This window comes from Methylobacterium symbioticum, from assembly GCF_902141845.1.
In the GTDB taxonomy this organism is placed as follows: Bacteria; Pseudomonadota; Alphaproteobacteria; order Rhizobiales; family Beijerinckiaceae; genus Methylobacterium; species Methylobacterium symbioticum.
This window is the reverse complement of sequence record NZ_CABFPH010000023.1, coordinates 1-55,312: the sequence shown is the minus strand read 5'-3', so window position 1 is coordinate 55,312 and position 55,312 is coordinate 1. Positions and strand designations below refer to the sequence as shown.

The window sequence follows — 55,312 nt, the reverse complement described above, 5'->3', positions numbered from 1 at the left end:
AAGGCCTCGCTGTTCGCAGGGCCGGCCGTCCCGGTCACCGTCCGGTTCTCGGACGCGACCGGATTGCCGCTCATCCAGGACGGCTCGGCCAAGGCCAACCCGCACGGCATGGCGCTGAAGTTCAAGCTGGCCGACGGCAGCGAGATGGATGTCGTCGTCAACGCGCTGAAATACTTCCCCGTCGCCACCGGCGAGGAGTTCCGCGACCTGCTCAAGGCGGTCTCCGAGAGCGGGCCCGATGCGGCCAAGCCCACGCCGGTGGAGAAGTTCCTGGCCGCCCATCCGGCCGCCGGGACGGCGGGGGCGACGGCCAAGACGCCGTCGAGCCTCGCCCGGCAGGTCTATAACGGCGTGAACGCTTTCGTCCTCGTGGACAAGGACGGCAAGCGTCAGGCCTTCCGCTACCGCTTCGTGCCGGTGGCGGGCGAGGATCTGCTCAGCCCGGACGAGGCGGCCAAGCAGGGTGACAGCTACCTGATGCAGGAGATCGCCACCCGCGTCGGCAAGGAGCCGGTGAGCTTCAAGGTGCTCGCGCAACTCGCCGAGGCCGGCGACGCCACCAACGATGCCACCAAGCCCTGGCCGGATTCGCGCAAGACCGTCGATCTCGGCACGCTGACCCTGACCAAGGCGGTGCCGGACAGCAAGGAGGCCGAGAAGGCGCTCCTGTTCATGCCGAACGCGCTGACCGACGGCATCGAGGTCTCGGACGACCCGCTGATCGACGCCCGCGTCCAGGCCTACGCCGTCTCCTTCAGCCGCCGCCAGCAGTAGGCGGGGCGGACGAGGCGCAGGGCGCGGTCCCCTGGGATGCCGTTCGAATCGGCTCTCGTTCAGTTGTAGATTGACCCAATCGGACGGCCGCGGATCCCCTCTCCCCGCGTGCGGGGAGAGGGCCACGTCTCCCCCTCGTCGGGGAGCGTGGCGAGGCGGTAGCCGGGGGTGAGGGGGCTTGTACGAACGAGCCTCCTCAGGAATCACCCCCTCACCCTCGCTTCCGCTCGTCGCGCCGACGGCAAGGTCGTCGCCACCCTCTCCCCGCGTGCGGGGAGAGGGGATCCGCGGCTGTCGAAGCGAACAGCCGGAGACCGGCTCAGATCTCGATCTCGGTGCCGACCTCGACCACCTGGCGGGTCGGCACGCAGAAGAAGGCGCCGGTGCGCTCGGCATTGCGCTGCATGAAGGCGAACAGCGTCTCGCGCCACGGCATCATGCCGCGCTGATCGCTCTTGGGGATGATGGTCTCGTGCCCGACGAAGACCGTGAGGTCGTCGAGCAGGGGGGCCGGCAGGTGCCGGTGCTCCACGGCGCAGCGCAGGCCCTCGGGAATCGAGGCGTCCTCCATGAAGCCGTAGCGCAGGACCAGCCGGTAGAAGTCCGGCGCGAGCAGGGTGACGCGGGCGCGCTCGCTCTGCGGCACGGTGGGAGTCTCCTCGTAGAGTGCCGTGACGATGAGCACGCGGCGGTGGAGCGCGTGGCTGCGTTCCACGAAGCGGGAGAGATGCAGCGGGATGCCATGGGTCGCCGAGGACAGGAAGGCCCCGGTCCCCGGCAGGCGCACGATCTCCTGATGCTGCAGGTGCGAGAGGAAGACGGGCTCGGGCAGGCGCAGGCCGCTGCGGGCCTGCTCCACGAGGCGGTTGCCCTTGCGCCAGGTCAGCATCATCAGCGCGATGATCGCGGCGAGCAGCAGCGGAAACCAGCCGCCCTCGAACAGCTTCACGCTGTTGGCGCCGAGGAAGACGAGGTCGATGCAGAGGAAGAAGCCGTTCACCGCGATCACGGCGAGGAGGTTGTAGCCCCATTTGTGCGCGATCAGCGCGGCGAGGAGCGTGGTGATCGCCATCAGCAGCGAGACCGCGATGCCGTAGGCGCCCGCCAGCGCATCGGAGGTCTCGAAGAGCAACACCGCGGTGAGCGTCGCCGCGGCCAGGAGCCAGTTCACCGCGGGCACGTAGATCTGGCCACGCTCGTCGCTCGCCGTCTGGACGATGCGCATCGCCGGCAGGAAGCCGAGCTGGATCGCCTGCTGCGTCAGGGAGAACACGCCCGAGATGATCGCCTGCGAGGCGATCACGGTCGCCAGGGTGGCAAGCCCGATCAGCGGATAATGCGCCCAATCGGGTGCAAGCCGGTAGAACGGATTCTCGATGGCGTCGGGCTCGGCGAGCAGCACCGCCCCCTGGCCGAAATAGTTGACGACGAGGGCGGGCAGCACCAGCGCGAACCACGCCACGCGGATCGGCTTGGCGCCGAAATGCCCGAGATCGGCATACATCGCCTCGCCGCCGGTCACGGCGAGGAAGGCCGCTCCGAGCATCGCGAAACTGACGCCCCAGCCGGCATGGACCAGGAAGTCGATCGCCCGGAACGGGTTGGCGGCGGCCAGGATCTCCGGCTTCTGGAGGATGCCGCCGAGACCCATCAGGGTGAGGACGAGGAACCAGACGAGCATCACCGGCCCGAACATCCGCCCGATGAAGGCGACGCCCTTGCTCTGGACCAGGAACAGGGCGACGAGGATGACGATGGTGATCGGCACCACGTAGCGGCCGAGCGCCGGCGCATCCACCTTGAGTCCCTCGATCGCCGAGAGCACGGAGATCGCCGGCGTGATCGCCCCGTCGCCGTAGAGCAGCGCGGCGCCGACGAGGCCGACCACGAGGAGCCAGCCCTGCCAGCTTCCCGGTTTGGCGTGGCGGGCTCCGAGCAGGGCCAGCATCGCCACGATCCCGCCCTCGCCGCGATTGTCGGCGCGCAGGATCAGCACCGCGTATTTCAGCGAGACGATCAGGATCAGCGCCCAGAGGATCAGCGAGACCGCGCCGATCACCGCAGCCGGGTCGGCGCTTTGGGCGCCCTGGCTCGCGGCGCGCACCGCCTCCTTGAAGGCGTAGAGCGGGCTCGTGCCGATGTCGCCGTAGACGATGCCGAGCGCGCCCAGCAGCAGGGTCGGCTTCAGCCGGCCGTGCCCCTCGTGACCGGACTCGCGTCCGGACATTTGGCCGGACTCTCCGTCCGCATGGACCTCGGTCTGGCTCAACGCGGTGCTCCGGGCAAAATCGACCCGATCCGGGTCTGTCGCACCGTATAACGCGAAGCTCGACCTTATGGCCTCACGACCTGTTCAGACGTCGCGCTGTTGTTACGGGACAAGGAGAGCGGCGAGGCTGTCGGGGCAGGGGGCATCGCGACCGATACGGGCGACGGGCGCCGCCACGTGTCTGGCGATGGCCGCGGCCACCACCTCGGGGCTGGTCGGAGCGCCGGGGCTCTCACTCACGACCACCGCCCGCAGGGCGACGCCGTGCAGGCGCAGGGTCTCGCAGGCGGTCAGGGCGTGGCTGATCGCGCCGAGATAGCTGCCGGAGACCAGGATCGCCGGGATCGCCAGCGCCTTCAGCCAGTCGAGGCCGGTCGCCTCGGGCGTGACCGGGCTCATCAGGCCGCCGACCCCCTCGATCAGCAGGGTGCCCTCGGCCGCCGCGATCTCGGCGCGGCACCAGGCGACCAGATCGGCCAGGGCGAGGGCGCGGCCCTCGCGCGCCGCCGCCTGATCCGGCGCGAGCGGGGCGGCGAAGCGCCAGGGCGAGCAGGCCTCGACCGCCTCGGGGCTCGGCGCCAGACCCTGCGCCGCCAGCAGGCGCGCGGTGTCGCTCTCGGCGAAGGCCGGATCGTCGCGGGGCGGGACGCCGCTCGCCAGCGGCTTCAGGGTGCGGACGGCGATCCCGTCCGCGCGCAGCCGCCGCGTCAGGGCGGCCGTGACGTAGGTCTTGCCGATCTCGGTGCCGGCGCCGGCGATGAACAGGGCGGGCATGGTGCCTGTCTGCGTGCCGTGAGGAGACGATCGCGACGCCATCCCTCCCCCGCAGAGGGGGGAGGGCAGATTCGGCCTCAGGCCTGGTAGCTGCCGTGGCAGTGCTTGTACTTCTTGCCCGAGCCGCAGGGGCAGGGCTCGTTGCGGCCGACGCGGCCCCAGGTGGCGGGGTCCGACGGGTCGCGCTCCAGCACGGCGCCGTCGACGGAGAGGCCCTGCGCCGCGAAGCCGAGGGCCGGCCCGGCGCCGCCGTCGCTGCCCGAGCCGCCGCGGTCGAACTCGTTCTCGCCGGTGACGGGATCGAGGTGCTGGGCGAACATCGGCGGCAGGCTCGGGGCCTCGGCGAAGGGCTGGGCGCCGCCCTGCTCCGGCTCCTGGAACACGATCTCGATGCGCGAGAGCTGGCCGGTGACCTGCTCGCGGAGCGCGGCGACGAGGCTGTTGAACAGGTCGAAGGCCTCGGACTTGTACTCGTTGAGCGGGTCGCGCTGGGCGAAGCCGCGCCAGCCGATCACCTGCCGCAGGTGGTCGAGGGTGACGAGGTGCTCGCGCCAGAGATGGTCGAGGGTCTGAAGCAGGACCTGCTTCTCGATATAGGCCATCACCTCGGCGCCGTTCTGCTCGCTGCGGGCCGCGTAGGCCTCGTCGGCGGCCTTGCGCAGGCGCTCGCGCATCTCCTCGTCGGCGATGCCCTCTTCCTTCGCCCAGTCCTCCACCGGCACGTCGAGGTTCAGCACCTCGGCGACGCGCTGGCGCAGGCCCGCCACGTCCCATTGCTCGGCATAGGCGTTCTCGGGGATGTGGAGCGCGACGAGGTCGTCGATGACGCCGTGGCGCATCTCGTCCACGGTCTCGCGCACGCTCTCCTGGCCCATGAAGTCGCGGCGCTGCTCGAAGACGACCTTGCGCTGGTCGTTCATGACGTTGTCGTACTTGAGCACGTTCTTGCGCATGTCGAAGTTGCGCGCCTCGACCTTCTGCTGCGCCTTCTCGATGGCCTTGTTGATCCAGGGATGGATAATGGCCTCGCCCTGCTCGAGGCCGAGCTTCTGCAGCATCCCGTCCATGCGGTCGGAGCCGAAGATCCGCATCAGGTCGTCCTGAAGCGAGAGGTAGAACTTCGAGCGGCCCGGATCGCCCTGGCGGCCGGAGCGGCCGCGGAGCTGGTTGTCGATGCGCCGCGACTCGTGCCGCTCGGTGCCGATGATGTAGAGGCCCCCGGGCAGGTCCTTCTTGCGGCCGGCGGCCGGGTCGGCCGGCTCCCCGGCGGCCAGCACCTTGGCGCGGTTCTCCGCGATCTCCGCCTTGATGGCCTCGATCGCCGCCTCGCGCTCCGGCCCCTCGGGCAGGTGCGCCAGCTCCTTCTCGACGCGCATCTCGACGTTGCCGCCGAGCTTGATGTCGGTGCCGCGGCCGGCCATGTTCGTGGCGATGGTGATCGCGCCCGGCACGCCGGCCTCGGCGACGATATAGGCCTCCTGCTCGTGGAAGCGGGCGTTCAGCACGGCGAAGCGCTTGGTCACCCGGCCCTCGCGGGCGGCGGCGTAGACGTCGGTCAGCGCGTTCGGGTCGGAATAGTCGAGCAGCGTGTAGCCGTGCTTCTTCAGCATCTCGGCGATGTGCTCGGACTTCTCGATCGAGCCGGTGCCGACGAGGATCGGCTGGTGGCGCGCATGCGCCTTGTCGATCTCGGCGATGATGCCCGCGTATTTCTCCTCGACGGTGCGGTAGACCTCGTCGTCCTCGTCGACGCGCTCGACCTCCTTGTTGGTCGGGATGTCGACCACTTCGAGCTTGTAGATCTCGGCGAACTCGTCGGCCTCGGTCGAGGCCGTGCCGGTCATGCCGGCGAGCTTCCTGTAGAGGCGGAAGTAGTTCTGGAAGGTGATCGAGGCGAGCGTCTGGTTCTCGGGCTGGATCGTGACGCGCTCCTTGGCCTCCAGCGCCTGGTGCAGCCCTTCCGAGTAGCGCCGGCCCTGCATCATGCGGCCGGTGAACTCGTCGATGATCACCACCTCGTCGTTGCGGACGATGTAGTCCTTGTCGCGCGTGAACAGGGTGTTGGCCCTGAGCGCCTGGTTGACGTGATGGACGAGCGTGACGTTGTGCGCGTCGTAGAGGTCGCCCTCCTTGAGGATGCCGGCCTCGCGCATGGCCTCCTCGATGAACTCGTTGCCCTCTTCCGTCAGCGAGACGGTGCGCTGCTTCTCGTCGAGGTCGTAATACTCCTTCCGCAGCCGCGGCATCAGCGCGTCGACGGCGACGTAGAGCTCCGAGCGGTCGTCGACCGGGCCCGAGATGATCAGCGGCGTGCGCGCCTCGTCGATCAGGATCGAGTCGACCTCGTCCACGATCGCGAAGTTGTGCCCCCGCTGGGTCAGCTGGGACATCTCGTACTTCATGTTGTCGCGCAGGTAGTCGAACCCGAACTCGTTGTTCGTGCCGTAGGTGATGTCGCAGGCGTAGGAGGCCTTGCGCTGCTCGTCGTCGAGGCCGTGGACGATGGTGCCGACGGTGAGGCCGAGGAAGCGGTAGACCCGGCCCATCCACTCGGCGTCGCGGGAGGCGAGGTAGTCGTTCACCGTGACGACGTGGACGCCCTTGCCCTCGAGCGCGTTGAGATAGACCGGCAGCGTCGCGACCAGGGTCTTGCCCTCGCCGGTCTTCATCTCCGAGATGCCGCCCTCGTGCAGCACCATGCCGCCGATCATCTGCACGTCGAAATGGCGTTGGCCGAGCACGCGCTTGGCCGCCTCGCGCACGGTGGCGAAGGCGGGCACGAGGATGTCGTCGAGGCTCTTGCCGTTGGCGAGCTCCGCCTTCAGCATGCGGGTGCGGTCGCGCAAGGCCTCGTCGGAGAGGGCCTGGATCTCGGGCTCCAGCGCGTTGATCGCGGCGACGCGGGGGCGGTAGCCCTTCACGCGGCGGTCGTTGGACGAGCCGAAAATTTTCTTGGCGAGGCTGCCTAGCATCGTGAACCTGCGGACGCGCGAGCCCGCGGACGGCGTGCCGTCGCGGGCCGGTCATGGCTGAGTTGGCCGGGCTTATAGAGGTAAAGTGCGGGGGGCGCATCTAAAAGAGGGGGCGCCCACAGGGAGCGGCGTTCGACCGCCCCGAAGGCCTGGGGAAACACGCGGGGCGCGGTCCCGAACGGGGCCGGGACCTCCTCACGATCCGGTGTTCTCACGGGGCCCGATCGCGCGGCCGCGCTTGCGTTCGGCTCTCGCGCGATCCACCTGTGTGCCGCCCGCCGCGCTTCGCCCGGCGGCAGCCTATGCCTGGATCCAGGCGCGACGTCCCGAGGAAATCGACGCATGCCGAAGCCGACCCCTCTCTGGCGCGCTAGCGCCGTCGCGATCGCCCTGGCGGTCCCGGGCCTTGCCGCGGCGGAGACCAAGGCGCCCGAGACGCCGGCCGCCGCCGCGCCGGTCGCGCCCGACACGGTGGTGGCCAAGGTGAACGGCCAGCCGATCACCGGCGCCGATATCGCGGTCGCCGCCGACGACCCGGCCCTCTCCCTGCCGGGGGTGGACGAGGCGCAGAAGAAGGGCCTGCTCGTCGACTACATGGTCGACCTCAAGGTCGGCGCCCAGGCGGCGGAGGCCGCCAAGGTCGGCGAGACGCCGGACTTCAAGCGCAAGCTCGCCTATTTCCGCGACAAGCTGCTGCTCGATGAGTACCTGGAGCGCGAGGCCAAGAAGGCGGCGACCCCCGAGGCGGCGAAGGCGGTCTACGACCAGTCCGCCAAGCTGATGAAGCCCGAGGAGGAGGTCCATGCCCGCCACATCCTCGTGGACAACGAGGGTGAAGCGAAGAAGATCGCCGCACGCATCAAGGGCGGCGAGGATTTCGCCAAGGTCGCGGCCGAAACCTCGAAGGATCCGGGCTCCAAGGCCGAAGGCGGCGATCTCGGCTGGTTCACCAAGGAGCGGATGGTCAAGGAATTCGCCGACGCCGCCTTCAAGATGCAGCCGGGCCAGGTCTCGGACCCGATCAAGACCCAGTTCGGCTGGCACGTGATCAAGGTCGAGGAGAAGCGGGTGAAGCCGCTGCCGACTTTTGAGGAGCTGCGCGAGCAGATCGATCAGCACCTGATCCGCAAGGCGCAGCAGGACCTGATCCTGAAGCTGCGCTCCGAGGCCAAGATCGAGCGCACCGATGCGGCGCCGGCGCCCGACGCGCCCGCGGCCGACACCCCGAAGAAGCCCTGAGTCGCGGAGACGGGGCGGCCCGAGGCCGCCCCGATCGCCTGCGATCAGTACGGGTAGCCGCCGTAGCGGTATTCCCGGTGGCGCATGGCCCGGTAGGGCCGGTCGTAGCCATAGCCGAAGCGCTCGTGCTTGCGGCGCCAGCCATGGGCCGGCGCCCAGGGCGGCGGGCCACCATGGTGATAGCCGTGACCGCCGCGCGCCCAGGGCGGATCGGCGAGAGCTGCCGTCGCGGAGCCCAGGATGCCGGTGGCGAGCACCGCGGCCGTGACGGCCACGGAAATCGGCGTGATGCGCATGGATCCCTCCTGCTGTGATCGGTGGTCCGCTTTCGCGTGGCCCAGCAACGGGGAGAGGTCGCGAACCGTTCCAGGAAAATGGACCCGCTTAACCTGCGTGAAATCTAGATGCTGTCTCGGCCAGAGCAGCAAGTTTTCTTGGAACGGTTTTGCAGAGGGTCACGTTTCCGGGCCATTCTTCTTAACGAGGAGATAATCCATGAAGAATCTGACCCTCGCTGTCCTGGCTTCGCTGGCGCTCACGGGAACCGCCCTCGCGGTGGAACAGCGCGGCGCCGCGTCGCATTCGCCCGGCCACGAGATGCAGGACAAGGGCAGCAAGGCAGGAAGCCCCGGCGCCTCCGGCTATGCCCCGGGGCATGAGATGAAGTCGGACACCACCGGCTCGACCAAGGGGTCGACCTCGGGCTCCGGCTCGATGAACACCGATATGAAGAGCGGCACCTCCGGCACTCGCCGCTGAGACCACCCTTTACGAGAGAGGCCCCGTCCCGGTTCAATCGGGGCGGGGCCTCTTCATGTTGGCTCCGCTCAGAGCCTGTTTGAGCCGATCGATCGGGTGTTGATCCGGCCTGTCCGCGCCGCGACCGCACCCGGAGGCCTCGAAGGAGGGCCTCCAGCCGTCTCGCGATCCCTGGAAGCCTCCTTCGAGGGCCGCTCACGCGGTCGCCCAGGATGAGGTGGTTTGATGGGATGAGCAGAATCCCTGCCTGATGATCGGTCGACCCGGCTCGATCAGGCTCTCAGACCCAGCCCTGCAATTCGCGCCGCACCACGTGCTCGATCACCGTCATGCCGAGGTCCGAATCGTTGAGGCAGGGGATGTAGGCGAAGCGCTCGCCGCCATTCTCCTCGAAATAGTGGCGGTTCTCGCCGTCGAGCTCCTCGAGCGTCTCCAGGCAGTCGGCGGTGAAGCCCGGAGCCACGATCGCCATGCGCTTGACGCCGGACCGGGCGAGTTCCTGCACCGTCTCATCGGTATAGGGCTTGAGCCATTCCTCGTTGCCGAACCGGGACTGGAAGGTCACGCGCATGCGCTCCGGTCCATAGCCGAGCGCCTCGCGGATCAGCCGTCCGGTCTTCACGCACTGGCAATGGTAGGGATCGCCCTTGAGCAGGTAGCTCTTCGGGACGCCGTGGAACGAGGTGAGGATCACCTCCGGCTCGAAATCGAGCTTGGCCAGACCCTCGCGGATCGAGCGGGCGATCGCGTCGATATAGACCGGATCGTCGTGGTAGGGCGGCGAGACCCGGACCGTCGGCTGCCAGCGCATCTGCATCAGCGCCTTGAAGGCTTGGTCGCAGGCGGTGGCCGAGGTCGCCGCCGCGTATTGCGGGTAGAGCGGCACCAGCAGGATGCGGTCGCAGCCCTGGTCGAGCAGCGCCTGGATCCGCACCGACACCTCGGGCTTGCCGTAGCGCATCGCCCAGTCGACGACCACCGAATCGCCCATCGCCGCCTGGAGGCGCTCGCACTGGCCGCGGGTGATGGTCTTGAGCGGGCCCTCGTCGAGGGCCTTGTTCCAGACGCTGTCGTAGTCGCGGCCCTTCGGTCCGGGACGCTTGGTCAGGATCACGAGGTTGAGGAGCGGCCACCAGATCAGCCGCGGCACCTCGATGACCCGCCGGTCGGAGAGGAATTCCTTGAGGTAGCGGCGCATCGGCCAGTAGCTCGTGCCCTCCGGCGTGCCGAGATTCATCAGGAGCACGCCGACGCGCCCCCAGCGGACGGCCGGATGGTCGCCGGGGAGGGTGCCGGCCTTCACGGGCGCCTGGGGCTGCAGGCTCTGGCGGGCCGCCAGCGAGGCGGGTTCGACGCGTTCGTTCATCGTGTGGCTTGACTGTCCGTGCGGTGCCGGCGGCCCGGTGCGGGAGCGTGCGACGGCGCCGCGATTGTCTCGGGGATGGGAACTATCTAGAGCACGGGAGCACCTTGCGAAGATCCGCCCGCACAGAGCGCGACATGCCGTCTCCCCGCTACTTCCTCAGGCACTTCATTCCCTTCACGGGCTATCCCTACACGGGCGCGCCCGCGGCCTGCAATCTGTGCGGCTGCGGCGATTCGATCGTGGTGGCGGAGACCGACCGGCGCCTGAAGACCCTGCGCTCGATCGCCTGCACGCAGTGCGGCCTGATCCGCACCGACCCGATGCCGACGCCGGCCGAGCTCGCGGAGTATTACGCCACCGCCTACCGCGCCGACTACCAGCTCGCCTTCGCCGGCGGCCCCCCGCCCCACCACGTCAAGCGCTCGGGGCGCGAGGCCGCCTTCCGCGCCGACCTGCTGGCGCCCAAGCTCGTGCCGGGTGCGACGGTGCTCGATTTCGGCTCGGGCTCCGGCGAGTTCCTGGCCGCGGCGCGGGCGCGCGGCTGCACGGTCGTCGGCGTCGAGCCGGGGCGCGACTACGCCGCCTTCGCCCGCAAGACCTACGGGGTCGAGGTGCTGGACGATGCCGCCGACGACAGCTTCCCGGCCCAGAGCTTCGACGTGATCTCCACCCATCACGTTCTGGAGCACCTGCGAGACCCGGCCGAGGTCGTGGAGCGGCTGGCCCGCTGGCTGAAGCCGGACGGGCGCCTCTACGCGGCCGTGCCGAACATGGCCGCCACCGGCAAGCCGCCGCACGAGCGTTTCCACTTCGCCCATGTCCACGGCTACGTGCGCGAGACCTTCGACCTGCTCGCGCGCCGCGCCGGGCTGGTGCCGGACACCGCCTACTGGCGCGAGGACACGACGGTGGTCTACCGCAAGACCGACGCCCCCCCGGAGCGCCTCGCCCTGCCGGGCCTCGCCGAGCGGCTCGCGCGCGACCTCAAGCCGATGCCGGCCGGTGCCTATCTCGCCTCCGGCGCCTGGATCTGGCCGATGGTCCGGCGCAACGCCAAGGCCGTGCGCGACACCTTCCGCTGAGGGATCGATGTCCGGTCCCAGCCGCCGCCAGACGCTGAGCCTCGGGCTCGGGGCCGGCCTCGCCGCCGGGCTGCCGGCCGCGGAGGCGGCCGACGGGATCGAGGATCGGAAGCCGACCTTCACCCTGGTCCTCGTGAACGACGTCTACCTGATGAGCGAGGTGGACGGGCGCGGCGGCTTCGCGCGGCTCAACGCCGTGGTGAAGGCCGAGCGCGCCCGGGGCGTGCCGGTGCTCTACGCCCATGCCGGCGACACGATCTCGCCCTCGCTGATGTCGGGCTTCGACAAGGGCGCGCACATCATGGCGCTCCTCGCGCTCGCGAGCCCCGACGTGTTCGTGCCGGGCAATCACGAGTTCGATTTCGGGCCGGCCGTGTTCCAGGAGCGCATCCGCGGGGCCGCCTTCCGCACGCTCGCCGCCAATCTGCGGGACGAGGCGGGCCAGGCGTTGCCGGGCGTTGCGGATCGCTTCGTCACCGATCTCGGCGGCATCCGCGTCGGGGTGACGGGGATCGCGCTGGAGAGCACCCCGGAGAAGGCGCAGGCCGGCACGCTCCGGTTCGGGCCGGAAGAGGCGACCCTCGCCGAGCAGGCGCGGCAGCTGCGCGCCGAGGGCGCCGAGATCGTCGTCGCGGTGGTCCACACGGCGCGGCCGACGGATCTCGCGATGCTGGCGGCAGGCCAGGCCGACCTCATCCTGTCCGGGCACGACCACGACCTGTTCCTGCGCTACGACGGCCAGCGGGTGCTCTGCGAATCGAGCGTGGACGCGCATTTCGTGACGGCGATCGACGTGTTCTGCACCATCCGCGAGGAGGACGGGCGGCGGCGGGTGAGCTGGCGCCCGCGCTTCCGCATCCACGACACCCATGACGTGACGCCCGATCCCGAGACGGCCGCGCTCGTCGCCCATTACGAGGCGGAGCTGTCGAACCAGCTCGACGTGCCGGTCGGGCGCACGGCTCTGCCGCTCGACAGCCGCGTGGCGAGCGTGCGGGCGCGGGAGGCGAGCTTCGGCGACCTCGTCGCCGACGCGCTCCGCGCGGCGACCGGTGCCGACATCGCCCTGATGAACGGCGGAGGAATCCGCGGCAACCGGCTCTATCCCGCGGGCACGGAACTGACCCGACGCGACATCCTGCAGGAACTGCCCTTCGGCAACACCACAGTCCTCGTCGCGATCGACGGGGCAGCCCTGCACGCTCTGCTGGAGAACGGGCTCGCCGATTACGGCCGCCCGGCGGGGCGGCTCGTCCAAGTCTCCGGACTCGTGATCCGCCTCGATCCCGAGCGTCCGCAGGGCGCGCGCATCCTGTCGGTCACGGTGGACGGCGCACCGCTCGATCTCGGCCGGATCTACACGGTGGCCGCGAACAACTTTCTCTACGATGGCGGCAACGGTTATGGGGCCCTGCGCAGCGGGCGCACCCTGATCGGGACCACAGACGGCAAGCTCGTGGCGAACGAGGTCATGACCTATATCCGCCGCAACAGCCCGATCAGCATCCGCGAGGGCGAGCGTCTGGTGGTCGTCCGATGAGCGGTCCTGTCGCCGACGCGCTCGCAGCCTTCCGCGCCTCCGGCTCCTCCTGGGCGGATCTGCCCTTCTTCCGGGATGGCAGCGCCGACAGGGTGGCCGCGCGCGTCGATGCGCGCATCGCGGAGGGCGTGCAGGTGCTGCCCGACCCGCGCAACATCTTCCGGGCCCTCGAACTCACGCCGCCTGACGCGGTGAAGGTCGTCATCCTCGGCCAGGATCCCTATCCGACGCCGGGCGACGCAAACGGCCTCGCCTTCTCCTATGTGGGCGCAGGGCGCCTGCCGGCCTCGCTCAAGGTGATCCTCGCCGAGGTCGATCCGCAGAAGCCCAGGACCGGCGACCTGACGCCCTGGGCGCGGCAGGGCGTGCTGCTCCTCAACAGCGCGCTCACCAGCGAAGCGAGAAAATCCGGCGCGCATCTGCGCTACGGCTGGGCCCAACTCACCGACCAGGCCGTGGCCGCGGTCTCGGCGCGGCCCGAGCCCGCAGTGTTCCTGCTCTGGGGGGCGCAGGCGCGGGCGCGCAAGGCCCTGATCGACCCCTCGCACCACGCCGTCATCGAGAGCGGCCATCCCTCGCCGCTGAACCGCGCCCGCGACTTTCCCGGCTCGCAGCCCTTCGCGCGGGCCAATGCCTGGCTCGAACAGCGCGGGCTGCCGCCGATTGATTGGCGCCTCGGCGGCCCCTGACGCCCTATTGCGGCGGCTTCTCGGCCGGAGCGTCGGCGGGCTTGTCCGCCGGCTTCCCGTCGGGCCCGGCGGCCGGCAGCAGCACGTTCTTGGCAATGTTGCCGTCGGGACCGTACTCGCCGGCGACCGCGAGGCAGGCCTGCTCGCGGTTCAGCGCCATCTGGTTCGACATCAGGGCGAACATGGTCTGCACCCGGTTGCCGAAGGGGCCGCGCGGGCTCACGTCCTCGGCGCGGGCATTCTGCTTGGCGAGCAGCGCCTCGAACTGCTCGGTGCCGATGCGATAGCCGCAGACATTCGAAGCGGCGAAGATATAGGCGGCGAATTCGAGAGCCCGGGGCGCGGGGGCATTGCGGATCTGTGCCCCGGCCGGCGCGGCACAGAGCGCGGCGAGGGCGGCGAGGGCGAGGGTCGGGGTACGCATCCTGGGCGGCTTCCTCGAAGGCGCGGATTCTCATGATCCGCTTAGGGCACCGCCGGGATAATGCGTTTCGGCCCGCCCGGCGAGCGGGCAGGGCAGCGCAGGGCCGCGAATCCCGCGGGTGCGCGGGCGCGGCTCCGGGTCTATCACCGGCGGACACGGCCGATGGATGGCTCGGCGGATGGCCGGAAGTGAATCGTGACGACGCAGACCGCAGCCCAGGCCCTGGTGGCGCAGCTTCACGCCAACGGCGTCCGCCACGTCTTCACGGTGCCCGGCGAGAGCTTCCTGCCGGTTCTCGATGCGCTCCACGATTCGGGCATCACCGTCACCACCTGCCGGCACGAGGGCGGCGCGGCGATGATGGCTGAGGCGGTCGGCAAGGTGACCGGCAAGCCGGGCATCTGCATCGTCACCCGCGGCCCCGGCGCCACCAATGCCTCGGCGGGCGTGCATGTGGCGCAGCAGGATTCCTCGCCGATGATCCTGTTCGTCGGGCAGATCGAGCGCGGCCAGCGCGACCGCGAGGCCTTCCAGGAACTCGACTACCGTGCCGCCTTCGGGCCGCAGGCGAAATGGGCGACGGAGATCGAGGATCCGGCCCGCGTGCCGGAATACGTCTCGCGCGCCTTCCACATGGCGACGGCGGGGCGGCCGGGCCCCGTGGTGATGGCCCTGCCGAAGGACGTGCTGAAGGAGCCCTGTCCCGGCCCGCTCGCCAAACCCTGGCAGTCGGTGGAGGCGGCACCTGGGTCCGAGGAGATGGAACGCCTCGCCGGGCTGCTGGCCGGGGCCGAGCGCCCTCTGCTGATCCTCGGCGGCAGCCGCTGGACGGACGCCGCCTGCGCCGACATCCGCACCTTCGCCGACCGGTTCGACCTGCCCGTTGCCACGAGCTTCCGCCGGCTGTCCCTGTTCGACCCGCTCCACCCGGCCTATGCGGGCGATCTCGGGCTCGGGGTGAACCCGCGCCTCGCCCAGCGGGCAGCCCGCGCCGACCTCGTGATCCTGCTCGGCGGACGACTCGGCGAGATCCCGAGCCAGGGCTACACGCTTCTCGACATCCCGAACCCGGCACAGCGGCTGGTGCATATCCATGCCGGTGCGGAGGAGATCGGCCGGGTCTACGTTCCCGACCTCGCGATCAACGCGAGCCCCGTCCGCGCAGCTGCGGCCCTCGCGCGGCTTCCCGCTCCAGACCGCGTCCCGTGGGCCGGGGAAACCCGCGCGGCGCACAGCGACTACCGCGCTTGGAGCGACGCCGCGACGCCGCAGCCCGGACCCGTCAATCTCGGGACCGTGATGCTCCATCTGCGCGAGGCGCTGCCGGAGGATGCGATCCTGTGCAACGGCGCGGGCAACTACGCCGCCTGGATTCATCGGTTCTGCCGCTTCCGACACCTCCACGGCCATGTCGCCCCGACCTCGGGCTCGATGGGCTACGGCCTGCCGGCGGCGGTGGCGATGCAGCGGCTCCATCCGGAGCACGTCGTGGTCTGCGTCGCGGGCGACGGCGACTTCCTGATGACCGGCCAGGAATTCGCGACGGCAGTGCAATACGGCCTGCCCATCATCTGCATCGTCTGCGACAATGGCAGCTACGGCACCATCCGGATGCATCAGGAGCGCGATTTCCCGACCCGTGTCTCGGCGACGGACCTGCGCAATCCTGATTTCGCGGCCTATGCTCGCGCCTTCGGCGGTATCGGCTTCACGGTCGAGCGGGACGCCGACTTTCCCGCGGCCCTGGCCGCGGCCCGATCAGGCAATGCGCCCGCGATCATCCATCTCAAGATCGCCACCGACGCGATCAGCCCAGGGCGGACACTGGAGCAGATCCGCACGGAGGCATTGAAACAGCGGTAATCCGAGGAGAGAAAATTAACCTGCGGGCTGCACGGCAGGAGGAGACAGAGCACGTACTCACGGGCAGGAACGCATGCTGCACAGCGCACCGGACCGCACCGGCCGCCGAAACATCGGCCTCGAGAGCCGACTCGGCCCAGCTCCCGCCCGGTTCGACGCGCGCCCCCACAGCACGCTCACGCATCTCGTGGCCGAGCTCGCCGCGATCAATCCCGATGCGACGGCCCTCGCCAGCCGCGACGAGAGCCTCAGCTTCCTGGAGCTTGCCGCGCGGCAGGCCCGATACGGCCGCTGGGCTCTCGGCGAGGGCTTCGCGGCAGGCGACGGCGCCGCCCTGCTGATGCACGACCGGCCGGACCGGTACGCCCTCTGGCTCGGCCTCGCCCGTGTCGGCATGCGGGTCGCCCTGCTCGATCCCGCACTGCGCGGCGCGCGCCTCGCCCGCTGCCTGACCGTGGCGGAGCCGAAGCTCCTGGTGGTCGATCCTGTTCTGGCGGACGCCCTCGGCGAGGTGCACGCCCAGATGTCCACCCCGATCGCGGTGCGGTGGCAGGGGCCGGGCGCGGATTTCGCCCGCCTCGACCGCGAAGCGGCGGACCTGTCGGACGCTCCCCTCGGCGACGCCGAGGTCACCGGGCCGATGCCGGACGACCCGGCGCTCCTGCTGCTCGGCACGGATGGGACGGGCCGGCCCGTGCGCGTCGGAGCGAGCCACGGACGGCTGATGTCCTGGATGCACGGAGCCGGCGGTTGCCCGCCCGCCTTCCGCGATCTCGTCGCGACGGGGGCAAGCCTCCTGCGCGGCACACCCGCGCGCATCGGCGGGGGTCTCTCCGCGCCGTGTTGAGACTGTGGTAAGCGTGCCAACAAGGGGTGCGTGACAGGGTGCGCGACACCTCGTCAGGGAGCCGCCAGATGTCCGCAGCCGCAGCGCCGACCCAGCTGGATTCCACCTCGGAAACACCGCTGCTGCGCGACGATGCGGACGGGATCGCCACGCTCACCCTGAACCGGCCTGCCGCCCGCAACGCGCTCTCCCTCGGCCTCATGGCCGCTCTGCAGGCGGAACTCGACGCGATCCGGGCGGACCGCAGCGTGCGGGCCGTCATCCTGCGGGGGGCGGGACCAGCCTTCTGTGCCGGCCACGACCTGAAGGAGATGCGCGCGCAGCCCGACCGTGCCTTTGCGGAGGCGGTTTTCCGCGCCTGCTCGGCCTTGATGCTCGCGATCACGCAGATGCCGCAGCCGGTGATCGCCCAGGTCCACGGCATCGCCACCGCGGCGGGCTGCCAGCTCGTCGCCACCTGCGACCTCGCCGTTTGCACGCGAGACGCCCGCTTCGCCACGCCCGGGGTCAATATCGGCCTGTTCTGCTCGACGCCGATGGTGGCCCTCTCGCGCGCCGTGCCGCGCAAGGCGGCCCTGGAGATGCTGCTCCTCGGCGAGCCGATCGACGCCACCGAGGCCGTGCGTATCGGGCTCGTGAACCGCGCGGTGCCCGAATCCGAGCTTGAGGGGACGGTGCGCGGGATGGCGATGCGCATCGCGGCGAAGGCGCCGCGGGTGCTGGCGATCGGCAAAGAGGCCTTCGCCGCTCAGGCGGATCTCGGTCTCGAGGATGCCTATGCCTACGCCGCCGAGGTGATGACACGGAACCTGATGATGGCCGACGCGGCCGAGGGGATCGACGCCTTCCTGCAGAAGCGCGAGCCGCGCTGGGAGGCCTGAGGCCGGGTGCCTCAGGTCCCGAAGCGCCGGGCGAACCAGTCGCGCAGCACGGCCCGCTCGTAGTAGAGGCCGCCGGCAGAGAAACGCGGGTTGGCGGCCTGCATGAAGTTGATGTCGGTGACGGTGTCCTCGCCCTGCGCGACGACTCGGCCCTTGCGGCGCAGACTGTAGGCGAGGCGGATCCGCGGCGGCGTGAAGTCCTGCACCACCCGAACCGATTGAGGCAGCCCCACCCCCGGCCGCTCATACCCGGCGAGGTCGATGTCGAGGACGTTGACCGCGAGGCTGTCGCCCGGCGGCAGGCGGCGGCCGAGGTCTTCGAAGATGCGGGTCATCTCGGAAAGGGTCACCCGGAGGCTCTGGCCGCTGCCGAGCCGGTTCTCCGCGTCCGTGAAGCGCTCGGGGGTGAGGTAACGCACGCTGACGGGCCGCGCGGCGGCGGGCACCCCCGCAACGAGGAGGGCGAGGAGCGCAGCCCCCTGGATCACTGGCGCGACCGGGCGATCACCTCAAGGAGAGCTCGAGCCACCGGCTCGGTCACGTTGCGCCGGTACTTGCGGTGGACGAGCTGCCCGTTGTGGTAGACGTCGTGCTCGACATAGAGGCGCTCGCCGTCCCACCGGACGATGTTGTCGGTCTCCGTCGTCTCCTCGACGCCGAGATCCTGCCGCAGGATCGCGCTCCCGGTATGCGTCAGCATCCCCAAACCCTGGCTTCCGGCCCCTTCGGCCGCGGGCTTCGAGCATAGGCAAGGCGCGCGGCCCACGCCAGCGCCGTGCGGGCCTCGGAATGACCGGACCGGCCTACTGTACGGTGACCTGATCCTTGATCCGCTCGTAGGTGGCACGGCTGAGCACCCGCTTCGAGAGAAGCTGATCGACCGCGGCGTACGGACGGCGCTGGATGATGGCGCGGCCGATATTGCCGCCGCCCCTCAGGCCGTTGAGTTCGGCGACCGTCGCCGTGTTGAGGTCGACGAGGGCGACGGCGCGCGGCCCGGCCTCGTCCTGGGCACGCTCGGCCGGATCCGGCACGGAGGGGTCCGGCGGGGGAGGGGACGGGGGCGGAGCCAGGACCGGAGGAGGCGGCGTCTCGGCGAGTGGCGGCGCCGGCTGTGTCTCCGGGGCTGGCCGCAGCTCGGTGGGCGCCGGAGGCTGCGCCGTCGGGACGGTCCGCACCGGCTCGCGCGTCTGTTCGGGCTTCGGCGCACGCGGGACCGTCTGCCCGGCCGCCTGCGGCGCCGGCTCCCGCGCCGCAGGCGGCCAGAAATACTGTACGAGCCCGGCAAGCAGTCCGGCGGTCACGAGCAGGACCGCCACCCGGGCCATGGCCGAGCCGCTCAGCATCGCATTCCCCGCCACACCACTCCAGAAGTCTCAGGCGGAAGCAACTCCCGGCAGAATTAGGCGATATTCAGGTCGCAAGGCACAAGTCCGACCCGGATCGATTCATTGCGATCGAGGCGGAAACCCCTGGATCGGTCTCCGCGCGCGGCACCGGTGCGGTTCGGCCCCCGCCCGGGGCGGACGCCTGCGAGCGGCCGACATTGCCGCTTCCGTCGCCGCCGCCTATCTGCGGAGCATCGTGATCGAAGGAGTCTCCATGCGGCTGAGTCTCACCCTCGCCCTTCTCGTCGCCGCGGGCGCCGCTCAGGCTGCACCTGGCGGGCCGGCGGGTGAGCCGGCCGCCAAGCCAGGCCCGGGCAAGGCCTCGATCCTGCTCGCCAATCACCGGGCCGTCTACGATCTGTCGCTGGCCTCGAGCAGCGGCACCCGCGCCGTGGACAGCGCGCGCGGCCGAATCGTGATTGATTTCAAGGGTGATGCCTGCCGCGGCTACACCATGCAGACCCGGCAGGTGACGGTTCTCGATTCCGCCGAGACCGGCAGCCGGACCTCCGATCTGCGCAACACCACCTTCGAGGACGGCGACGGGCACGAGTTCCGCTTCAAGACCGCGAGCAGCGTCAACGGCGCCGGCAGCCCGACCGTGGACGGCACTGCCAGCTCCGAATCCGATGCGCTGAAGGTGCGGTTCAAGGAGCCGAAGCGCGACCAGTTCTCGGTCCCCGGAACCGTGCTGTTCCCGAGCCTGCACATGCGGCGCCTGATCGAGGCGGCCCGGGCTGGGGAGACCACGCTCTCGGCCAAGGTGTTCGACGGCTCCGACGACGGGCGCAAGGTCTACGACACCCTGGCTGTGATCGGGCGGCCGGCCACGGGCCCCACCACCGCTTCGGGCACGGACCGCGACAAGCCGCTGCGTGAGGGTGCGCTCGCCTCGGTGCAGCGCTGGCCGGTGACGCTGAGCTATTTCACGGGCGGCAAGGGAGAGAGCACGCCGATCTACACCCTCAGCTTCGACCTCTACGAGAACGGTGTGAGCGGCGGGCTCAAGCTGGATTACGGGGATTTCGCGATCCTCGGCGACCTGACCCGCCTCGACCTCGACAAGGCGGCCGCCACGCCCTGCACGCCCTGACCGGCCAAGCGATCCGGGCGTCAGGGTGCATCGAAATCGGGCGGCGCACGCCGCCGCCAAGCGGCGGCGATCCGCTCCGGCTTGACGCCGATCGCCTCGGCGCAAGCCAGCAAGACCGGCTCGTCCGTCATCACGTGGTCGAGGACGGCGCCGAGCACAGTCGGATCATTCATGCCCGCGCGGAGATCGTCGGGCCCGAGACCGGTGGCGTTCAGGAAGGGCATCAGGCGGTCCGGATCCTGGACCATCCACAGCAGAACGTCGAGGGCCAGAGCGTCCGTCGATTCATCGTCTTGAAGGGGTTTGCGTTTCATCAACATGTAAACCTTATAAAAGGTCTCCGTCGGGGAGAGCCCCCGTTAACGACGAGCGTCGTGCGCACCGGGATATCCGCGTCATGAAGAAAACGGTGCTGATCGTCGAGGACAACGAGCTTAACATGAAGCTCTTCAACGATCTGTTGGAGGCGCAGGGCTACGCTACGTTGAAGACTGCCAAGGGCATCGAGGCGATCGAGCTGGCCCGCGCACATCATCCGGATCTGATCCTGATGGACATCCAGCTGCCCGAAGTTTCGGGGCTGGAGGTGACGAAATGGCTGAAGGAGGACGACGACCTCAAGCACATCCCCGTGATCGCGATCACCGCCTTCGCCATGAAGGGCGATGAGGAGCGGATCCGCGAGGGCGGCTGCGAGGCCTACCTCTCTAAGCCGATCTCTGTTGCGAAGTTTTTAGCAACCGTTCGCACCTATCTTCAGGACAAACCATGATGCCGAGCCCATCGGGCACGCCTCCCACCGGGGAAGGCTCGCGGCGTCGCGCATCCCTGGCGAGGTACGAAGCCTGATGTCGGCCCGCGTCCTGATCGTCGACGACCTTTTCCCGAACGTGAAGCTTCTGGAGACGAAGCTCGCGCTCGAATATTTCGACACCGTCGCGGCCATGAATGGCCCGGATGCGATCGCGATCTGCGAGAAGGGCCTGTGCGACATCGTTCTCCTCGATGTCATGATGCCCGGCATGGACGGGTTCGAGGTCTGCCGCTACCTCAAGAATAATCCGGTCACTGCCCATCTGCCCGTCGTCATGGTGACCGCCCTCGACCAGCCCTCCGACCGGCTGCGCGGCCTCGATGCAGGCGCGGACGACTTCCTGACGAAGCCGGTCGATGACACTGCCCTGTTCTCCCGCGTCCGCAGCCTCGTCCGCCTCAAGGCGCTGACCGACGAGCTACGAAGCCGCGCCCTCGCGTCCCGCGACTACGGGATCGGCGATCCCCTGGCCCTCGCCGCGGCGGAGAACGGCCTCGATGCCAAGGTCCTGCTCATCGAGGACCGCCGCGGCGCCGCCGAGCGCATGGCGACCGCGCTCGGCCAGAACCACACCGTCACCGTTGAGGCCGACCCGCAGCAGGCGATGCTGGTCGCCGCAGAAGGGGGCTTCGACTGCGTCATGGTCAGCCTCGACCTCGAAGGGTTCGACGGCCTGCGCCTGTGCAGCCAGCTCCGCTCCCTCGACCGAACCCGCAACGTGCCGCTGATCATGCTGGCCGAACCGCAGGATCAGGGCCGCATCGTGCGCGGCCTCGATTTCGGCGTGCACGACTACCTGATGCGCCCGGTCGACCGGAACGAGCTCCTCGCCCGCGTGCGCACCCAGATCCGGCGCAAGCGCTTCTCGGACGTTCTGCGCGGCGCCGTCCAGGCTTCCATGCAGCTCGCCGTCACCGACGGCCTCACCGGCCTGCACAACCGGCGCTATCTCGACAATCATCTCGGCACGTTGTTCTGCGACGCCGCCTCGCGCCAGCGCCCGCTCGCCGCGCTGATCCTCGACATCGACCGCTTCAAGACGATCAACGACACCTACGGGCACGAGGCCGGCGACGAGGTGCTGCGCACCTTCGCCGAGCGGATTCGCCTGCACACGCGGACGGTGGACATCGTCGCCCGCTACGGCGGCGAGGAGGTCGTGATCATCCTGCCCGATGCCGGTCTCGTCGAGGCGCAGGCCATCGCCGAGCGCATCCGCGCCCGCGTCGAGGCGACGGCCTTCGACATCCTCCGCGCCTCCCGCAGCGTCCCGGTCACCGTCTCGATCGGCGTGGCGGTGCGGGACGCGGACGACGCCAGCCCTGCCGACATGCTGAAACGGGCCGACCTCGCGCTCTACCGCGCCAAGCATGCCGGTCGGAACCGCGTCGAGGCGCAGGCCGCCTGAGATCGGGACGGCCACCGGGACCGCGTCGCCGCGCGATGCCGGCGTTAATCTTCGCCCACTTCGGGAAGACGGGCCCTAATCGACCGGGGCCTCGGCGGGATCGGCCGGCAGCGTCTCCTCGCGCCTCGGGGCGCTGGTTCGACGCCGGGTGGCGGCACCGCCCGAGCAGCCCTCGCAGATGCTACGGGTGACGCGCCGAACCCGCTCATCCATCTTCCGGTGCAGATCGTCCATCTTGGAATCGCTGGAGACCACGGCGGCACCGGTCTCGGGCTTGGCGAGGGCCGCTCGCCGGCTCCGGATCGAAGTCCCCACCCGGTCGACCGGCTCGGCGGAGGGCCGCGCCTCGAGGGGCTGCGGGGGCGGCTCCGACTGCGCGAAGGCGGGCGCGAGGCCGGCGAGAAGGGCACCGGCGACGGCACCGAGGAGCGTACGCTGGGTCATGACGGCGATCTGTCGCTGCCGATCGCGGCCTGAGCATGGCAGAGGAGCGTCCGGCACCGGCGGCGCGCTGCCCGGTTGACAGCGCCCCACGCATCGCCAACACCTCCCGCCGGTCGAACGGCCCCGTCAACCCGCGGTGGCCGACGGGCCGGGCAGCGCAGCGCATCCTGTCGGGATCGATGCCGATTCGGCATGGACGGCGCGTGATTTCAAGAGCCCGGGGGCGGGGTCCGACTCAGGCCGAGGCGGGCACGGTTCCGGCGAGGACCTGTGTGAACCGATGGCGGTGATGCGCTCCTACCTCGACTTCGAGAAGCCCGTTGCGGAGCTTGAGGCGAAGCTCGAGGAGCTGAAGGCGGTCGGCGCCCGCGACGGCGCGGTCTCCATCACCGAGGAGGTCGGGCGCCTCGAGGCCAAGGCGGCGCAGGCGCTCGCCGAGCTCTATGCCAACCTCACGCCCTGGCAGAAGACCCAGGTCGCCCGCCATCCGCAGCGCCCGCATTTCGTCGATTACTGCGCCGGGCTGATCGAGGAGTTCACGCCTCTCGCCGGCGACCGCAGCTTCGGCGAGGACGAGGCGATCCTCGGCGGCTTCGGCCGATTCCGCGGCCGCCCGGTCTGCGTCATCGGGCAGGAGAAGGGCTCGACCACCGAGACGCGGCTGCGGCACAATTTCGGGATGGCCCGGCCCGAGGGCTATCGCAAGGCGGTGCGCCTGATGGAACTCGCCGACCGCTTCGGCCTGCCGGTGCTGGCTTTCGTGGACACGGCCGGCGCCTTCCCGGGCATCGACGCCGAGGAGCGCGGACAGGCCGAGGCCATTGCCCGCTCGACCGAGGCCTGCCTCGCCCTCGGCGTGCCGAACGTCGCGCTCATCATCGGGGAGGGCGGCTCGGGCGGCGCGATCGCGCTTGCCACCGCCAACCGCGTCCTGATGCTGGAGCATGCGATCTACGGCGTGATCTCACCGGAGGGCGCGGCCTCGATCCTCTGGCGCGACCAGGGCCGCGCGCACGACGCCGCCACCGCCATGAAGATCACCGCCCAGGATCTGCTCCGCCTCGGCGTCATCGACGGGATCGTGCCCGAGGCGACCGGCGGCGCGCATCGGGATCGCGACGGGGCGATCCGCGCGGCGGGCGACGTGCTGGACGAGGCGCTGAGGGCCTTCTCGGGCCTCGGGCCCGACGAACTGCGCGACCAGCGGGCCGCCAAGTTCCTCGATATCGGCCGGAAGCTGTGACCACCGCCGGGGCGGGCGGGATGCTCGCCGCGCTCGGCCGGCAGCTCGGGTTCCGGCGCCGCGACGGTCGCGAGCCCGGGGCCTTCAACCACATCTCCCTCGGCAGCAACTGCCAGATGGCGCATGCGCTGAAGACGCTCGACCTGCGGACATGGTCGGCGCCCTTCGACTGGCTGTTCACCCTTCCCGAGATGGTGTCCGACTGCCTCGCCGACGATTTCGTGGCGCTGACCGACCGGGACCAGCTCGAATCGATCCCCGAGGCCGAGCGGCTCGGCCCCGGCATCACCCGCGGCCGACACCGGCTCTACCGCGCGCGCTATGGCCTCGAATGCCTCTTCAACCACCATGATCCGGCGGTGAGCGACACGGACTATGCCTTTCTCACGGAGGGCGTGCGGCGCCTGCGCCAAGCGCTGTCGACGGAGGGGACCCGGAACCGGCTGTGGCTGATGAGCCACCTGCATATCGTGCCCGCGACCATGGAATCGCTCTGCGACCGGCTCGCCGGCCGGCCGAGCCGCAATCACCTCACCGTGCTGCAACTGCTTCCCGGCAACGGCGCGCTTCGTCTGGTCGAGACCGTGGAGCCGCGGCCCGATCTGCGGCGGCTCACCGTGGAATGCGCCTCCGCACCGGTGGGGCTGCGGCTGGCCGACCCGGCCGAGGATGCGGCGCTGCTCGCGATCATCGCCCACGAGGCAAGCCGCCTGCCCGTCGGCCTCGCCTGACGCATGGCGCGCGAGTGTGACCTGCGCGTCATTGCGGTAACGGACGCTCAAGTTTAACGGGGCTAATGGTTTGGGGAGTGACCGCTCGATGCCGGCCGATGCGCCCGCGAGCGGAGTATCGAGGACGAGGTTCCCCATGGCTGTGCGCCCGCTCGCGGCTGCTGGTCTGATCGCTCTGGCTCTCGGCCTCGGTGCCTGCCAGGACGGGATGCTTGTCGGTGGCGCCTCCACCCGTCACCTGACACCGATTCCCGCGCAGACCCTGTCGCTGATGCAGACGAAGGGGATGAGCCAGGCCGACCCGATCCTGATCCGCGCCTACAAGAAGGAAGCGGAGATGGAGGTCTGGAAGCGCGACGGCTCCGGCCGCTACGCGCTGCTCAAGACCTTCCCGATCTGCCGCTGGTCCGGACAGCTCGGGCCGAAGACGAAGCAGGGCGACCGGCAGGCGCCGGAAGGCTTCTACACGATCACGCCGGGCCAGATGAACCCGAACTCGGCCTATTATCTCTCCTTCGACACCGGCTATCCGAACGCCTTCGACCGCGCCAACGGGCGCACCGGCAGCTACCTGATGGTGCACGGCACCTGCTCGTCGGCCGGCTGCTTTGCCATGACCGATGCCTCGATGGCCGAGATCTACGCCATCGCCCGCGAGGCCTTCTCGGGCGGCCAGCGCGCATTCCAGTTCCAGTCCTATCCGTTCCGGATGACGGCCCAGAACATGGCCAAGTTCCGCAACGATCCGAACGCGCCGTTCTGGCGGAACCTGAAGGAGGGCGCCGACTATTTCGAGGCCCTGCGTCAGGAGCCGAAGGTCGGTCTGTGCGGCACGAAATACGTCTTCGGCGGCGCCGACGCCGCGGCCGGCTCCTGCAACCCGAAAGTCGATCCGCAGGTGGCGGAGAAGCGGGTGCAGGACGACCAGCAGATCGCCGAGCTGGTGGCCAAGGGCACGCCGGCGACGCGGGTGGTCTATCAGGATGGCGGGCAGAACCCGGTCTTCCGGCCCGCCAACATGACGGCCTTCGCGAGCCTCGGCAGCAAGGAGGAGGAGCAGCCCTACAGCGCCAAGGAGTTTGGCCGCTACCATCTCGGTGAGGTCAGCCGGCCCGAGACGCTCGCTGCCGCCCCAGAGGAAATCGTCATCGAGCCCAAGGCCAAGGCGACGATGCTTGCCTCCGGCCCGATTCCGACCAAGGCCGCCGCGGCCGCTCTCGCCCGCAAGGAGAAGCCGGCGCCGGTGATGCTCGCTGCGCAGACGCCGCCGGCCAAGGCTGAGGTCAAGCTGGAAACCGTTCAGGCCGAGCCACTGAAGGCGGCGGAGAAGCCGGCCCGCGTCACCGTGGCGGATGCCGAGGGCGATCTATCCGCCTTCCAGAAGGTGTTCGGCGGCCTTGCGGCCAAGGAACCGCCGGCCCCGGCTCCCGCCACGTTGGCGACCGATGCGGCCACTGTCGAACCTGCCAAGCAGGTCCACGCGGCCCGTGCGCGGATCCAGGCGCACATGGCAAAATCCGTCACAACCAAACCGATCACCGTCACGGGTGCGATCCCCGACGCGAAGAAGCCGGATCACCCCAAACTCGCCGAAGCGCGCAAGTCCGATAAGCCGTCGGAGAAGACCGACCGGAAGCCCTGAGACTCCGGAACCGCGCTCCGACACCAGGGTAACCGGGCCGCTTCACAGAGCGCGAACCACAACTTCTCAGCGCATGGCCCGTGCGCTACACGCTAGCGCTCAGATCGGCGCATTCGGAGCCCAGCGTGATCTCCTTTCTGCGCCGGGCGCTTCGCCCGACCCATTCCACGCAGAATTCCGCCGCGGAGAATGGAACGGGCCCGCTCGACGTGCTCGTGGAGGTGACGCCGCGGACATTCGACCCGGTCCTCTACCGCCTCGCCAATCCGGACATCGCAGAGGCGGGCGCCGACCCGGCCGCACATTTCAAGGCCTTCGGACGCGCGGAGGGGCGCCTGCAGGTGAACCCGGCCCTGCTCGATCCCGCCAGCGCCTATCGGCGGGAGAAGTTTGCCCGATTCGCCGGCCTGCTCGACGACTCCTATCCCTGCACCGCCTTCCCGGCGATGGCCGGCACGGCTCTCACGCTCAAGGACTACCTCGCGGAGAGCGCCAATATCGACTTCGCACCCTTTATCACGGAGATCGAGGCGCATCCCGAGCGCACCTATCTCGATCTGGGCTGCGGCCTGCGACGGCGGGTCTATCGCAATTGCCTCTATCTCGAGGTCTATCCGTCGGCGGCGGCCGATGTGATCGTCGAACCGACCTGCTCATACCCGATCCGCGACGGAGCGTTCGACGGGATCGGCTGCTTCGCGGTCTTGGAGCATACGCGCCAACCCTGGCGCGTCGCGCGGGAGATCCACCGCATGCTCAAGCCCGGCGGCCGAATCTGGATCGACTGGCCGTTCCTGCAGCCGGTGCACGGCTACCCGTCGCATTATTTCAACGCCACCCGCGAGGGGCTGAGCTCGATCTTCGAGGATCTCGGCTTCCGCGTGGAAAGCGCCGAGACCCGACCCGACCAGGGCCCGGAGCAGACCCTCGCCTGGATTCTGCGCGCCCTCGCGGACCGTTTGCCCCTGGCGGAGCGAGCCCGCTTCGAGGCGCTGACCGTCGGCGAGCTTCTGCGCGAACCACCGCAGGGACCGCTCTGGTCGGACCTCGTTGGTGGACTCGACGATTCCACGCGCTCGATGCTCGCCTGCGGCAATTGCCTGATCGCGACGAAGGCGCTCTGACCAAACTGCGGCCGCTCCGATACGGCCGCCGCGCGGTCAGGCCAGCGGCCGGTCGCGGTTCATCAACCACAGCGCGTGGACGGTGCCCGGCAGCCAGCCGATCAGCGTCAGCAGGATGTTGAGCAGGAATTGCAGGCCGAGCCCGGTGGTGAGCAGGACGGCGATCGGCGGCAGGAAGATCGCGAGGAGAATGCGGACGAGGGTGGACACGGAAGCTCCCCGATAGGACGCGCCGACAGGCTTCGGCTGCCCGCGAAAACGAAGCTCTGCCGTTTCCGTTCCCTGGCAGCCGTCGCCGCGCGGCAGGATCGCCCCAGCCACATGGGTCGGCCACATCGCCGCCGCGTTGGAGGCTGAGGAGCGCAGCCCCTGCACCCGCAGATTGTCCCGAGGCCCCCGTGACCGCACCGATCCGGCCGAACCCGCCCCAGGGCGCGAGCTTGCACGCGCCCCCCACCTGGGCCGGTCCCGGCTTCACCGAGTTCGTGGCGATCGTCGCGCTGATGATGGCCGTGACGGCGATCTCGATCGACAACCTGCTGCCGGCCTTCCCGGCGATCCAGGCACGCTTCGCCGTCGCGGACCCGAACCATCTGCAGTTGCTCGTCTACGTCTACATGATCGGCTTCGGCGTGGCGCAGATCGTCTACGGCCCGGTCTCGGACGCGCTCGGGCGCCGGCCCGTGCTGCTCGGAGGCCTCGCGATCTACACGGCGGGCAGCCTGCTCGCGATGGTCGCGCCAAGCTTCGGCTGGCTGCTCGCCGCCCGCATCATTCAGGGCATCGGCGCCGCGAGCGGCCGTGTGCTCTCGACGGCGATCGTGCGCGACCGCTTCGCCGGCCGCGAGATGGCGAGCGTGATGTCGCTCATCATGATGGTGTTCCTGATCGTGCCGATGATCGCGCCTGCCATCGGCGGCGCGATGCTGGCGCTGGGCTCCTGGGTCTACGTCTTCGTCTCGATGCTGGCGCTCGCCGGGATCTGCACGCTGTGGTTCTCACTGCGGATGCCCGAGACGCTGCACCCGGAATATCGCCGCCCGCTCTCCCTCCGGGCGACGGGGCAGGCACTGATGACGACGCTGCGCTGCCGGGTCGCCATCGGCTACGCCACGGCGCTCGGCCTGCTCACCGGCTGCATCATGGGGTATGTCGGCTCGGCCCAGCAGGTCTTCGACACGGGGCTGTACCACCTCGGAAGTCTGTTCCCGCTCGCCTTCGGCGTCGTGGCGGGAGCGATGGGCGCGGCGACCCTCGTCAATGCCCGCATCGTGCGCAAGCTCGGGATGCGCCCGCTCTCCCATGCCGGGCTCGCGGCCTTCCTGTGCGTCGGGCTGGCGCAGGTCGGTCTGAGCCTGAGCTATCACGGCCACCCGCCGCTCGCCCTGTTCCTCGGCGTGCTGGCCCTGAACCAGTTCCTGATCAGCTTCGCCATGCCGAATTTCAACGCGTTGGCGCTGGAGCCGCTCGGGGCGATCGCGGGGACGGCCTCGTCGTTCCTCGGCTTCTACACCACGATGCTCGGCGCGTTCTGCGGCTTCCTGATCGGGCAGGCCTTCGACGGGACGACGCTGCCGATCGGCATCGGCTACGCGAGTCTCGGCGGGCTCGCGCTTCTCGTGGTCGCCTGGACCGAGCGCGGCCGCCTGTTCCGCGGCGGCGTTTCCGGTTGATAGGCACGATCGGACCGATTGCCTTAACCGGCTCTCCACCCTGAGGCGCGAGATTTTCCGGGTTCGTTCTTAAAGCCCCGGAGCCCCCGTGATCACCCGAGCCCAGGATGCTCTCAGCCTCGCCGCGCGCCTGCTGCTCGCGGCGGCCCTGCTGCCCACCGGGATCGCCCGGGCGCTCAACGTCTCGGGCTTTGCCCTGACGCTCGCCGGCGCCGGGATCCCGGCGCCGAACGCAGTCGCCACCGCTATGGTGGTGGTGCAGGTCTTCGGGCCGCTCGCGCTGATCCTCGGCGTGCTGCCGCGCCTGACCGGCCTCGCGCTCGCCGCCTTCGCGGCCGGCATGGCGCTGGTGCTGCATCCGTTCTGGCAATTCACCGGTGCCGCGGCGCAGGCCGAGCGCACGCTGATGCTGGCCGATCTCGGGCTCGCCGGCGGCTTCCTGTTCTACGCGCTCTCGGGGCCCGGCGCCTGGAGCTGGCAGGGCTGGCGTGCCGGCGCGACCGCGCCCGCCAAGAAGGGCGGGGCGGCCAAGAAGGCGGCCAACAGCAACGGGCCGAAGCGGGGCGCGAGGCCCGCTCGCGCGGCAGCCTGAGCTTCTTAGGGGGCCACGGGTTCTTCCGCGGAGCCGGCAACCGTGCCGGCGGACCGGGCGCTAGTTCCGCCCTGGCGCCCCGGCCGGGGCTGCCGCGGCCATGCGCCGGCCCGAGACCTCGGCGCCGGCGTCAGGGCTGAGCCGGCGGAAGGCCAGGACCGAGGTTCCCGAGATCAGGGCCACTGCCAGGAAGGCGATCCCGAAATCCCCCGCCGCGATGGCGGTGCGGCCGTGCCAAGCGGCCGCGCCCTCCAGGGCGAGGGCACCGAGGGTCACCCCGAGGCTGAGCGAGATCTGCTGCGCCACGCTGGCGAGGCTGGTCCCGGCGCTCATCTCGCGCTGCTGGAGATCGGCGTAGGCGATGGCGTTGATACAGGTGAACTGCAGCGAGCGCAGGCAGCCGCCGAGGAAGAGCAGACCGATCATCAGCCAATGCGGCGTCTGCGCGGTGTAGAGGCCGTTCACGGCGAGGAAGGCCGAGGCCGCCACCGCATTCGTCACCATCACCGCGCGAAAGCCGAAGGCACGCAGGATGCGTGGTCCGAGCGTCTTCACGAACATGGCACCCGCTGCCGCGGCGAAGGTGATGAGGCCGGAGCGCAGGGCGTCGAGCCCGAAGCCGATCTGCAGCATCAGCGGCAGCAGGAAGGGGATCGCCCCGGTTCCGATCCGGAACAGCGAGCCCCCGGTGACCGCCGCGCGGAAGGTCGGGTAGCGCATCAGGTCGAGCCGAAGCACCGGATGGGCCGCGTGCCGGGCGTGACGAAGATACAGGAGGAGGAGACCCGCTCCGCCGCCGAGACAGCCCCAGGAGAGCCAGTCCGGCAGGAGATGGCGGCCGAGCGAGGCGAGGCCGAGCATCAGGCCGGCGAGACCGGGCGCGAGAAGCAGGAAGCCGACCAGATCGAGCGGCGGCCGCTCCACCTCCCGCAGGTCCTCGAAATAGAGGGTCGCGAGGACGATCCCGGCCAGCCCGATCGGGATGTTGATGAAGAAGATCCAGCGCCAGTCGAGCCAGGTGGTGATCAGGCCACCCAGCGGCGGTCCGAGGATCGGTCCGATCAGGGCGGGGATGGTCAGATAGGACAGAGCCGCCACGAGATCGGCCTTGGGCACGCTGCGCAGGATCACGAGGCGCCCCACCGGCACCATCATCGCGCCGCCGAGCCCCTGCAGGAAGCGGGCGGCGACGAAGCCCGTGAGCCCGTCCGCAGCGGCACAGGCCAGCGACCCGGCCATGAACACGCCGAGCGCGGCCCGGAACACGGTGCGCGCGCCGAACCGGTCGGCCATCCAGCCGCTGACCGGAATGAAGATCGCGAGGCTGACGAGATAGGCCGTCAGCGCGAGCTTCAGGGCGATGGGATCCTCGCCGAGGCTTGCCGCGATGGTCGGCAGGGCCGTCGCGATCACCGTCGAATCCGTGTTCTCCATGAACAGGGCGGTGGCGACGACGAGGGGAACGATCCGGGTGGGAGGCATCGGCCTCAACAAGCGGTTTGGTGAAGGCCGGGTTGCATCCTCGCCGCGGCTCCGCAAGTCGTGATCGCCCGTGCACGGAAACGCCGGGAATCCGTGGCCGATCGGCCACGGATTGTTTCTGAAAGCGCCTCGCGCGGCCGCCGGCTCTTCCGGCCAAGCTGCCGCCGCCTTAAACTCGGTCGCACGTTCCGCGACTGCCCGCCTCCGCCATGGGTGCCATCATGGGTGCCATGGCGCGCGGGATCCGAGACCGACCTTAAGAAAGTGACCGGATGCCCCCGAGGCCGACGACGCTCCGCTCGCTGCCGCGCCTCGCCGCGGCCAGCGCGCTCCTGCTCACGGTGGCTGCCTGCGGCACCGTTCTCCTGAACGATACCGGTTCGCTCACGCGCTACGACCTGCTGAAGCCGAGTACCGAGTCCTCGACCTCGGCGCGCCTCTACACGGATCAGGACGCGCTCGCGCGCACCCGCACCGTGCGGATCATCCCGACGAGCTTCCCCGCGAACGTGTCGGGCGCAGCCGGCCTCAACGAGGTCGAGCGCCGGCTGGTGGCCAACAATGCCGACCGGGCGCTCTGCTACGAACTGTCCCTGAAATACGACGTGGTCTCGACCCGCGACGCCGACCTGACGGTGCGGGCCCAGGTGACCCGTGTCGAGCCGACGAATCTCGTCGGCGCCGGCTCGACCATCGGCGTGTCCGCGGCCGTCTCCATCGCCTCGCAGGTGGGTGTCGGTGTCGCCGAGGGCATCGGCCGCGTGCCGATCCCGCGGGTGCCGATCGGGCTCGGCAGCCTGACCGTCGAGGCCGAGGCCCTCGACCGGCGGCACCGGCAGCGCGCGGCGATAGTCTGGGGCGGGGCGGCGAACTCCTTCACCAGCCAGCCGCGCTTCTCGCCGGCCAGCGACGCCTATGACCTCGCCGGCGATTTCGGCCAGGATTTCGGCTTCATGCTGGCCACCGGCCAGGACCCGTTCAAGGCACCGCTCACCATCCCGAACTGGAACCGCATCCGGATCACGACGCTCGGCGAGGCGCCTCTCGATCCCGATTGCGAGGCCTTCGGCCGGCCGCCCGGCGTCGACGGCATCATCGCCGACTATATCGGCCTGCCGCCGGAGCTGACCGACAAGGGGCCCGCCGTCCCGGCCCGCTAAGGGCGGCCCACGGGGTCGCGGGCAGCCCGTGAGGGGCTGCCATGCGGCGGGCGCAGGTGGGTCCGGCGCGTTTTCCCCGCACCGCGCGCCCACGTCGCCTTGGCGCGACCGGTTTCCGCGTGATATCGGCCGGTGCCAACCCGTTCACGCCGGAGCCTTTTTGGAAAGGCCCGGAACCCTGCAGGGAAGTTGGCACATGGCCCCCATCAGCGCCGCCTCGATCCTCGAGGGCCTGACCTTCGACGACGTGCTTCTGCGGCCGGCGGCATCGTCGGTGATGCCGACCGAGGTCAATGTCGGCTCCCGCCTCACGCGGTCCATCAAGCTCAACCTGCCGATCCTGTCCTCCGCGATGGACACGGTCACGGAGGCGCGCATGGCGATCGCCATGGCCCAGCTCGGCGGCCTCGGCGTCATCCACCGCAACCTTGAGCCGCCGGAGCAGGCCGAGCAGGTCCGCCTCGTCAAGAAGTACGAGTCGGGCATGGTTCTGAACCCGATCACCATCCACCCGGACGAGAGCCTCGCCGACGCGCTGGAGGTGATGAAGCAGAACCGCATCTCCGGCATCCCGGTGGTGGAGCGCGGCCCCAACGGCTCCCGCGGCAAGCTCGTCGGCATCCTGACCAACCGGGACGTGCGCTTCGCCACCAATGCGAGCCAGCCGGTGGCCGAGCTGATGACCCGCGACCGCCTGATCACCGTGCGCGAGGGCGTCACGCAGGACGAGGCCAAGCGCCTGCTCCACCAGTTCCGGATCGAGAAGCTGCTCGTCGTCGACGACCATTACCGGTGCATCGGCCTGATCACGGTGAAGGATATCGAGAAGCAGGTTGCCTACCCGACCGCGGTGAAGGACGAGCAGGGCCGCCTGCGCGTCGCCGCCGCGACCACCACGGGCGACGGCGGCTTCGAGCGGGCCGAGCGCCTGATCGATGCGGGCTGCGACGTGATCGTGGTCGACACAGCCCACGGCCACTCGATCAAGGTGCTCGACGCGGTGCGGCGGGTGAAGCAGCTCTCGAATGCCGTGCAGGTGGTGGCCGGCAACGTCGCCACCCGCGACGGCGCCCAGGCCCTGATCGATGCCGGCGCGGATGCGATCAAGGTCGGCATCGGCCCGGGCTCGATCTGCACCACCCGCATCGTGGCGGGCGTCGGTGTGCCCCAGCTGACCGCCCTGATGGAGGCCGTCGAGGCCGCCCACGAGGCCGACGTGCCGGTGATCGCCGATGGCGGCATCAAGTATTCGGGCGACCTCGCCAAGGCGATCGCGGCCGGCGCCTCGGTGGCCATGCTCGGCTCGCTGCTCGCCGGCACCGACGAGGCCCCGGGCGACGTGTTCCTGTACCAGGGCCGCTCCTACAAGAGCTACCGCGGGATGGGCTCGGTCGGCGCGATGGCCCGCGGCTCGGCCGACCGCTACTTCCAGGCCGAGGTCAACGACACGCACAAGCTGGTGCCGGAGGGTATCGAGGGGCAGGTCCCCTACAAGGGTCCGGTCAATGCGGTGCTGCACCAGCTTGCCGGCGGCCTGCGCGCCGCCATGGGCTATGTCGGTGCGGCGACGATCCCCGAGTTCCAGGAGCGGGCGCAGTTCATCCGCATCACCAATGCGGGCCTGCGCGAGAGCCACGTCCACGACGTGACCATCACCCGCGAGAGCCCGAACTACCCGTCGCGGACCTGATCGGCCGATCCGCGGCCCGTTGCATCCCGGCTCGGCCACGCGCATGGAAGCCGGGATTCGATCGGAACGGGAGGAACGGATGCGCGTGCTGGTGGTCGGAGCCGGGGCGACGGGCGGCTATTTCGGGGCGCGGCTCGCCGCGATCGGCCGCGACGTGACCTTCCTGGTGCGCCCGGCCCGCGCGGCGACGCTCGCCGCACAGGGCCTCGTCGTGAAGAGCCCGCTGGGCGACCTGCATCTCGACCAACCGAAGACGATCACCGCGGAGGCGCTGAGGGCCGGCGAGAGCGCCTATGACCTCGTGGTGCTCTCCTGCAAGGCCTACGATCTCGACGCCGCGCTCGCCGACATGGCCCCTGCCGTGACCGAGGGCACCGTCATTCTGCCGATCCTCAACGGGCTGCGGCATCTTGATGCCTTGGACATCGCGTTCGGTCCGGCCCGCGTACTCGGCGGGTCCTGCGCCATCATCTCGACGGTGGGTCAGGCCGGCGAGATCCGCCACATGAGCGAACTCTGCACCATCACCTACGGCGAGCGCGACGGCGGCCGCTCGGAGCGCGTGGCGGCGATCGACGCGGTGATGCAGGGCGCCAAGTTCCAGGCGCGCCTCAGCGAGAAGATCCTGCTGGAGATGTGGGAGAAGTGGGTGTTCCTGGCGACGCTCGCCGGTTCCACCACGCTGATGCGGGCCTCCATCGGCGACATCCTGGCCGCGCCCGGTGGCCGGGACCTGATCACGGGCCTCCACGAGGAATGCCTCGCAATCGCGGCCGCCAACGGCCACGCCCCGCGCGAGAAGGTCTCTGCCCAGGCGCGGGCGACGCTGACGGCGGAGAGATCGCCGATGACGGCCTCGATGCTGCGGGACATCCTGGGCGGAGGCCGCATCGAGGCCGACCACATCGTCGGCGACCTGATTGCCCGCGGCCGCGCGGCGGAGCCGAGCTCCGCCGATCCGCTTCTCGGGCTGGTCTATACCGGTCTCAAGGCCTACGAGGCCAAGCGCGCCCGCGAGGCTCAGTAGCGCGGCGCGCGCGGGGGCGGGGCGCCGTATTCGAGCTGCGTCTTGGCATCGACGCGCGGGGGCGGGGGGGTCAGTTCAGGCCCTGGCGCAGCGGGCGCGTTCGAGCAGGCGGCGAGCCCGAGGGCGGCGATCGCCGCGAGGACGAGGCGGGGCAGGGGGACCATATTCGGCTCCATCTGGTATGGCGGCCGCCCTTCTCGGCCCCGAAGCGGCCGGAAGCTCGGCCGTAACGTGACGGCGGCGTGCGCGAAGCGTGGCCGTTTCGCGACGTGTTGAATCGAATCTTAGAGGAGACGACCCTGACACCCGCCGCCCGCTGCTCCGCCGCCATCGAGGTGCTGGCCGATATCGCGGCACGCCGCCGCCCCGCGGCCGACGCCCTGAAGGATTGGGGCCTCAGTCACCGCTTCGCCGGCTCGGGCGACCGCGCCGCCATCGCCAGCCTCGTCTACGACGCCCTGCGTCGGCGCGCCTCCTCCGCCTGGATCATGGGAGACGACGCCCCGCGCTCCGTGCTGCTGGGGTCCTTGCGCCTGCAGCAGGGGCTCGCCGCCCCCTCGATCGCGGCCTTGCTCACCGCCGAGCGCTTTGCGCCCGAGCCGCTGAGTGCGGAAGAGCGCGTGCGGCTCGAGCAGGGCGATCTCGCCGACGCCCCTCCGGCGATCGCGGGCGACGTGCCCGAATGGGTTCTGCCGGAGTTGGAGAGCCTGCTCGGGACCGATCTGCTGCCCGAGCTGAAGGCGCTCGCCCGGCGCGCGCCGCTCGACATCCGCCTGAATGCCCTCAAGCAGAGCCGCGACGAAGCCCTGCCGGGCCTCGCGCATCTGGCGGGTGAGCCCACGCCCTTCGCGCCGCAGGGCCTGCGCATCCCGATTGGCGCCGACGGGCGCGGGCCCGCGCTCCATGTCGAGCCGGAATTTCTGGACGGCTGGTACGAGATCCAGGACGAGGGCTCGCAGCTCGCGGCCCTGCTCGCGGAGCCTCGGGCGGGCGAGACCATCGTCGATCTCTGCGCGGGCGGCGGCGGCAAGACCCTGGCGCTGGCGAGCCAGACGGGCAACGGCGCCCGGCTCATCGCCAGCGACGACGATCCGCGCCGCCTCGCCCCGATCCACGAGCGCCTGCGCCGCTCCGGCGCCGCGGCCGAGGTGCGCACGCCGCGCACCGGACGCGCGCGCGCGGACGTGCTCGCCGATCTCGACGGCACGGTGGACAGAGTCGTGGTCGATGCACCCTGCACCGGGGCGGGCACGTGGCGGCGCAATCCGGACGCGAAATGGCGCCTGCGTCCCGGCAGCCTGGAGACCCGCATCGCGGAGCAGACGGCCGTGCTCGACCGGGCCGCGCGCCTCGTGCGGCCGGGTGGCCGCATCGTCTACATCACCTGCTCGCTGCTGCCGCGGGAGAATGACGGCGCGCTCGACGCCTTCCTCGGGCGGACGAAGGGCTTCGCCGTTGTGCCGGCCCGGGACGTCGTCGAGCGGGTGCTGCCCGGCCTCGCCGATTCCGTTCGCTTCACCCGCCACGGCCTGCAGATGAGCCCCGCCCGCACCGGTACGGATGGTTTCTACGTGGCGAACCTGGAGCGGCGCTCCTGAAGCCCTGTCCGATCGTGCTCCGATCGGACACGGCTCCAAGCCTCCGTCGTGATGCGCCCTCTGACGTCGAACCGCTATCCAGGTCGGCTTGAGAGCGCTCCGCGCCTCACTCCCACTCGATCGTGCCGGGCGGCTTCGACGTGATGTCGTAGGTGACCCGGTTGATGCCCTTGACCTCGTTGATGATGCGGGTCGCGACCCGGCCGAGGAAGGCCATGTCAAAGGGGTAGAAGTCGGCGGTCATGCCGTCGACCGAGGTGACGGCGCGCAGCGCGCAGACATGGTCGTAGGTGCGCCCGTCGCCCATCACGCCGACGGTCTTGACCGGCAGGATCACCGCGAAGGCCTGCCAGATCGTGTCGTAGAGGCCGGCCTTGCGGATCTCCTCGAGATAGATCGCATCGGCCTTGCGCAATGCGTCGAGCTTCTCCGTCGTGATCGTGCCGGGGCAGCGGATCGCGAGGCCGGGGCCCGGGAAGGGGTGGCGACCGACGAAGCCATCGGGCAGGCCGAGCTCGCGCCCGAGCACGCGGACCTCGTCCTTGAACAGCTCGCGCAGGGGCTCCACGAGCTTCATGTTCATGCGCTCGGGGAGGCCGCCGACATTGTGGTGGCTCTTGATCGTCACCGAGGGGCCGCCCGTGAACGACACGCTCTCGATCACGTCCGGATAGAGCGTGCCCTGCGCCAGGAAGGCCGCGCCGCCGATCTTCTTCGACTCGGTCTCGAACACATCGATGAACAGGCGTCCGATCGTCTTGCGCTTCACCTCGGGGTCGCTGACCCCTTCCAGCGCCGAGAGGAACATCTCCTGCGCCTGAACGTGGACGAGGGGGATGTTGTAGTGGTCGCGGAACAGCCGTACGACCTCCTCGGCCTCGCCCTGGCGGAGCAGACCGTGATCCACGAAGACGCAGGTGAGCTGGTCGCCGATCGCCTCGTGGATCAGCACCGCGGCCACCGCCGAATCGACGCCGCCGGACAGGCCGCAGATCACTCGCTCGGTGCCGACCTGCTCGCGGATCTTGGCGATCGATTCCTCGCGATAGGCCCCCATGGTCCAGTCGCCGGAACAGCCGGCGATGTCGCGCACGAAATTGCGGATCAGCAACGCGCCATGCGGCGTGTGCGCCACCTCCGGGTGGAACTGGACCGCGTAGAACTTCCGCGCCTCGTCCGCGACCGCCGCGAAGGGCGCGTTCTTCGAGATCGCCACCGTGGTGAAGCCGTCGGGCAGCTTGGTGACCCGGTCGCCGTGGCTCATCCAGACGGGATAGTGCTCGCCCACATGCCAGACGCCCTTGAACAGGGCGCATTCGGCCAGGATCTCGATCTCGGCCCGGCCGAACTCGGCATGGTGGCCGCCCTCGACCTCGCCCCCGAGCTGGGCCGCCATGGTCTGCTGGCCGTAGCAGATGCCGAAGACCGGCACGCCGGAATCGAAGACCACCTGCGGTGTCCGGGGTGAGGCCTCGGTCGTCACCGATTCCGGGCCGCCCGAGAGGATCACGCCCTTGGGCCGCGTCTCGGCGAAGGCCTCGGTGGCCTTCGTGAAGGGCACGATCTCGCAGTAGACGCCCTCTTCGCGCACGCGCCGCGCGATGAGCTGCGTCACCTGGCTGCCGAAGTCTACGATGAGGATCTTGTCGTGGTCGGTCGTCATGGCACGGAGTTAGACGAGCACCGGGGCGCGTGCAACGCGCATGCCCGCCGGGGCAGCCCCGCGCGAGGCCGCAGTTAACACGACATTCATCGAATCCCAGCCAGACCGCCCGCCCCACCCACGAACCAGGAGCTTCCTCCGTGAAAGCAACCGTCGTCGGACTTGCCGCCCTCATGCTCGCCGGCCTCGCCGCACCTGCGAGCGCGCTGCCCTTCGCGGGCGGACCCGTGGCCGCACCGGCCAGCGGCGTCGAGCAGGCCCGGGTGGTCAGGCGCACCGTGATCCGCGGACCGCGCTGCCGGACCGTGGTGACCAAGCGGCGCGGGCCCTTCGGCCGCGTCACCGTGGTCCGCCGCCGTCAGTGCTTCTGATCGCGCCGTGACGCAAGGATCCGCCTCCCCGAGGCGGATCCGACCGACGCGATACCGGGACGGACGCGGTCACTGCACCTGCAACCGTACCTATCGCGGAGGCCGCGGCGGATCGCTTGACTCGCTCTGTGGGCCTCCCTAGCGAACGAAACCTGAGTGACAGTCGAGGCGGGGGATGACCGGCCGTGATCATGTGCGATCCGACCGCGCCGACGCCGAGCGGGACGGTCACCGGCGCCCTCTGCCGCGTCACCGACGATCTCTACGTCTGCCGCATCGCCGATCTGTCCACCTTCGCCGTCCCGCTCGGCCTGGCCGCACCTCCAGGGGGACGCCTGGAAACCTGGGCGCTCGCCGTGAGCCCGGACGAGAGGCGCCAAGCGATCTCCTATCTCCTGCTCCTGCGCAGCGTCGGCGAAGACCCGCAGCGATTCCGGACCGGCGACGGCTTCGTCCTCGCGACTCATTTCCGCGACCTGAGGGTGGAGATCGTCGAAGATGGCCTGATCCTGACGCCGCATGAATGCACGGTTCTGGCGCGCTCCGCCCTCACCGTGCAGATCGGCGCGGATGACGGGGCGATCCGATCCATGGCCGCCCTGCTCGCCTTCGTGACACCGGGCCTCGATGCCCTGATGGGGGCGGCCGACGAGGCGGATGCACTGGATCTCGGCCTGGAAGGGCGCATGCTCACCGTGACGGGCGATTACGTGCCGCACTGGATCGTCCTGCGCGCGAATGACGGTTACCGACGCTTCGCGGTCGAGGAGGCCACTCTGAGCTTCGACGGCCGGCCCAGGGTCGCGCTCACCCTCGAAGCGGCCTGGCCGCCCGCTCTCCTCCTCAACCGCGCCATCCTGGTCGGACGCGACGACCACCGCGTCGGCGTCCTGCGCAGACGGAGACCCGCGTGACAGGCGCGCCCGCAGCACGGACGGTACTCGTCCTGGCGCCGATGCCGGTCTTCCCGACGCTCGCGGGCAACCGGAGGCGGCTCCTCGCCGTCTGCGAGATGCTGGCGCGCGGCGGCTTCGCGGTGGATTTCGCCTATTTCGCACACGAGGATCAGGTCTACCGGCGCTACGGGCAGCACCCGCCCACCGACGATGCCCGGACGGAGCAGGCCTTCCGACGCGTCTTCCGGATCGAGCCGCGCGACCCGATCCCACTGCGCAGCGCCGGCCGGCCGTTCGGCATCGACGACTGGTGTCCGGACGAGGTCGGCGACTTCGTGGCGTGGTACTTCAGGCATCACCCGGAGACCCGCGCGATCATCGTCAACTACGTGTTCCTGTCGCGCGTCCTTGAGCGGGTGCCTGCGGGCACGCTGAAGCTGATCGACACCCATGACCGCTTCGCGGACCGGCACCTGATCTATCGTCCCTTCGGGATGGAGCCGAGCTTCTTCTACACGGACGCGGCGGGCGAGGGCGCCGGGCTCGACCGGGCCGACACGGTGCTGGCGATCCAGGCGAACGAGGCCGCCTATTTCAGCACCGTGACCGACCGGCCCGTCCTGCTGCTGCCGCCGCGCCTACTGCGCCGGAGCACGCCGCGGACGGTGACGCGCCTGCGCCGCATCGGCTTCATCGGGCACGGGAACGACGCCAACCGCCTGTCGATTCGGGCCTTCGCGGAGATCTGGATCCGCGGCTGGGAGCCGGGCATGCCGGAGCTCGTCGTCGCGGGTGAGGTCTGCGGTGCGCTCGGGCTTGAGACCTGTCCCGGCCTGACCCTGCTTGGCCGGGTCGCTGAGGTGGAGACGTTCTACGACGCGGTCGACGCCGTCGTCGCGCCGATGCTCATGGGAACCGGCCTCAAGATGAAGGTGGCCGAGGCCCTGTCCTACGGGCTGCCGGTGATCGGTACGGCCGCCGCCTTCGACGGGTTCGATCCCTACGCGGTTGCGCACCGTCTGCCGGGGGTGGAGGCGGTGCGCGAGGCGGTGCTGGCATTGCGCAGCGACGCAGCCGGCCTCGCGGCCCTGTGCGCAGACTGCGCCGATCTGTTCCGCCGCTTCGAGGCACGCTGCGCCGAAGCCGAGGCGCGTTGCCTCGGCCTGATCGAGAAGGCCTCGGGTGAGCCCGCCGCACCCGCCGACCTGCCCGCCGTGCCGCCGCCCCGGAGCCGGTCCGTCTGCCTGGGCGCCGTCACGGTCACCGAGATGCGAGACCTGGAGTCGCTACCCACGCACCATCCCGATCACGGAATTCTCGTCGCGACCGAGCGCGCCGGGCCGGACGCGTCGGCGCAGGCCTACACGCCGATCCGCCGCCGCTGGTTCGCACGGCAGTCCCGCGTCGACGCGATCGAGGATCGAGGGGAGCGGCAGGCGCTGGTCGATTCACTCTCGGCCACCCGCCTTGCCCTGTCGCCGGAATGGGTGCGGACGCCTGCTCTGCCGCAAGCCCACCGCGAGTTGCTCGTGCCGCTCCTCCTCGCGGCCGAGCCGGACTGGTGGAGCGCGGCGCACCTCCTCGGTCGAGCGGACGGCCGGTTCGACCTCGTCACCTGCCTGCCGAGCGCCTTCCTGACGAGCCCGCCGCGCATGGTCTGCTTCGTCGCCGCGTCGTCCGGCAGTCGGGCCGTATCGGTCGGCGCGACCGGCGCGGAACCGCTGATGCGTCAAGTCGGCCTGCGGCGCGCGTCGCCCGACCTGACCCTCGACCTGGTGCCGGCCGTCCTGACCCTCGACGCGGATCCGCGAGATCGGCAGCGTGCGGAGGGACTGCGCCCGGACCGAATCCTCGTCCTCGCGGACGACCTGCTCGGCCACCTGATCATCGAGCCGAGTGCGGGATCCGCCTGACCGGACCACCAGCCCCCCGCTCCGAGCGTTCCCGATCTGCGGCTCTGCTCATTGCCTCGGTCCGCGAACCGCTGCATGGGTGAGGGCCAGAGTACACGGGGTCGTGACCGCAGAAATGCTGCAGGGGGACGCAGAGACTGACCAAGCTGCAGGGCATTTCCCGAAGCCGGCGACCGCAGAGTTCGCAACCGGGTCGGCGAAGGACGAGGACGCTCCCTGGCGGCTGCGTGTCCTCTACGTGGACGACAGCATCCCGCATATCGACCGCGGCAGCGGCCTGCCGCGCGCCAACTTCATCGTCAACGCGCTCGCGGACCTCGGCTATGCCGTGACCTTCTATCCCGTGCTCGCCGTCGGATCCGACGGCGAGCCCTATCGCGACATCGACCGGTCGGTGCAGATCCTCGAGGCCGACGAGGCCAAGGGTTTCCGACGGATCGTGGCGGCGGGCGCCGGATGCTTCGACGTGCTCTGGGTCAGCCGCCCGCACAACATCACGATGGTCTGCCGGGAACTCGCCAATGCGGGTCACACGCCGCGCAGCTTCGTGCGCTCGCGGGTCATCTTCGACTCCGAGGCGGTCTTCGCCCTGCGCGACTTCATCGCGGCCTCGGTGACGAACCGGTTCGGCACCGAGGCTGCCCTCCGGACAGCCATTCAGCAGGAGACGCGCCTCTTCGCGCAGGCAGACCGGGTGGTCAGCGTGTCGCAGGCCGAGGCCCGCCTGCTCGCCGCCTTCGGGATCGGCAATGTCAGCGTGCTCGGATCCGCATTGCTGCCGGCCGAGGCCCCGGTCCCCGATTTCGCGACGCGCTCCGGCTTCCTGTTCATCGGCTCGCTGGCACAGGAGGGGCAGCCGAACGTCGATTCCCTCGATTGGCTCCTCGGCGAAGCATGGCCCCGCGTCCGCGCGATCATGCCGGACGCGACACTCACCGTCATCGGCGAAGTGCTCCCGGCAATCCGGGACCGCCTGACCCGGCCCGGGGTCTCGGTGCTCGGTCGGGTCGCCGATCCCGGGCCGCTCTTCGCGCGGGCGCGCGTCTGCATCGCGCCGACGCGCTTCGCCGCGGGCACGCCGCACAAGGTGTACGAGTCGGTCTCGCGCGGCGTTCCGTTGGTGGTGACGTCGCTGCTCGCCGAGCAGATCGGCTGGCCCGAAGGCGCCGGCTTTCTCTCTCACGACTGGCGCGACGCGGACGGGTTCGCCGACGCCCTCACGCAGTTGCACAGCGATCGGGCGACCTGGACCCGTCTGCAGCTGGCAGGGCTTGCGCAGATCGCCCGCGACTGCGATCCCGCCCTGCATCAAACAACCCTGCGGCGCCTGTGCGAGGCCGTGCGGCCGTGAGGGTGCAGATCTCGTCGGGCGCCGTCCGCCTGCTGTCGCGCGCCGTGCGGCGCGTCCTGTTCGGACGCGTGCCGAAGCTGTTCGACGCCGATTACTATCTGCACGCCAACCGCGACGTGGCACGCAGCGGAGTCGATCCCTTCCTGCACTACCTGCTCCGCGGCGCGGAGCAGGGACGAAACCCGGCGACGGATTTCGACACGCGCTTCTATCGCGCTCAGAGCGGGAAGACCCGCCTCGATCCGGTGCGCCACTATCTGCGCGTGGGCGCCCGCAAGGGGTTCGATCCGAATCCGGCTTTCAACACTCTTTGGTATACCAGCCAGTACGCGGATGTGGCGGGGGCCGGGGCCAACCCGCTGCTGCATTATCGCACGCATGGACGGCGGGAAGGCCGTCCGGCCAGCCGCTCCACCTTCGGCTCGCCCCAGCCGCACATGCTGGAAGGCGTGCCCTCGCACCACATCCTGAACCTGCCGGAGGACGAGCGGACGCGCTTTGAACTCGTCCTCCGGAGGGATGCGGCGGCATGCCCGGATCCGGCCCGACGCCTCTGCCTGTTCCTGCGCCTCACCGACCCGGAGATCGGTGGCCTCCTCGACGGCTTCGAGGCGTTCGAATTCGGCCGGCTGAGGCGGCTCAGTGTCGCGATCGACCCGTCGACCGCCGCCCATCCGCAGCGGGCGACGCTGCTCGCGGCTTTCGAGCACTGCTATTACGGCGAGGAGCGTGCGACCGGCACGCTCACCCTGCGCTGCGCCGAGGTGCGGCTCTGGGACCTGCGCCCGCACGAGCCGCGAATCGTGGCCGCCTTGTCCGGCGGCACCTTTACCGTGCGGCGCCGGGGCTGAGGCTTCGGGTCGAGAGCAGCTTTAAGCCCTTGTTTTGATGCGCTCTCTTTATCCGGCACGGCGTTCGCTTCGGTGCGGAGCGCTCGAGCGGGCGCTCAATGCAGAACCGGCCCCGATCACGCTGCGATCGGGGCCGGCTCCAAGTCATCCGTCCGGCGTGCCCGCTTCCGTCGAGCCGGCAGCCGGCCCGGCGCGGGAGCGCCTCTAGTTGAAGAGCGAGCCGACGCCACCCTGAACGCGGCTCAGGCCCTGCTTGGCAACCGCGTTGTTCGGGTCGATGCCGGCGGCGCGCTGGTAGTTCTCCATCGCCTCCTTGCGCCGGTTCGACTTCTCGTAGGCGAGGCCGCGATAGGCCCAGGAGGTCGCGTCCTTGTTGTTCACGTTGAGGGCGGCGTTGTAGTCCTCGATCGCCTTGTCGAACTGGTTCGTGGCGATCAGGCTCTGGCCGCGGGCAGCGTAAGGCGCCGAGACGAAGGGGTTCCGGTCGATCGCGGCATCGAAATCGGCGATGGCCTGGGTATTCTGGCCCTGCTTCTGCCGGACGAGGCCGCGGGCATGGTAGGCCTCGGCGGATTCCGGCATCAGGCGGATCGCGACGTTGAGGTCGGAAAGGGCGCCGTCGAGGTCGCCCTGGGCGCGCAGCACGTTGGCGCGGCCGATATAGGCGGGGCCGTAATTCGGGTCCGCGCTGATTGCCTTGCCGAAATCCTGCAGCGCGGCGTCGTTGCGGCCGGTCTGGCGGTAGGCCAGCGCGCGGTTGTTGTAGGCGGAGCCCGAATTCGGATCGATGCTGACCGCCTTGGTGAAGTCGGCAATGGCCTCGTTGAACTGGCCCGCGCGGGCATAGGCCGCGCCGCGGGTGTTGTAGGCCGCCGCGTCGTTCGGATTGCGCTGCACCACCTCGGACAGCGAGGCGATGTTGGTGCTGGTGGCACCCGTGGTGTCGGTCTCCAGCACGGCGTATTGGCGCGGGCTCGCCACGCTGCCCATCGTCTCGCAGCCGGCGAGCGCGACGGTAGCCAGCAGGGCCGAACCGATCAGCGCCACACGCGGCGCCCGCACGCTCATTGACCTCATCACCCGCTCCCCTCCGGGCCGGCTCCAGCGCACGCCCGATCCCCGATCGTCCATCCGTCGCGCCGGTCCTGCCGGCGTCCATCCCGGTCCGCGATCCGCGCGGCCACCGGATGGGCGCGGGGACATTCGCGCGACGCGGTGAACGCGCGCTTAAACGAAGCCGAAATCCCCTCGGCGCTCGCGGAGATGCGATCCCAGCGAAGCGAGCGGCGCGTCGGAATCGTGAACCGGGCGACGGAACCTTGGAAGCCAGCGGATGTGGCGAAGGTATGGCTCAACGGCCGGAGGTGCCGCATCGGGCCTCCGCACGGGCTCGCGGAGCCGCGAGTGTGATCCGAAAGCCGCGCGGCCCGCGCGGTCTCAGTCGATCAGACGGGTGACATGACCCATCTTGCGGCCGGGACGAGCCTCGCCCTTGCCGTAGAGGTGAAGGTGCGCGCCCGGCTCCCCGAGCAGCGCGGCCCAGCCTTCGGCTTCGGCACCGATCAGGTTGCGCATCTCGACGGCGAGGCCGCCGACTCGACCGGGATCGCCGAGCGGCCAGCCGCAGACCGCGCGCACATGCTGCGCGAACTGGGAGGTGAGGGCGCCCTCGATGGTCCAGTGCCCCGAATTGTGCACCCGCGGCGCGATCTCGTTGACGATCAGGCGCTCGCCGGCCTCGTCCCGGACGAGGAACATCTCGACCGCGAGCACGCCGACATAGTCGAGCGCCTCGGCGATGCGCCGCGCGATCTCGACGGCCGCCGCGGCCGTCTCGGCGCTCACCCCCGGCGCCGGCACGCGGGTGAGCGCCAGGATATGGTCTCGGTGCTCGTTCTCGCAGAGGTCGAAGGCGGCGAACGACCCGTCCGCCGAGCGGGCCGCCACCACGGAGACCTCGCGCTCGAAGGGCACGAAGCCTTCGAGGATCAGGGGGGCGCCCCCGAACTCGGCGAAGATCGCGTTGCGGTCGCCCTCGGCCGGCTCGCGGATGATGCGCTGGCCCTTGCCGTCGTAGCCGAAGCGGCGCGTCTTCAGCACCGCCGGCAGGCCGAGCGCCTCGAGGGCGCGGGCGAGATCGTCGGGCGTATCCACCTGCCGGAACGGAGCGGTCGGGATGCCGATACCGTTGATGAAGCTCTTCTCGGACAGGCGATCCTGGGTGATCGAGAGCGCGTCGGCGCTCGGATGCAGGGCCGCGTTCCGCGCGAGCAGGTCGGCGGTCTCGCGCGGGATGTTCTCGAACTCGTAGGTCACGGCGTCGACGGATTGCGCGAAGCGCGTCAGCGCCTCCGCATCGTCATAGGCGCCGCAGGTGGTGCGGGCCGCGACGTCGAAGGCCGGGCTGTCGGCATCGGGGGCGTAGACATGGACCTTCAGGCCATAATTCGCGGCTGCGAGGGCGATCATGCGCCCGAGCTGGCCGCCGCCGACGATGCCGAGGGTCGAACCGGGCGCGAGGGGCATCGGGGTCACGCGGTCTCCGTCACAGGCTTCTCGGCGACACTCGCCGTCTGCCGGGCGCGCCAGGCGTCGAGGCGCCCGGCCAGGGCCGGATCGCCCAGCGCGAGCACGGCGGCGGCGAGCAGGGCCGCGTTCACGGCGCCGGCCCGGCCGATGGCGAGGGTGCCGACCGGGATGCCCGCCGGCATCTGCACGATCGAGAGCAGGCTGTCCTGGCCCGACAGCGCCTTCGATTCCACCGGCACGCCGAAGACCGGCAGGCTCGTCATCGCGGCGGCCATGCCGGGCAGGTGGGCGGCGCCCCCGGCGCCGGCGATCACCACCTTGAAGCCGGCCGCGCGCGCCCCCTTGGCGAAGGCCACCAGCCGGTCCGGCGTGCGGTGGGCCGAGACGATGCGGGCGTCGTAGGGAACGGCCAGCGCGTCGAGGGTCTCGGCGGCGTGCCGCATCGTCTCCCAGTCGGACTGGGATCCCATGATGATCGCGACCGGGGGGACAGCCGGTGTGCTCACGCGCAGGTCTCGCGGTTGCGCCCGGGCCGGCGGGGGCCGGCCGCAGCGTAAACCCTGCCGTTACAGGCGCGCGCCAGGGCCCGCAAGGCGGGTCGCGCGTCGATCCACCATCATGCGATGATGTCGGGCGTCAGCTGGTCCTCGACATAGGCGATGCGGTCGCGCAGCGTCAGCTTGCGCTTCTTCAGACGCTGGATCTGGAGCTGGTCGGCGACCACGCCGCGCTCCAGCGCCTCGATGGCACTGTCGAGGTCGCGGTGCTCTTCCTTCAGGCCATGCAGCTCCCGGACGAGGTCCGGCTGCCCATCCTCGACCCGCGCGTTGTCCTGCGCACCCTCGATCGACTCGACCGTCATCGCCGCCCGCTGAAAAACAACCCGAACCGCCGCGTCCCAGCATGCGCCAGGCATGCCGCCTCGGCAACACGATCCCCTAACCGTTCCGCACCGCACACGCCGAAATGCCTTCGACAGCCGGCTGATCCTGTGGCAGGTTCGATGCGTCAGAACGATGACAGGAGATTCGCCTCATGTCGCTGCAGACGCATCTGAACCAACTCACCCGGAAGCACGAAGCCCTCGAGCGTGAGATTCAGGAAGCGATCCACAGGCCCTCGGCAGACGACCTTCACATCGCCGAGCTGAAGCGACGGAAACTCCACCTGAAGGACGAGATCAACCGACTCCAGGGCGCGGGCGAGACGATCCACTGATCCCGTCGCGTCCGACCCAAGCATGAGACTGGAACCGCCGCACCGGCACCCCGGTGCGGCGGTTTCGCGTTTTGTGGACTGCCGCGAAGGCGACCCTCTCTGGTACTCTCGCGCCGCCGCCGGACAAGAGCGGCGCCCGAGGAGACGCCCGATGACGCCCGCCAGCCTGCCCGGCCGCTATCCCGAGGTCTATGCCGCGGCGAGCCGCGATCCGGAGGCGTTCTGGCTCGGCGCGGCGGAGGCGCTCGCCTGGTCGACGGCGCCGACCCGGGCCTTCGACGCCGATCTCGGCCCCTATGGCCGCTGGTTCCCGGACGGGACGCTCAATGCCTGCCACAACGCGGTCGACCGGCATGCCGACGGCGCGCGGGCCGACCAGGCGGCGATCCGCTACGACTCGCCCGTCACCGGCACGAAGCGGACCATCACCTATGGCGAGCTGCGCGACGCGGTGGCGACGCTCGCCGCCGTGCTCGCCGATTTCGGCGTCGCCAAGGGCGACCGCGTCCTCCTCTACATGCCGATGGTGCCGGAAGCCCTGTTCGGGATGCTCGCCTGCGCCCGCCTCGGGGCCGTGCATTCCGTGGTGTTCGGGGGGTTCGCCGCCAACGAGCTTGCCGTGCGCCTCGACGATGCCCGGCCGAAGGTGGTGCTCGCCGCCTCCTGCGGCATCGAGCCCAACCGCACCGTTGCCTACAAGCCGCTCCTCGACGCGGCGATCGGCACCGCTTCCCACAAGCCGGATTGCTGCCTGATCCTGCAGCGCCCGCACTGCGCGGCACAGCTCACGGAGGGCCGCGACCGCGACTGGGCGGAGGCCGTCGCCGCGGCGCGGGCCGAGGGCCGCCGGGCCGATTGCGTGCCGGTGGCGGCCACCGATCCGCTCTACGTGCTCTACACCTCCGGCACCACGGGCAAGCCGAAGGGCGTGGTGCGCGATACCGGCGGCTATCTCGCGGCCCTCGCCTGGTCGATGCCGAACCTCTACGGCGTGGCGCCCGGCGAGACCTATTTCTGCGCCTCCGACATCGGCTGGGTGGTCGGGCATTCCTACATCGTCTATGCGCCGCTCCTGCACGGCTGCACCACGGTCCTCTACGAGGGCAAGCCGGTCGGCACGCCCGATGCCGGTGCCCTCTGGCGGGTGGTGTCGGAGACCGGCTCCGTCTGCCTGTTCACGGCGCCCACCGCCCTCCGGGCCATCAAGAAGGAGGATCCGAGGGGCGAGCGCGTCGGCGATCACGACCTCTCGGCCTTCCGCAGCCTGTTCCTGGCCGGCGAGCGGGCGGACCCGGATTCCGTCGCCTGGGCCGAGCGGGTGCTCGACCGACCGGTCATCGACCATTGGTGGCAGACCGAGACCGGCTGGCCGATCGCCGGAAACCCGCTCGGCCTGGGACTCCTGCCGGTGAAGCACGGCAGCACCTGCGTGCCGATGCCGGGCTACCGCGTCGAGATCCTCGACGAGGGCGGCAAGCCGGTGCCGCCGGACACGATGGGCACGATCGCGATCCGCCTGCCGCTGCCGCCGGGCTGCCTGCCGACCCTGTGGGGCTCGGACGAGCGCATGCGGACGAGCTATCTCGCTACCTTCCCCGGCTATTACGACACCTCCGATGCCGGGGTGATCGACGCGGACGGCTACATCACCGTGCTCGGGCGGACCGACGACATCATCAACGTGGCCGGCCACCGCCTCTCGACCGGCGGCATGGAAGCGGTGCTCGCCGGCCATCCGGACGTGGCGGAATGCGCCGTGATCGGCATCCGCGACAGTCTCAAGGGCGAGGTGCCCTGCGGCTTTGTCGTGCTGAAGGCCCAGGTGACCCGCGATCCGGCCGAGATCGAGCGCGAACTCGTGGCCAAGGTCCGCGACGAGATCGGCCCGGTCGCCGCCTTCAAGCTGGCGCTCACCGTGCCGCGCCTGCCCAAGACGCGCTCGGGCAAGATCCTGCGCGCCACCATGAAGCGCATCGCCGACCACGAGCCCTGGACCATGCCGGCAACCATCGACGACGCCTCCGTGCTCGACGAGATCGGCACGAGCCTGGAGCAGCGGGGCATCGGGGGCGCCTAGGGCTGCGGTCGCGACGCGCGCGCTCCTCCCGAACCGGCCTGCACGTCGACAGATCATGCTCCGACCGGCTGGCATACCGCGCCGGCCGGCGTAGATAGGGGCGCATCCATCCGGAGCGCCCCATGACGACAGCCACGACTGCCCGCCTGTTCGAACCGCTGACGCTCGACGGCCTGACCCTCGAGAACCGCATCCTGATCGCGCCGATGTGCCAGTACTCGGCTCGGGACGGCGAGGCCACCGACTGGCACATGATGCATCTCGGCCAGCTCGCCATGTCGGGCGCCGGGCTGCTGACCCTGGAGGCGACCGCGGTGTCGCCCGAGGCCCGCATCACCGCCTGGGACCTCGGCCTCTACAACGACGGATGCGAGCGCGCCCTCGGCCGCGTCCTCGACGCGGTGCGCGACTACGCGCCGATCCCGATCTGCATCCAGATCGCCCATGCCGGGCGGAAGGCGTCGAGCGAGGCGCCCTGGACGGGCGGCGCCCAGATCCCGCCGGAGCATCCCTATGGCTGGCGCACCGAGGCGCCCTCGCCGGTGCCGCACGGGGAGGACGAGGTGGCACCGCACGCCCTCGACGCCGCGGACCTGAAGCGGGTGCGGGACGCCTTCGTCGCCACCGCCAAGCGCGCGGTGCGCCTCGGCATCGAGGCGGTGGAGCTTCACGGGGCGCATGGCTACCTGCTGCACCAGTTCCTGTCGCCGCTCGCGAACAAGCGCACCGATGCCTATGGCGGCAGCCTGCAGAACCGCATGCGCTTCCCGCTGGAGGTCTACGACGCCGTGCGCCAGGTCGTGCCCGCCGGCAGCCCGGTCTGGCTGCGCGTCTCGGCCACCGACTGGGTGGAGGACGGCTGGGACCTCGACGAGACGGTGGAATTCGCCCAGGCGCTGAAGGCGGCGGGTTCGCCGGCGATCCACGTCTCCACCGGCGGAGTCTCCCCCAAGCAGGCGATCAAGCTCGGACCGGGCTATCAGGTGCCCTTCGCCGAGCGGATCAAGGCAGAGACCGGGCTCACCACCATCGCGGTCGGCCTGATCACGGAGCCCCACCAGGCCGAGGCGGTGCTGGAGGAGGGCCGGGCGGACGCCGTCTCGCTGGCCCGGGCGATGCTCTACGATCCGCGCTGGCCCTGGCATGCCGCGGCCGCGCTCGGCGCCCGGGTCCGTGCCCCGAAGCAGTACTGGCGCTCGCAGCCGCGCGAGTACAAGGACCTGTTCAAGGACACGGCCTTCGGTCAGCGCTGACGCGCGCCCGACCTCCCTTCTGACGAGGGGCGCGACGGTTTCGACTCTCGCGCGCCTCTCCCGATCGGGGAGAGGCGGCAGCGCGTGAAGCACGCGAACGATCGGACGTCGGCTCCCGGCCGCAGCCTGCCTCAGGACTCCAGCAGGGCGGCCTCCGCCGCAGCGAGATCCTCGGGCGTGTTGACGTTGAGGAAAGGGTCGACCGGATCGATCGGCCAAGCGGCGAGGGCAGGGGAAAGGGCCAGAACGAACCCGCCGACGCGCCGCTCGCCCCGCTCGAGATAGGCCCTGAGCGCCTCGGCCAGCGCACTCGGCCACAGGGCGATGGTGAAGTGCTGGCGCTCACCCGAGGCGGCGAGGGCGAGGACAGCGCCGGCCTCGTCCCGCGCCGCTGCGAGGCGCGCCACGAGGTCGTCCGGCAGGAAGGGCGAATCGCCCGAGACGCTGACCACGGACCCGATGCCGGAGGTTGCAGCGTGTTCGAGCCCGGCCAGGATGCCCGCAAGCGGCCCGGGCTGGCCGGAGACGGGATCGGGCAGGACCGGCCCCGGGAAGCCGGCGAAGCGCGCCGGGTCGCCGTTGGCGCTGAGGGCGAGGCCGGCCCCGCATTGCGGCGCGAGCCGCTCCACCACCCGGTCGAGAAGGGTACGCCCGGCGAGTCGGAGCAGGGGCTTGTCGCCCCCGCCCATCCGCCGCGCCTGTCCGCCGGCCAGGATCAGGCCCAGCGCCGGCGCGCTCACCCCCGGCTCACTCGAAGACGATCTTCGGCGCGGCTCGGCCGGCCGGCGCACCGGAGAGGTTCGACCAGAGCTTGGCCGCGATCTCGCGGTAGACCTGGGCCTGCGGCCCGTCCGGATCGGTCGCCACCACGGGCCGGCCCGAATCCGAGGTCTCGCGGATCGTCATGTTGAGGGGCACCTCGCCGAGGAAGGGCACGCCCAGGCGCTCCGCCTCGTGGCGGGCGCCGCCATGGCCGAAGATGTGCGAGGCGTGGCCGCAATTCGGGCAGATGAAGGTTGCCATGTTCTCGATCACGCCGAGGATCGGCACGGCGACCTTCTTGAACATGGTCACGCCGCGGCGGGCGTCGATCAGCGCGAGATCCTGCGGCGTCGAGACGATGACGGCGCCCGAGAGGGGCGTCGCCTGAGCCATGGTGAGCTGCGCGTCACCAGTGCCGGGCGGCATGTCGACGAGGAGCACGTCGAGTTCGCCCCAGAGCACGTCGCGCAGCATCTGGGTGATCGCCGACTGCACCATCGGACCGCGCCAGATCATCGCCGTCTCGGGCTCGATCAGGAAGCCGATCGACATGACCTTGAGGCCGTAGCCCACCATCGGCTCCATGGCCTTGTTGTCGACGACGTTCGGCTTGCCCGACAGGCCGAACAGCTTCGGCACGGAGGGACCGTAGATGTCGGCGTCGAGGAGACCGACCTTCAGCCCCTGGGCCTTCAGGGCGAGCGCGAGATTGCAGGCGGTGGTCGACTTGCCGACGCCGCCCTTGCCCGAGGCCACGGCCACGATGTGGCGCACGCCCGGAAGCTGGGGTCCCTGGTTCGGCGGGGCACCGGGGCGGGGCGCCTGAACGGGTCGCGGCGCTGCGGTGCTCTGCGCCTGATGGCCAGGCCCGCGCTCGGAGGTGAGGCTCGCGAAGACGCCCGTGACACCCGGGATCGACAACACCTTGCCCTCGGCGGCGCGGCGTACCGGTTCGAAGCGCTCGGCCTCGCTCGGGTCGACCAGGATCGAGAACATCACCCGGTTGTTGGGATCCACCACCACCTGCGAGAGGCGGCCGGAGCCGGTCAGCGTCGTGCCGGCCGCATCCACGGTGACGCCGGTGAGCGCCTTCATCACGTCGTCGCGGCTGATCGCCAAGGTCGTTCTCCGTACAGGGAGCCGGCGGGCAACGGGCCAGCAGGTATACCACTGCATGTAACCGAGCGCGCGGGGAACGCCAGACCCCGCCGCCGGCAAACTCACCGTCGCCGCGCGGGTGGGATCGCCACGAGATTGCATCGCTCCATCGGGCCGCGCACCACCGTGCCGTCACCACGCCGGTAGACGCCGTTCCGGACATGGCGGCAGCCGGGCGGGCCGGGCAGCCGTTTCACCCGCGCGATATGGACGCTGCGGTAGCGCCGGTTCGAAAAGTCGTGCCCGCCGATCCGTACGCCGGGGCCGAAGCGCACCTCGGCGGCGGCGGGCCGGATCGCGAGGCCCGCGAGAAGCGCGACGAGGAGGGCGATGCTCGGCCGGGCGCGCATGGGTCTCGTCGTCCTCTCATCTCCGGACAGCCTGAGCTGAACCAAGCGGGCTCTTGTCCGTTGTCGGGGCAGCCTGAGGTGGGCCGTCGATGCACGAGGCCGCATCGCCCGGACTTAGCCCGCCCGGATCCGATTTTCGAGACGTGTTGAGGAGACCGCTTGCATGCACCAGGGCAACCACCGCGACCACGAGGGCGCGAAGAAGCTCTTCGACATGATCAAGGACGTGAAGATCGCGATGATGACCACCGTCGATTCCGACGGGACCCTGAACAGCCGGCCCATGTGGAACCACGATGCCGACGAGAACGGCGACCTGTGGTTCTTCACCAAGCTGCACGCGCCGAAGACCGCCGAGATCAGCCGCGACAACCAGATCAACCTCGCCTATTCCGACCCGTCGAGCCAGAACTACGTCTCGGTGGCCGGCAAGGCCGAGATCGTGCGCGACCGGTCGATCATCGATGCCAAGTGGCAGGAGAGCCTGAAGACCTGGTTCCCCAAGGGCAAGGACGACCCCGAGGTCGCGCTGATCCGCGTCCATCCGGAGAAGGGCGAGTACTGGGACAGCCCGAACAGCACGATGGTCCATGTCTACGGCTACGTGAAGGCCGCGCTGACCGGCGAGTCTCCGAAGACCGAGGTGAAGAAGGTCGATCTCGCCTGAGCGTCTGAACTCCGCACAGCACATGCATCCTGGGCCGGCGGGCACTGCCTGCCGGCCCATTGACTTGCGCCACCCCGCCATGCGCCCTGTCGCGTGCGGGCAGTCCGGCCCGCGGCCGGAGCGTGAACCCGACCGATGCTCGATCTCGCGACGCGGGTCTACAACCACAATTTCCGCATCGACCCGATCGTCCGGTCGCTGCTCGATACGGATTTCTACAAGCTCCTGATGGCGCAGATGATCCTGCGCCGGCACCCGGACGTCTCGGTTACCTTCGGCATCCACAACCGCACGCGCAGCGTCCGCATCGCGGACGAGGTCGATATCGACGAGTTGCGCGAGCAGCTCGACCATGCCCGCTCGCTCCGCCTCGGGCGCGGTGAGGCGACTTGGCTGCGCGGCAACGCCTTCTACGGCACGCGCCGCATCCTCTCGGCGGAGTTCATCGCTTGGTTCGAGCAGTTCCGGCTGCCCGCCTACGAACTCGCGGTGCGCGACGGTCAGTACGAGCTGAGCTTCCACGGCTCCTGGCTCGAGACCACGATGTGGGAGGTGCCCGCCCTCGCGATCCTCAACGAGCTGCGCTCGCGCGCCACCCTGCGCGGCCTCGGCCGCTTCGACCTTCAGGTGCTCTACGCCCGCGCCATGACCCGGGTCTGGGAGAAGATCGAGCGCCTGCGCCGCCTGCCCGACCTCTCCATCGCGGATTTCGGCACCCGCCGCCGCCACGGCTTCCTCTGGCAGGACTGGTGCGTGCAGGCGATGCAGGAGGGGCTCGGCGCCCATTTCACCGGCACCTCGAACTGCCTGATCGCCATGCGCCGCGAGGTCGAGGCGGTGGGCACCAACGCGCATGAGCTGCCGATGGTCTACGCGGCGCTCGCCGAGGACGACGCGGCCCTGGCGCAGGCGCCCTACGACGTGCTGCGCGATTGGCAGCAGGATTACGAGGGCAATCTCCTCATCGTCCTGCCCGACACCTACGGCACCACCGGCTTCCTGCGCGACGCCCCCGACTGGATCAGCGCCTGGACCGGCGTGCGCATCGATTCCAAGGACCCGATCGAGGGCGGCGAGGAAGTGGTGGCCTTCTGGACGTCGAGGGGCTGCGACCCGCGCGAGAAACTCGCAATCTTCTCCGACGGGCTCGACATCGACACGATCGAGCAGATCCACGCGCATTTCCACGGGCGCATGCGCATCGGCTACGGCTGGGGCACGCTGCTGACCAACGATTTCCGCGGCCTCGTCGGAAACCGGCTCGATCCGGTCTCGATCGTCTGCAAGGTCTCGGAGGCGAACGGCCGGCCGACCGTGAAGATCTCGGACAATCCGAGCAAGGCACAGGGGCCCGAGGCCGAGGTCGAGCGCTACAAGCGCGTCTTCGGCGTCGAGGTGCAGGCGGCGCTGCCGGTGCTGGTGTGAGCGCGGCGAGCGGCGCGGTGTCAGCTTGGCCCGGGTTGAAACGGAAACGCGGAACGGCGGCGGATTAAACATGGTAGGCGGCATGCCAAGGGTCCACAGGGACTCAGGGAGGAACGCCATGTCCGCCACCGACGAGACCGCCCCAGACCGCCCCACCATCGGCCGCCGCGCGCTCCTGGGCGCGGCCGGGCTTGCCCTGGCCGGCCCCGCCGCCGTCGTGCCCGCCCGCGCCGCCGGGCC

At 70.2% G+C, this 55,312-nt stretch carries 54 protein-coding genes (1 of these 54 cut by a window edge); 32 read left to right on the top strand and 22 right to left on the bottom strand.

Features of this window, described 5'->3' with window-relative positions; all coding sequences use genetic code 11:
- Positions 1-774 carry the 3' portion of a catalase family peroxidase gene (locus MET9862_RS10430; protein ID WP_142582933.1) on the top strand. Its footprint begins 219 nt before the window's first position, so 774 of the gene's 993 nt are visible here — the last part of the coding sequence; its start codon lies beyond the left edge, outside the window; the stop codon is at positions 772-774.
- Positions 775-1,093: 319 nt separating this feature from the next.
- Here the strand turns inward: MET9862_RS10430 and MET9862_RS10420 are convergent, their stop codons facing one another.
- From MET9862_RS10420 to secA, 3 genes are all read right to left on the bottom strand, one after another.
- On the bottom strand, positions 1,094-3,001 hold the full coding sequence (locus tag MET9862_RS10420; RefSeq protein WP_142582932.1) for a potassium transporter Kup: 1,908 nt from the start codon (positions 2,999-3,001) through the stop codon (positions 1,094-1,096).
- A gap of 144 nt (positions 3,002-3,145) precedes the next feature.
- Positions 3,146-3,817 carry a dethiobiotin synthase gene (gene bioD / locus MET9862_RS10415; RefSeq protein WP_142582931.1) on the bottom strand — a complete coding sequence of 224 codons (672 nt, stop codon included), beginning with the start codon at positions 3,815-3,817 and terminating at the stop codon, positions 3,146-3,148.
- A gap of 77 nt (positions 3,818-3,894) precedes the next feature.
- Positions 3,895-6,789, bottom strand: coding sequence for a preprotein translocase subunit SecA (secA, locus tag MET9862_RS10410; RefSeq protein WP_142582930.1), 2,895 nt, complete (start codon positions 6,787-6,789; stop codon positions 3,895-3,897).
- Positions 6,790-7,131: 342 nt separating this feature from the next.
- On the opposite strand from secA, the gene MET9862_RS10405 reads away from it, so the two are divergent.
- Complete coding sequence (locus tag MET9862_RS10405) at positions 7,132-8,028, top strand: peptidylprolyl isomerase (protein ID WP_142582929.1); 897 nt, start codon at positions 7,132-7,134, stop codon at positions 8,026-8,028.
- Between the two features lie 44 nt (positions 8,029-8,072).
- On the opposite strand, the gene MET9862_RS10400 is transcribed toward MET9862_RS10405, so the two are convergent.
- Entirely contained in the window at positions 8,073-8,324 is a 252-nt protein-coding gene (locus MET9862_RS10400) for a hypothetical protein (RefSeq protein ID WP_142582928.1), read from the bottom strand.
- 199 nt (positions 8,325-8,523) lie between these two features.
- Between MET9862_RS10400 and MET9862_RS10395 the strand changes: the two genes are divergently transcribed.
- Positions 8,524-8,787 (top strand): hypothetical protein, encoded by a 264-nt coding sequence (locus tag MET9862_RS10395; protein ID WP_142582927.1) that lies wholly within the window; start codon positions 8,524-8,526, stop codon positions 8,785-8,787.
- 280 nt (positions 8,788-9,067) lie between these two features.
- On the opposite strand, the gene hemH is transcribed toward MET9862_RS10395, so the two are convergent.
- Positions 9,068-10,153, bottom strand: coding sequence for a ferrochelatase (gene hemH, locus MET9862_RS10390; protein ID WP_142582926.1), 1,086 nt, complete (start codon positions 10,151-10,153; stop codon positions 9,068-9,070).
- A gap of 134 nt (positions 10,154-10,287) precedes the next feature.
- Here hemH and MET9862_RS10385 point away from each other — a divergent pair, with 134 nt between their 5' ends.
- Genes MET9862_RS10385 through MET9862_RS10375 form a run of 3 tightly spaced genes read left to right on the top strand, consistent with a single transcriptional unit; the run spans position 10,288 to position 13,464 of the window.
- Positions 10,288-11,235 carry a class I SAM-dependent methyltransferase gene (locus tag MET9862_RS10385; protein WP_142582925.1) on the top strand — a complete coding sequence of 316 codons (948 nt, stop codon included), beginning with the start codon at positions 10,288-10,290 and terminating at the stop codon, positions 11,233-11,235.
- A gap of 7 nt (positions 11,236-11,242) precedes the next feature.
- Complete coding sequence (locus MET9862_RS10380) at positions 11,243-12,775, top strand: bifunctional metallophosphatase/5'-nucleotidase (protein WP_142582924.1); 1,533 nt, start codon at positions 11,243-11,245, stop codon at positions 12,773-12,775.
- Entirely contained in the window at positions 12,772-13,464 is a 693-nt protein-coding gene (locus MET9862_RS10375) for a uracil-DNA glycosylase (protein WP_142582923.1), read from the top strand. Before MET9862_RS10380 ends, MET9862_RS10375 begins: the two co-directional genes overlap by 4 nt.
- A 4-nt stretch (positions 13,465-13,468) precedes the next feature.
- Here the strand turns inward: MET9862_RS10375 and MET9862_RS10370 are convergent, their stop codons facing one another.
- Positions 13,469-13,888 (bottom strand): hypothetical protein, encoded by a 420-nt coding sequence (locus tag MET9862_RS10370; RefSeq protein ID WP_142582922.1) that lies wholly within the window; start codon positions 13,886-13,888, stop codon positions 13,469-13,471.
- A 195-nt stretch (positions 13,889-14,083) separates the two neighbouring features.
- Between MET9862_RS10370 and MET9862_RS10365 the strand changes: the two genes are divergently transcribed.
- The 3 genes from MET9862_RS10365 to MET9862_RS10355 all read left to right on the top strand — a co-directional run bounded on the left by MET9862_RS10365 (position 14,084) and on the right by MET9862_RS10355 (position 17,479).
- Positions 14,084-15,751 carry a thiamine pyrophosphate-binding protein gene (locus MET9862_RS10365; protein WP_244612662.1) on the top strand — a complete coding sequence of 556 codons (1,668 nt, stop codon included), beginning with the start codon at positions 14,084-14,086 and terminating at the stop codon, positions 15,749-15,751.
- A 73-nt stretch (positions 15,752-15,824) separates the two neighbouring features.
- Positions 15,825-16,598, top strand: a complete 774-nt coding sequence (locus MET9862_RS10360; RefSeq protein WP_142582920.1) for an AMP-binding protein — start codon at positions 15,825-15,827, stop codon at positions 16,596-16,598.
- 68 nt (positions 16,599-16,666) lie between these two features.
- Positions 16,667-17,479 (top strand): enoyl-CoA hydratase, encoded by an 813-nt coding sequence (locus MET9862_RS10355; RefSeq protein WP_142582919.1) that lies wholly within the window; start codon positions 16,667-16,669, stop codon positions 17,477-17,479.
- Positions 17,480-17,490: 11 nt separating this feature from the next.
- On the opposite strand, the gene MET9862_RS10350 is transcribed toward MET9862_RS10355, so the two are convergent.
- From MET9862_RS10350 to MET9862_RS10340, 3 genes are all read right to left on the bottom strand, one after another.
- Positions 17,491-17,967, bottom strand: a complete 477-nt coding sequence (locus MET9862_RS10350) for a DUF3016 domain-containing protein (RefSeq protein WP_438616608.1) — start codon at positions 17,965-17,967, stop codon at positions 17,491-17,493.
- Entirely contained in the window at positions 17,964-18,179 is a 216-nt protein-coding gene (locus MET9862_RS10345; RefSeq protein WP_142582918.1) for a hypothetical protein, read from the bottom strand. The genes MET9862_RS10350 and MET9862_RS10345 overlap by 4 nt, the downstream gene beginning before the upstream one ends.
- Positions 18,180-18,282: 103 nt before the next feature.
- Positions 18,283-18,825: a ComEA family DNA-binding protein gene (locus MET9862_RS10340; RefSeq protein ID WP_142582917.1), complete on the bottom strand. Its 543-nt coding sequence runs from the start codon at positions 18,823-18,825 to the stop codon at positions 18,283-18,285.
- Positions 18,826-19,081: 256 nt separating this feature from the next.
- On the opposite strand from MET9862_RS10340, the gene MET9862_RS10335 reads away from it, so the two are divergent.
- Positions 19,082-19,960, top strand: a complete 879-nt coding sequence (locus MET9862_RS10335; protein WP_142582916.1) for a cell envelope integrity EipB family protein — start codon at positions 19,082-19,084, stop codon at positions 19,958-19,960.
- A 20-nt stretch (positions 19,961-19,980) separates the two neighbouring features.
- On the opposite strand, the gene MET9862_RS10330 is transcribed toward MET9862_RS10335, so the two are convergent.
- Complete coding sequence (locus MET9862_RS10330; protein WP_142582915.1) at positions 19,981-20,274, bottom strand: DUF3572 domain-containing protein; 294 nt, start codon at positions 20,272-20,274, stop codon at positions 19,981-19,983.
- A gap of 83 nt (positions 20,275-20,357) precedes the next feature.
- Here MET9862_RS10330 and MET9862_RS10325 point away from each other — a divergent pair, with 83 nt between their 5' ends.
- The gene (locus MET9862_RS10325) at positions 20,358-20,732 is read left to right on the top strand and encodes a response regulator (protein ID WP_142582914.1); all 375 of its coding nucleotides are present in this window, start codon (positions 20,358-20,360) and stop codon (positions 20,730-20,732) included.
- A gap of 76 nt (positions 20,733-20,808) precedes the next feature.
- Positions 20,809-22,182, top strand: coding sequence for a PleD family two-component system response regulator (locus MET9862_RS10320; protein WP_142582913.1), 1,374 nt, complete (start codon positions 20,809-20,811; stop codon positions 22,180-22,182).
- A gap of 75 nt (positions 22,183-22,257) precedes the next feature.
- Here the strand turns inward: MET9862_RS10320 and MET9862_RS10315 are convergent, their stop codons facing one another.
- Complete coding sequence (locus tag MET9862_RS10315; protein WP_142582912.1) at positions 22,258-22,626, bottom strand: hypothetical protein; 369 nt, start codon at positions 22,624-22,626, stop codon at positions 22,258-22,260.
- A gap of 289 nt (positions 22,627-22,915) precedes the next feature.
- Between MET9862_RS10315 and MET9862_RS10310 the strand changes: the two genes are divergently transcribed.
- The 4 genes from MET9862_RS10310 to MET9862_RS10295 all read left to right on the top strand — a co-directional run bounded on the left by MET9862_RS10310 (position 22,916) and on the right by MET9862_RS10295 (position 27,366).
- Positions 22,916-23,869 carry an acetyl-CoA carboxylase carboxyltransferase subunit alpha gene (locus MET9862_RS10310; protein WP_185156822.1) on the top strand — a complete coding sequence of 318 codons (954 nt, stop codon included), beginning with the start codon at positions 22,916-22,918 and terminating at the stop codon, positions 23,867-23,869.
- Positions 23,866-24,600 carry a DUF1796 family putative cysteine peptidase gene (locus MET9862_RS10305; protein WP_142582910.1) on the top strand — a complete coding sequence of 245 codons (735 nt, stop codon included), beginning with the start codon at positions 23,866-23,868 and terminating at the stop codon, positions 24,598-24,600. Before MET9862_RS10310 ends, MET9862_RS10305 begins: the two co-directional genes overlap by 4 nt.
- 136 nt (positions 24,601-24,736) lie before the next feature.
- Positions 24,737-26,242, top strand: a complete 1,506-nt coding sequence (locus tag MET9862_RS10300) for a L,D-transpeptidase family protein (protein ID WP_244612661.1) — start codon at positions 24,737-24,739, stop codon at positions 26,240-26,242.
- 125 nt (positions 26,243-26,367) lie between these two features.
- A complete protein-coding gene (locus MET9862_RS10295; RefSeq protein ID WP_210248097.1) occupies positions 26,368-27,366 on the top strand; it encodes a class I SAM-dependent methyltransferase in 999 nt (332 codons plus the stop codon).
- Between the two features lie 36 nt (positions 27,367-27,402).
- Here MET9862_RS10295 and MET9862_RS10290 read toward each other — a convergent pair whose 3' ends face one another.
- Positions 27,403-27,576: a YqaE/Pmp3 family membrane protein gene (locus tag MET9862_RS10290; protein ID WP_142582948.1), complete on the bottom strand. Its 174-nt coding sequence runs from the start codon at positions 27,574-27,576 to the stop codon at positions 27,403-27,405.
- A gap of 296 nt (positions 27,577-27,872) precedes the next feature.
- Between MET9862_RS10290 and MET9862_RS10285 the strand changes: the two genes are divergently transcribed.
- Positions 27,873-29,039 carry a multidrug effflux MFS transporter gene (locus MET9862_RS10285; protein ID WP_142582947.1) on the top strand — a complete coding sequence of 389 codons (1,167 nt, stop codon included), beginning with the start codon at positions 27,873-27,875 and terminating at the stop codon, positions 29,037-29,039.
- Between the two features lie 88 nt (positions 29,040-29,127).
- Positions 29,128-29,631: a DoxX family protein gene (locus tag MET9862_RS10280; protein WP_142582909.1), complete on the top strand. Its 504-nt coding sequence runs from the start codon at positions 29,128-29,130 to the stop codon at positions 29,629-29,631.
- A 60-nt stretch (positions 29,632-29,691) separates the two neighbouring features.
- On the opposite strand, the gene MET9862_RS10275 is transcribed toward MET9862_RS10280, so the two are convergent.
- Positions 29,692-31,113: an MFS transporter gene (locus MET9862_RS10275; RefSeq protein ID WP_142582908.1), complete on the bottom strand. Its 1,422-nt coding sequence runs from the start codon at positions 31,111-31,113 to the stop codon at positions 29,692-29,694.
- Between the two features lie 272 nt (positions 31,114-31,385).
- Between MET9862_RS10275 and MET9862_RS10270 the strand changes: the two genes are divergently transcribed.
- The 3 genes from MET9862_RS10270 to panE all read left to right on the top strand — a co-directional run bounded on the left by MET9862_RS10270 (position 31,386) and on the right by panE (position 34,990).
- A complete protein-coding gene (locus MET9862_RS10270; RefSeq protein WP_142582907.1) occupies positions 31,386-32,273 on the top strand; it encodes a DUF3313 domain-containing protein in 888 nt (295 codons plus the stop codon).
- A 196-nt stretch (positions 32,274-32,469) separates the two neighbouring features.
- Positions 32,470-33,963, top strand: coding sequence for an IMP dehydrogenase (gene guaB / locus MET9862_RS10265; protein WP_142582906.1), 1,494 nt, complete (start codon positions 32,470-32,472; stop codon positions 33,961-33,963).
- Between the two features lie 79 nt (positions 33,964-34,042).
- On the top strand, positions 34,043-34,990 hold the full coding sequence (panE, locus tag MET9862_RS10260) for a 2-dehydropantoate 2-reductase (protein WP_142582905.1): 948 nt from the start codon (positions 34,043-34,045) through the stop codon (positions 34,988-34,990).
- Here the strand turns inward: panE and MET9862_RS29285 are convergent.
- Positions 34,984-35,154 (bottom strand): hypothetical protein, encoded by a 171-nt coding sequence (locus MET9862_RS29285; RefSeq protein ID WP_185156819.1) that lies wholly within the window; start codon positions 35,152-35,154, stop codon positions 34,984-34,986. The two genes, panE and MET9862_RS29285, sit on opposite strands and share 7 nt — an antisense overlap.
- 135 nt (positions 35,155-35,289) lie before the next feature.
- Between MET9862_RS29285 and MET9862_RS10255 the strand changes: the two genes are divergently transcribed.
- A complete protein-coding gene (locus MET9862_RS10255) occupies positions 35,290-36,588 on the top strand; it encodes an RsmB/NOP family class I SAM-dependent RNA methyltransferase (RefSeq protein WP_142582946.1) in 1,299 nt (432 codons plus the stop codon).
- Between the two features lie 106 nt (positions 36,589-36,694).
- On the opposite strand, the gene guaA is transcribed toward MET9862_RS10255, so the two are convergent.
- Positions 36,695-38,251, bottom strand: coding sequence for a glutamine-hydrolyzing GMP synthase (gene guaA, locus MET9862_RS10250; protein ID WP_142582904.1), 1,557 nt, complete (start codon positions 38,249-38,251; stop codon positions 36,695-36,697).
- Positions 38,252-38,391: 140 nt separating this feature from the next.
- Here guaA and MET9862_RS10245 point away from each other — a divergent pair, with 140 nt between their 5' ends.
- The 5 genes from MET9862_RS10245 (at position 38,392) to MET9862_RS10225 (ending at position 43,633) form a co-directional block, all read left to right on the top strand.
- Positions 38,392-38,622 (top strand): hypothetical protein, encoded by a 231-nt coding sequence (locus MET9862_RS10245; protein ID WP_142582903.1) that lies wholly within the window; start codon positions 38,392-38,394, stop codon positions 38,620-38,622.
- A 191-nt stretch (positions 38,623-38,813) separates the two neighbouring features.
- Positions 38,814-39,536 carry a hypothetical protein gene (locus tag MET9862_RS10240; protein WP_142582902.1) on the top strand — a complete coding sequence of 241 codons (723 nt, stop codon included), beginning with the start codon at positions 38,814-38,816 and terminating at the stop codon, positions 39,534-39,536.
- Positions 39,533-41,431 (top strand): glycosyltransferase, encoded by a 1,899-nt coding sequence (locus MET9862_RS10235; RefSeq protein WP_244612660.1) that lies wholly within the window; start codon positions 39,533-39,535, stop codon positions 41,429-41,431. The genes MET9862_RS10240 and MET9862_RS10235 overlap by 4 nt, the downstream gene beginning before the upstream one ends.
- 103 nt (positions 41,432-41,534) lie before the next feature.
- Positions 41,535-42,782 (top strand): glycosyltransferase, encoded by a 1,248-nt coding sequence (locus MET9862_RS10230; RefSeq protein WP_142582901.1) that lies wholly within the window; start codon positions 41,535-41,537, stop codon positions 42,780-42,782.
- On the top strand, positions 42,779-43,633 hold the full coding sequence (locus MET9862_RS10225) for a hypothetical protein (protein ID WP_142582900.1): 855 nt from the start codon (positions 42,779-42,781) through the stop codon (positions 43,631-43,633). Before MET9862_RS10230 ends, MET9862_RS10225 begins: the two co-directional genes overlap by 4 nt.
- 204 nt (positions 43,634-43,837) lie before the next feature.
- Here MET9862_RS10225 and MET9862_RS10220 read toward each other — a convergent pair whose 3' ends face one another.
- From MET9862_RS10220 to MET9862_RS10205, 4 genes are all read right to left on the bottom strand, one after another.
- Positions 43,838-44,701, bottom strand: coding sequence for a tetratricopeptide repeat protein (locus MET9862_RS10220; RefSeq protein WP_438616609.1), 864 nt, complete (start codon positions 44,699-44,701; stop codon positions 43,838-43,840).
- Positions 44,702-45,070: 369 nt separating this feature from the next.
- Entirely contained in the window at positions 45,071-46,159 is a 1,089-nt protein-coding gene (locus MET9862_RS10215; protein ID WP_142582944.1) for a 5-(carboxyamino)imidazole ribonucleotide synthase, read from the bottom strand.
- A 5-nt stretch (positions 46,160-46,164) separates the two neighbouring features.
- Positions 46,165-46,632: a 5-(carboxyamino)imidazole ribonucleotide mutase gene (gene purE, locus MET9862_RS10210; protein ID WP_142582943.1), complete on the bottom strand. Its 468-nt coding sequence runs from the start codon at positions 46,630-46,632 to the stop codon at positions 46,165-46,167.
- Positions 46,633-46,778: 146 nt separating this feature from the next.
- Positions 46,779-47,024, bottom strand: a complete 246-nt coding sequence (locus MET9862_RS10205) for a YdcH family protein (RefSeq protein WP_142582898.1) — start codon at positions 47,022-47,024, stop codon at positions 46,779-46,781.
- A 173-nt stretch (positions 47,025-47,197) separates the two neighbouring features.
- Between MET9862_RS10205 and MET9862_RS10200 the strand changes: the two genes are divergently transcribed.
- The 3 genes from MET9862_RS10200 (at position 47,198) to MET9862_RS10190 (ending at position 50,710) form a co-directional block, all read left to right on the top strand.
- Positions 47,198-47,380 (top strand): YdcH family protein, encoded by a 183-nt coding sequence (locus MET9862_RS10200; protein WP_142582897.1) that lies wholly within the window; start codon positions 47,198-47,200, stop codon positions 47,378-47,380.
- Between the two features lie 151 nt (positions 47,381-47,531).
- Positions 47,532-49,457 (top strand): AMP-binding protein, encoded by a 1,926-nt coding sequence (locus tag MET9862_RS10195; protein WP_142582896.1) that lies wholly within the window; start codon positions 47,532-47,534, stop codon positions 49,455-49,457.
- Between the two features lie 122 nt (positions 49,458-49,579).
- Positions 49,580-50,710 (top strand): NADH:flavin oxidoreductase/NADH oxidase, encoded by a 1,131-nt coding sequence (locus MET9862_RS10190; protein ID WP_142582895.1) that lies wholly within the window; start codon positions 49,580-49,582, stop codon positions 50,708-50,710.
- Positions 50,711-50,841: 131 nt separating this feature from the next.
- Here the strand turns inward: MET9862_RS10190 and mobA are convergent, their stop codons facing one another.
- The 3 genes from mobA to MET9862_RS10175 form a co-directional block, all read right to left on the bottom strand.
- A complete protein-coding gene (gene mobA / locus MET9862_RS10185; RefSeq protein WP_280178959.1) occupies positions 50,842-51,450 on the bottom strand; it encodes a molybdenum cofactor guanylyltransferase MobA in 609 nt (202 codons plus the stop codon).
- A 7-nt stretch (positions 51,451-51,457) separates the two neighbouring features.
- Entirely contained in the window at positions 51,458-52,591 is a 1,134-nt protein-coding gene (gene apbC / locus MET9862_RS10180; RefSeq protein ID WP_142582894.1) for an iron-sulfur cluster carrier protein ApbC, read from the bottom strand.
- Positions 52,592-52,692: 101 nt separating this feature from the next.
- Complete coding sequence (locus tag MET9862_RS10175; protein WP_142582893.1) at positions 52,693-52,980, bottom strand: hypothetical protein; 288 nt, start codon at positions 52,978-52,980, stop codon at positions 52,693-52,695.
- 163 nt (positions 52,981-53,143) lie between these two features.
- Between MET9862_RS10175 and MET9862_RS10170 the strand changes: the two genes are divergently transcribed.
- Both MET9862_RS10170 and pncB read left to right on the top strand, forming a co-directional pair.
- Positions 53,144-53,647, top strand: coding sequence for a pyridoxamine 5'-phosphate oxidase family protein (locus MET9862_RS10170; protein WP_142582892.1), 504 nt, complete (start codon positions 53,144-53,146; stop codon positions 53,645-53,647).
- 135 nt (positions 53,648-53,782) lie between these two features.
- Positions 53,783-55,072, top strand: coding sequence for a nicotinate phosphoribosyltransferase (gene pncB / locus MET9862_RS10165; RefSeq protein WP_142582891.1), 1,290 nt, complete (start codon positions 53,783-53,785; stop codon positions 55,070-55,072).
- The last annotated feature ends 240 nt before the right edge of the window (positions 55,073-55,312 follow it).

What these genes read in the sequence shown, in the direction of transcription:
- MET9862_RS10310 (WP_185156822.1), top strand. Translation starts at nt 22,916, where the DNA reads ATGCGCTCCTACCTCGACTTCGAGAAGCCCGTTGCGGAGCTTGAGGCG.
- MET9862_RS10270 (WP_142582907.1), top strand. Translation starts at nt 31,386, where the DNA reads ATGCCCCCGAGGCCGACGACGCTCCGCTCGCTGCCGCGCCTCGCCGCG.
- guaA (WP_142582904.1), bottom strand. Translation starts at nt 38,251, where the DNA reads ATGACGACCGACCACGACAAGATCCTCATCGTAGACTTCGGCAGCCAG.
- MET9862_RS10405 (WP_142582929.1), top strand. Translation starts at nt 7,132, where the DNA reads ATGCCGAAGCCGACCCCTCTCTGGCGCGCTAGCGCCGTCGCGATCGCC.
- MET9862_RS10320 (WP_142582913.1), top strand. Translation starts at nt 20,809, where the DNA reads ATGTCGGCCCGCGTCCTGATCGTCGACGACCTTTTCCCGAACGTGAAG.
- pncB (WP_142582891.1), top strand. Translation starts at nt 53,783, where the DNA reads ATGCTCGATCTCGCGACGCGGGTCTACAACCACAATTTCCGCATCGAC.
- MET9862_RS10190 (WP_142582895.1), top strand. Translation starts at nt 49,580, where the DNA reads ATGACGACAGCCACGACTGCCCGCCTGTTCGAACCGCTGACGCTCGAC.
- MET9862_RS10335 (WP_142582916.1), top strand. Translation starts at nt 19,082, where the DNA reads ATGCGGCTGAGTCTCACCCTCGCCCTTCTCGTCGCCGCGGGCGCCGCT.
- MET9862_RS29285 (WP_185156819.1), bottom strand. Translation starts at nt 35,154, where the DNA reads ATGGTCCCCCTGCCCCGCCTCGTCCTCGCGGCGATCGCCGCCCTCGGG.
- MET9862_RS10360 (WP_142582920.1), top strand. Translation starts at nt 15,825, where the DNA reads ATGCTGCACAGCGCACCGGACCGCACCGGCCGCCGAAACATCGGCCTC.
- MET9862_RS10385 (WP_142582925.1), top strand. Translation starts at nt 10,288, where the DNA reads ATGCCGTCTCCCCGCTACTTCCTCAGGCACTTCATTCCCTTCACGGGC.
- MET9862_RS10340 (WP_142582917.1), bottom strand. Translation starts at nt 18,825, where the DNA reads ATGCTGAGCGGCTCGGCCATGGCCCGGGTGGCGGTCCTGCTCGTGACC.
- purE (WP_142582943.1), bottom strand. Translation starts at nt 46,632, where the DNA reads ATGGGATCCCAGTCCGACTGGGAGACGATGCGGCACGCCGCCGAGACC.
- MET9862_RS10275 (WP_142582908.1), bottom strand. Translation starts at nt 31,113, where the DNA reads ATGCCTCCCACCCGGATCGTTCCCCTCGTCGTCGCCACCGCCCTGTTC.
- MET9862_RS10215 (WP_142582944.1), bottom strand. Translation starts at nt 46,159, where the DNA reads ATGCCCCTCGCGCCCGGTTCGACCCTCGGCATCGTCGGCGGCGGCCAG.
- MET9862_RS10315 (WP_142582912.1), bottom strand. Translation starts at nt 22,626, where the DNA reads ATGACCCAGCGTACGCTCCTCGGTGCCGTCGCCGGTGCCCTTCTCGCC.
- MET9862_RS10195 (WP_142582896.1), top strand. Translation starts at nt 47,532, where the DNA reads ATGACGCCCGCCAGCCTGCCCGGCCGCTATCCCGAGGTCTATGCCGCG.
- MET9862_RS10285 (WP_142582947.1), top strand. Translation starts at nt 27,873, where the DNA reads ATGGCCGTGACGGCGATCTCGATCGACAACCTGCTGCCGGCCTTCCCG.
- hemH (WP_142582926.1), bottom strand. Translation starts at nt 10,153, where the DNA reads ATGAACGAACGCGTCGAACCCGCCTCGCTGGCGGCCCGCCAGAGCCTG.
- MET9862_RS10370 (WP_142582922.1), bottom strand. Translation starts at nt 13,888, where the DNA reads ATGCGTACCCCGACCCTCGCCCTCGCCGCCCTCGCCGCGCTCTGTGCC.
- MET9862_RS10355 (WP_142582919.1), top strand. Translation starts at nt 16,667, where the DNA reads ATGTCCGCAGCCGCAGCGCCGACCCAGCTGGATTCCACCTCGGAAACA.
- MET9862_RS10220 (WP_438616609.1), bottom strand. Translation starts at nt 44,701, where the DNA reads ATGAGCGTGCGGGCGCCGCGTGTGGCGCTGATCGGTTCGGCCCTGCTG.
- MET9862_RS10420 (WP_142582932.1), bottom strand. Translation starts at nt 3,001, where the DNA reads ATGTCCGGACGCGAGTCCGGTCACGAGGGGCACGGCCGGCTGAAGCCG.
- MET9862_RS10205 (WP_142582898.1), bottom strand. Translation starts at nt 47,024, where the DNA reads ATGACGGTCGAGTCGATCGAGGGTGCGCAGGACAACGCGCGGGTCGAG.
- MET9862_RS10300 (WP_244612661.1), top strand. Translation starts at nt 24,737, where the DNA reads ATGGCTGTGCGCCCGCTCGCGGCTGCTGGTCTGATCGCTCTGGCTCTC.
- guaB (WP_142582906.1), top strand. Translation starts at nt 32,470, where the DNA reads ATGGCCCCCATCAGCGCCGCCTCGATCCTCGAGGGCCTGACCTTCGAC.
- MET9862_RS10375 (WP_142582923.1), top strand. Translation starts at nt 12,772, where the DNA reads ATGAGCGGTCCTGTCGCCGACGCGCTCGCAGCCTTCCGCGCCTCCGGC.
- MET9862_RS10345 (WP_142582918.1), bottom strand. Translation starts at nt 18,179, where the DNA reads ATGCTGACGCATACCGGGAGCGCGATCCTGCGGCAGGATCTCGGCGTC.
- MET9862_RS10240 (WP_142582902.1), top strand. Translation starts at nt 38,814, where the DNA reads ATGTGCGATCCGACCGCGCCGACGCCGAGCGGGACGGTCACCGGCGCC.
- MET9862_RS10400 (WP_142582928.1), bottom strand. Translation starts at nt 8,324, where the DNA reads ATGCGCATCACGCCGATTTCCGTGGCCGTCACGGCCGCGGTGCTCGCC.
- MET9862_RS10380 (WP_142582924.1), top strand. Translation starts at nt 11,243, where the DNA reads ATGTCCGGTCCCAGCCGCCGCCAGACGCTGAGCCTCGGGCTCGGGGCC.
- bioD (WP_142582931.1), bottom strand. Translation starts at nt 3,817, where the DNA reads ATGCCCGCCCTGTTCATCGCCGGCGCCGGCACCGAGATCGGCAAGACC.
- MET9862_RS10170 (WP_142582892.1), top strand. Translation starts at nt 53,144, where the DNA reads ATGCACCAGGGCAACCACCGCGACCACGAGGGCGCGAAGAAGCTCTTC.
- panE (WP_142582905.1), top strand. Translation starts at nt 34,043, where the DNA reads ATGCGCGTGCTGGTGGTCGGAGCCGGGGCGACGGGCGGCTATTTCGGG.
- MET9862_RS10200 (WP_142582897.1), top strand. Translation starts at nt 47,198, where the DNA reads ATGTCGCTGCAGACGCATCTGAACCAACTCACCCGGAAGCACGAAGCC.
- MET9862_RS10330 (WP_142582915.1), bottom strand. Translation starts at nt 20,274, where the DNA reads ATGAAACGCAAACCCCTTCAAGACGATGAATCGACGGACGCTCTGGCC.
- secA (WP_142582930.1), bottom strand. Translation starts at nt 6,789, where the DNA reads ATGCTAGGCAGCCTCGCCAAGAAAATTTTCGGCTCGTCCAACGACCGC.
- MET9862_RS10395 (WP_142582927.1), top strand. Translation starts at nt 8,524, where the DNA reads ATGAAGAATCTGACCCTCGCTGTCCTGGCTTCGCTGGCGCTCACGGGA.
- MET9862_RS10175 (WP_142582893.1), bottom strand. Translation starts at nt 52,980, where the DNA reads ATGCGCGCCCGGCCGAGCATCGCCCTCCTCGTCGCGCTTCTCGCGGGC.
- MET9862_RS10325 (WP_142582914.1), top strand. Translation starts at nt 20,358, where the DNA reads ATGAAGAAAACGGTGCTGATCGTCGAGGACAACGAGCTTAACATGAAG.